56 protein-coding genes (1 of these 56 cut by a window edge) are annotated in these 55258 nt (G+C 67.8%); 25 read left to right on the top strand and 31 right to left on the bottom strand.

Annotated elements, in window-relative coordinates; all coding sequences use genetic code 11:
• The 3 genes in view from ABE473_RS09125 to ABE473_RS09115 are tightly spaced (each overlapping or abutting the next) and all read right to left on the bottom strand, a layout consistent with a single transcriptional unit that may run on beyond the window.
• Nucleotides 1–67, bottom strand: partial view of an HAD family phosphatase gene (locus ABE473_RS09125; RefSeq protein ID WP_346489243.1) — the start only. The gene continues 626 nt to the left of window position 1, outside the view; 67 of the gene's 693 nt are visible here — the first part of the coding sequence; its start codon is at nt 65–67; its stop codon lies beyond the left edge, outside the window.
• Nucleotides 64–768, bottom strand: a complete 705-nt coding sequence (locus tag ABE473_RS09120) for a pseudouridine synthase (RefSeq protein WP_176990645.1) — start codon at nt 766–768, stop codon at nt 64–66. Before ABE473_RS09120 ends, ABE473_RS09125 begins: the two co-directional genes overlap by 4 nt.
• Nucleotides 765–1886, bottom strand: a complete 1122-nt coding sequence (locus ABE473_RS09115; protein ID WP_176990644.1) for a class I SAM-dependent methyltransferase — start codon at nt 1884–1886, stop codon at nt 765–767. The genes ABE473_RS09120 and ABE473_RS09115 overlap by 4 nt, the downstream gene beginning before the upstream one ends.
• A 142-nt stretch (nt 1887–2028) precedes the next feature.
• Here ABE473_RS09115 and ABE473_RS09110 point away from each other — a divergent pair, with 142 nt between their 5' ends.
• A complete protein-coding gene (locus tag ABE473_RS09110) occupies nt 2029–2292 on the top strand; it encodes a hypothetical protein (RefSeq protein ID WP_123731285.1) in 264 nt (87 codons plus the stop codon).
• Nucleotides 2293–2325: 33 nt separating this feature from the next.
• On the opposite strand, the gene ABE473_RS09105 is transcribed toward ABE473_RS09110, so the two are convergent.
• On the bottom strand, nt 2326–2616 hold the full coding sequence (locus ABE473_RS09105; RefSeq protein ID WP_176990643.1) for a DUF3247 family protein: 291 nt from the start codon (nt 2614–2616) through the stop codon (nt 2326–2328).
• Nucleotides 2617–2683: 67 nt separating this feature from the next.
• The gene (locus tag ABE473_RS09100; protein WP_346489303.1) at nt 2684–4684 is read right to left on the bottom strand and encodes an ATP-binding protein; all 2001 of its coding nucleotides are present in this window, start codon (nt 4682–4684) and stop codon (nt 2684–2686) included.
• Between the two features lie 218 nt (nt 4685–4902).
• Between ABE473_RS09100 and ABE473_RS09095 the strand changes: the two genes are divergently transcribed.
• Entirely contained in the window at nt 4903–5469 is a 567-nt protein-coding gene (locus ABE473_RS09095; RefSeq protein WP_346489242.1) for a DUF3016 domain-containing protein, read from the top strand.
• Between the two features lie 8 nt (nt 5470–5477).
• Here ABE473_RS09095 and alr read toward each other — a convergent pair whose 3' ends face one another.
• Nucleotides 5478–6551 carry an alanine racemase gene (gene alr / locus ABE473_RS09090; protein ID WP_346489241.1) on the bottom strand — a complete coding sequence of 358 codons (1074 nt, stop codon included), beginning with the start codon at nt 6549–6551 and terminating at the stop codon, nt 5478–5480.
• Nucleotides 6530–7840, bottom strand: coding sequence for a D-amino acid dehydrogenase (locus ABE473_RS09085; protein WP_346489240.1), 1311 nt, complete (start codon nt 7838–7840; stop codon nt 6530–6532). The genes alr and ABE473_RS09085 overlap by 22 nt, the downstream gene beginning before the upstream one ends.
• A gap of 149 nt (nt 7841–7989) precedes the next feature.
• Between ABE473_RS09085 and ABE473_RS09080 the strand changes: the two genes are divergently transcribed.
• Entirely contained in the window at nt 7990–8469 is a 480-nt protein-coding gene (locus tag ABE473_RS09080) for an Lrp/AsnC ligand binding domain-containing protein (RefSeq protein WP_019185754.1), read from the top strand.
• Nucleotides 8470–8555: 86 nt separating this feature from the next.
• Here the strand turns inward: ABE473_RS09080 and ABE473_RS09075 are convergent, their stop codons facing one another.
• On the bottom strand, nt 8556–8726 hold the full coding sequence (locus tag ABE473_RS09075) for a lana protein (RefSeq protein WP_346489239.1): 171 nt from the start codon (nt 8724–8726) through the stop codon (nt 8556–8558).
• 174 nt (nt 8727–8900) lie between these two features.
• Complete coding sequence (locus ABE473_RS09070; RefSeq protein ID WP_346489238.1) at nt 8901–9323, bottom strand: classical arabinogalactan protein 4; 423 nt, start codon at nt 9321–9323, stop codon at nt 8901–8903.
• A 127-nt stretch (nt 9324–9450) separates the two neighbouring features.
• Here ABE473_RS09070 and msrB point away from each other — a divergent pair, with 127 nt between their 5' ends.
• The 5 genes from msrB (at nt 9451) to ABE473_RS09045 (ending at nt 12810) form a co-directional block, all read left to right on the top strand.
• Nucleotides 9451–9918, top strand: a complete 468-nt coding sequence (msrB, locus tag ABE473_RS09065; RefSeq protein ID WP_176990638.1) for a peptide-methionine (R)-S-oxide reductase MsrB — start codon at nt 9451–9453, stop codon at nt 9916–9918.
• Nucleotides 9919–10065: 147 nt separating this feature from the next.
• The gene (motA, locus tag ABE473_RS09060; RefSeq protein WP_176990637.1) at nt 10066–10920 is read left to right on the top strand and encodes a flagellar motor stator protein MotA; all 855 of its coding nucleotides are present in this window, start codon (nt 10066–10068) and stop codon (nt 10918–10920) included.
• Nucleotides 10921–10929: 9 nt separating this feature from the next.
• Nucleotides 10930–11874, top strand: a complete 945-nt coding sequence (motB, locus tag ABE473_RS09055) for a flagellar motor protein MotB (RefSeq protein ID WP_346489237.1) — start codon at nt 10930–10932, stop codon at nt 11872–11874.
• Between the two features lie 151 nt (nt 11875–12025).
• A complete protein-coding gene (locus ABE473_RS09050; protein WP_346489236.1) occupies nt 12026–12523 on the top strand; it encodes a hypothetical protein in 498 nt (165 codons plus the stop codon).
• Nucleotides 12524–12537: 14 nt separating this feature from the next.
• Nucleotides 12538–12810, top strand: a complete 273-nt coding sequence (locus ABE473_RS09045; protein ID WP_176990634.1) for a DUF4031 domain-containing protein — start codon at nt 12538–12540, stop codon at nt 12808–12810.
• 42 nt (nt 12811–12852) lie between these two features.
• On the opposite strand, the gene ABE473_RS09040 is transcribed toward ABE473_RS09045, so the two are convergent.
• On the bottom strand, nt 12853–13395 hold the full coding sequence (locus ABE473_RS09040; protein WP_179461101.1) for a hypothetical protein: 543 nt from the start codon (nt 13393–13395) through the stop codon (nt 12853–12855).
• A gap of 136 nt (nt 13396–13531) precedes the next feature.
• Here ABE473_RS09040 and ABE473_RS09035 point away from each other — a divergent pair, with 136 nt between their 5' ends.
• Nucleotides 13532–13783, top strand: a complete 252-nt coding sequence (locus ABE473_RS09035; RefSeq protein ID WP_259261709.1) for a DUF3297 family protein — start codon at nt 13532–13534, stop codon at nt 13781–13783.
• 145 nt (nt 13784–13928) lie between these two features.
• Here ABE473_RS09035 and ABE473_RS09030 read toward each other — a convergent pair whose 3' ends face one another.
• On the bottom strand, nt 13929–15572 hold the full coding sequence (locus ABE473_RS09030; protein WP_176990632.1) for a Na+/H+ antiporter: 1644 nt from the start codon (nt 15570–15572) through the stop codon (nt 13929–13931).
• Between the two features lie 108 nt (nt 15573–15680).
• Complete coding sequence (locus ABE473_RS09025) at nt 15681–16493, bottom strand: class III extradiol ring-cleavage dioxygenase (protein ID WP_346489235.1); 813 nt, start codon at nt 16491–16493, stop codon at nt 15681–15683.
• 115 nt (nt 16494–16608) lie between these two features.
• On the opposite strand from ABE473_RS09025, the gene ABE473_RS09020 reads away from it, so the two are divergent.
• Nucleotides 16609–17490 (top strand): LysR family transcriptional regulator, encoded by an 882-nt coding sequence (locus ABE473_RS09020; RefSeq protein ID WP_346489234.1) that lies wholly within the window; start codon nt 16609–16611, stop codon nt 17488–17490.
• Between the two features lie 33 nt (nt 17491–17523).
• Here ABE473_RS09020 and ABE473_RS09015 read toward each other — a convergent pair whose 3' ends face one another.
• Nucleotides 17524–20472 carry an EAL domain-containing protein gene (locus tag ABE473_RS09015; protein WP_346489233.1) on the bottom strand — a complete coding sequence of 983 codons (2949 nt, stop codon included), beginning with the start codon at nt 20470–20472 and terminating at the stop codon, nt 17524–17526.
• A 306-nt stretch (nt 20473–20778) separates the two neighbouring features.
• Here ABE473_RS09015 and ABE473_RS09010 point away from each other — a divergent pair, with 306 nt between their 5' ends.
• The gene (locus ABE473_RS09010) at nt 20779–22899 is read left to right on the top strand and encodes a M13 family metallopeptidase (RefSeq protein ID WP_346489232.1); all 2121 of its coding nucleotides are present in this window, start codon (nt 20779–20781) and stop codon (nt 22897–22899) included.
• Nucleotides 22900–23637: 738 nt separating this feature from the next.
• Here the strand turns inward: ABE473_RS09010 and ABE473_RS09005 are convergent.
• A complete protein-coding gene (locus ABE473_RS09005; RefSeq protein WP_346489231.1) occupies nt 23638–24555 on the bottom strand; it encodes an oxygenase MpaB family protein in 918 nt (305 codons plus the stop codon).
• Nucleotides 24556–24873: 318 nt separating this feature from the next.
• Here ABE473_RS09005 and ABE473_RS09000 point away from each other — a divergent pair, with 318 nt between their 5' ends.
• Nucleotides 24874–25488, top strand: coding sequence for a hypothetical protein (locus ABE473_RS09000; RefSeq protein ID WP_176990458.1), 615 nt, complete (start codon nt 24874–24876; stop codon nt 25486–25488).
• Between the two features lie 39 nt (nt 25489–25527).
• On the opposite strand, the gene ABE473_RS08995 is transcribed toward ABE473_RS09000, so the two are convergent.
• The 8 genes from ABE473_RS08995 to ABE473_RS08960 all read right to left on the bottom strand — a co-directional run bounded on the left by ABE473_RS08995 (nt 25528) and on the right by ABE473_RS08960 (nt 32498).
• A complete protein-coding gene (locus tag ABE473_RS08995) occupies nt 25528–25872 on the bottom strand; it encodes a hypothetical protein (protein WP_346489230.1) in 345 nt (114 codons plus the stop codon).
• A gap of 22 nt (nt 25873–25894) precedes the next feature.
• The gene (locus tag ABE473_RS08990; RefSeq protein WP_088432747.1) at nt 25895–26668 is read right to left on the bottom strand and encodes a LytTR family DNA-binding domain-containing protein; all 774 of its coding nucleotides are present in this window, start codon (nt 26666–26668) and stop codon (nt 25895–25897) included.
• Nucleotides 26658–27917 carry a histidine kinase gene (locus ABE473_RS08985; RefSeq protein ID WP_176990461.1) on the bottom strand — a complete coding sequence of 420 codons (1260 nt, stop codon included), beginning with the start codon at nt 27915–27917 and terminating at the stop codon, nt 26658–26660. The genes ABE473_RS08990 and ABE473_RS08985 overlap by 11 nt, the downstream gene beginning before the upstream one ends.
• 245 nt (nt 27918–28162) lie before the next feature.
• The gene (locus tag ABE473_RS08980) at nt 28163–29812 is read right to left on the bottom strand and encodes a M28 family metallopeptidase (protein ID WP_346489229.1); all 1650 of its coding nucleotides are present in this window, start codon (nt 29810–29812) and stop codon (nt 28163–28165) included.
• A gap of 69 nt (nt 29813–29881) precedes the next feature.
• Nucleotides 29882–31135 (bottom strand): sigma-70 family RNA polymerase sigma factor, encoded by a 1254-nt coding sequence (locus tag ABE473_RS08975; protein WP_346489228.1) that lies wholly within the window; start codon nt 31133–31135, stop codon nt 29882–29884.
• 55 nt (nt 31136–31190) lie between these two features.
• Entirely contained in the window at nt 31191–31601 is a 411-nt protein-coding gene (locus ABE473_RS08970; RefSeq protein WP_176990464.1) for a VOC family protein, read from the bottom strand.
• Between the two features lie 27 nt (nt 31602–31628).
• The gene (locus ABE473_RS08965) at nt 31629–32051 is read right to left on the bottom strand and encodes a VOC family protein (protein WP_346489227.1); all 423 of its coding nucleotides are present in this window, start codon (nt 32049–32051) and stop codon (nt 31629–31631) included.
• A 27-nt stretch (nt 32052–32078) separates the two neighbouring features.
• Nucleotides 32079–32498, bottom strand: coding sequence for a YciI family protein (locus ABE473_RS08960; RefSeq protein WP_346489226.1), 420 nt, complete (start codon nt 32496–32498; stop codon nt 32079–32081).
• A gap of 211 nt (nt 32499–32709) precedes the next feature.
• On the opposite strand from ABE473_RS08960, the gene ABE473_RS08955 reads away from it, so the two are divergent.
• Nucleotides 32710–33084 (top strand): YciI family protein, encoded by a 375-nt coding sequence (locus tag ABE473_RS08955; protein ID WP_346489225.1) that lies wholly within the window; start codon nt 32710–32712, stop codon nt 33082–33084.
• A gap of 6 nt (nt 33085–33090) precedes the next feature.
• Here ABE473_RS08955 and ABE473_RS08950 read toward each other — a convergent pair whose 3' ends face one another.
• Nucleotides 33091–35169 (bottom strand): gluconolaconase, encoded by a 2079-nt coding sequence (locus ABE473_RS08950; protein WP_346489224.1) that lies wholly within the window; start codon nt 35167–35169, stop codon nt 33091–33093.
• A gap of 133 nt (nt 35170–35302) precedes the next feature.
• Here ABE473_RS08950 and ABE473_RS08945 point away from each other — a divergent pair, with 133 nt between their 5' ends.
• Nucleotides 35303–36829, top strand: coding sequence for a hypothetical protein (locus ABE473_RS08945; protein ID WP_346489222.1), 1527 nt, complete (start codon nt 35303–35305; stop codon nt 36827–36829).
• A gap of 9 nt (nt 36830–36838) precedes the next feature.
• Here the strand turns inward: ABE473_RS08945 and ABE473_RS08940 are convergent, their stop codons facing one another.
• Nucleotides 36839–37612, bottom strand: a complete 774-nt coding sequence (locus tag ABE473_RS08940; RefSeq protein ID WP_346489221.1) for a lytic transglycosylase domain-containing protein — start codon at nt 37610–37612, stop codon at nt 36839–36841.
• Between the two features lie 273 nt (nt 37613–37885).
• Here ABE473_RS08940 and ABE473_RS08935 point away from each other — a divergent pair, with 273 nt between their 5' ends.
• The gene (locus ABE473_RS08935) at nt 37886–39490 is read left to right on the top strand and encodes an EAL domain-containing protein (RefSeq protein ID WP_346489220.1); all 1605 of its coding nucleotides are present in this window, start codon (nt 37886–37888) and stop codon (nt 39488–39490) included.
• Between the two features lie 9 nt (nt 39491–39499).
• Here ABE473_RS08935 and ABE473_RS08930 read toward each other — a convergent pair whose 3' ends face one another.
• Together ABE473_RS08930 and ABE473_RS08925 are read right to left on the bottom strand one after the other, a co-directional pair.
• Entirely contained in the window at nt 39500–40447 is a 948-nt protein-coding gene (locus ABE473_RS08930) for a polysaccharide deacetylase family protein (protein WP_346489219.1), read from the bottom strand.
• Between the two features lie 106 nt (nt 40448–40553).
• The gene (locus ABE473_RS08925) at nt 40554–41756 is read right to left on the bottom strand and encodes an MFS transporter (protein ID WP_346489218.1); all 1203 of its coding nucleotides are present in this window, start codon (nt 41754–41756) and stop codon (nt 40554–40556) included.
• Between the two features lie 309 nt (nt 41757–42065).
• Between ABE473_RS08925 and ABE473_RS08920 the strand changes: the two genes are divergently transcribed.
• From ABE473_RS08920 to ABE473_RS08905, 4 genes are all read left to right on the top strand, one after another.
• Nucleotides 42066–42968, top strand: coding sequence for a LysR family transcriptional regulator (locus tag ABE473_RS08920; protein ID WP_346489217.1), 903 nt, complete (start codon nt 42066–42068; stop codon nt 42966–42968).
• A 174-nt stretch (nt 42969–43142) separates the two neighbouring features.
• A complete protein-coding gene (locus ABE473_RS08915) occupies nt 43143–44765 on the top strand; it encodes an ATP-binding cassette domain-containing protein (RefSeq protein ID WP_346489216.1) in 1623 nt (540 codons plus the stop codon).
• Nucleotides 44766–44880: 115 nt separating this feature from the next.
• Nucleotides 44881–45150, top strand: a complete 270-nt coding sequence (locus ABE473_RS08910) for a transcriptional regulator (RefSeq protein ID WP_346489215.1) — start codon at nt 44881–44883, stop codon at nt 45148–45150.
• A complete protein-coding gene (locus tag ABE473_RS08905; protein WP_346489214.1) occupies nt 45147–46517 on the top strand; it encodes a HipA domain-containing protein in 1371 nt (456 codons plus the stop codon). Before ABE473_RS08910 ends, ABE473_RS08905 begins: the two co-directional genes overlap by 4 nt.
• 18 nt (nt 46518–46535) lie before the next feature.
• Here the strand turns inward: ABE473_RS08905 and ABE473_RS08900 are convergent, their stop codons facing one another.
• Nucleotides 46536–47867 carry a GTP-binding protein gene (locus ABE473_RS08900; protein WP_346489213.1) on the bottom strand — a complete coding sequence of 444 codons (1332 nt, stop codon included), beginning with the start codon at nt 47865–47867 and terminating at the stop codon, nt 46536–46538.
• Nucleotides 47868–47937: 70 nt separating this feature from the next.
• Here ABE473_RS08900 and ABE473_RS08895 point away from each other — a divergent pair, with 70 nt between their 5' ends.
• Nucleotides 47938–48309 (top strand): MerC domain-containing protein, encoded by a 372-nt coding sequence (locus ABE473_RS08895; protein WP_346479351.1) that lies wholly within the window; start codon nt 47938–47940, stop codon nt 48307–48309.
• A gap of 9 nt (nt 48310–48318) precedes the next feature.
• On the opposite strand, the gene ABE473_RS08890 is transcribed toward ABE473_RS08895, so the two are convergent.
• Nucleotides 48319–48618 (bottom strand): hypothetical protein, encoded by a 300-nt coding sequence (locus ABE473_RS08890; protein WP_176990477.1) that lies wholly within the window; start codon nt 48616–48618, stop codon nt 48319–48321.
• 273 nt (nt 48619–48891) lie between these two features.
• Here ABE473_RS08890 and ABE473_RS08885 point away from each other — a divergent pair, with 273 nt between their 5' ends.
• On the top strand, nt 48892–49329 hold the full coding sequence (locus ABE473_RS08885) for a hypothetical protein (RefSeq protein WP_346489211.1): 438 nt from the start codon (nt 48892–48894) through the stop codon (nt 49327–49329).
• Between the two features lie 120 nt (nt 49330–49449).
• Nucleotides 49450–49869, top strand: a complete 420-nt coding sequence (locus tag ABE473_RS08880) for a hypothetical protein (protein WP_176990479.1) — start codon at nt 49450–49452, stop codon at nt 49867–49869.
• A gap of 148 nt (nt 49870–50017) precedes the next feature.
• Here ABE473_RS08880 and ABE473_RS08875 read toward each other — a convergent pair whose 3' ends face one another.
• Nucleotides 50018–50503: a transposase gene (locus ABE473_RS08875; RefSeq protein ID WP_176990480.1), complete on the bottom strand. Its 486-nt coding sequence runs from the start codon at nt 50501–50503 to the stop codon at nt 50018–50020.
• Between the two features lie 190 nt (nt 50504–50693).
• Here ABE473_RS08875 and ABE473_RS08870 point away from each other — a divergent pair, with 190 nt between their 5' ends.
• Nucleotides 50694–51536, top strand: coding sequence for an MnmC family methyltransferase (locus ABE473_RS08870; protein WP_346489209.1), 843 nt, complete (start codon nt 50694–50696; stop codon nt 51534–51536).
• 12 nt (nt 51537–51548) lie between these two features.
• Here ABE473_RS08870 and ABE473_RS08865 read toward each other — a convergent pair whose 3' ends face one another.
• On the bottom strand, nt 51549–51725 hold the full coding sequence (locus ABE473_RS08865) for a hypothetical protein (RefSeq protein ID WP_346489208.1): 177 nt from the start codon (nt 51723–51725) through the stop codon (nt 51549–51551).
• Between the two features lie 111 nt (nt 51726–51836).
• A complete protein-coding gene (locus ABE473_RS08860) occupies nt 51837–52649 on the bottom strand; it encodes an alpha/beta hydrolase (RefSeq protein WP_346489207.1) in 813 nt (270 codons plus the stop codon).
• Between the two features lie 535 nt (nt 52650–53184).
• Here ABE473_RS08860 and ABE473_RS08855 point away from each other — a divergent pair.
• Nucleotides 53185–53580, top strand: a complete 396-nt coding sequence (locus ABE473_RS08855) for a BlaI/MecI/CopY family transcriptional regulator (RefSeq protein WP_346489206.1) — start codon at nt 53185–53187, stop codon at nt 53578–53580.
• A complete protein-coding gene (locus ABE473_RS08850; RefSeq protein WP_346489205.1) occupies nt 53577–55136 on the top strand; it encodes an ankyrin repeat domain-containing protein in 1560 nt (519 codons plus the stop codon). Before ABE473_RS08855 ends, ABE473_RS08850 begins: the two co-directional genes overlap by 4 nt.
• The last annotated feature ends 122 nt before the right edge of the window (nt 55137–55258 follow it).

Genomic DNA, 55258 nt, shown 5'->3' with positions numbered 1-55258 from the left:
TCATCAGGCCGTCCATGTCGAAGATGACGGCGTCGGGCAGGAACGGCAGCGCGGCAAAGGCGGTCATGGGACGTTGAACAGCGTCTCGAGATCGGCCGCATCCAGCATGCGCCACTCGCCTTCCGGCAGCCCGCCGAGCGACAGCCCGCCGATGCGGCTGCGATGCAGTGCCTCGACGTGGTTGCCGACCGCCGCGAACATGCGGCGGGCCTGGTGGTAGCGGCCTTCATGCAGCACCAGCTGCGCCTGGCGCGGCCCGTTGACGTGCAGCTCGGCCGGCAGCAGCGGCTTGTCATCCGATTCCAGCAGCAGCGTGCCGCTGGCGAAGCGCGCGGTTTCATCGCCGCGCAGGTCTTCAGCCAAGGTGACCTCGTAGGCCTTGTCCAGGCGCGACTTCGGCGACACGATCCGGTGCAGCAGCGCGCCGTCGTCGGTCATCAGCAGCATCCCGCTGGTATCGCGGTCAAGCCGCCCCACCGAGGACAGCACCGGCGCACGGTCGCGATAGCGCGGCGGCAGCAGGTCGTAGATCAGCCGGCCCTTGTCCTTGGTCGAGCAGGTATAGCCGCGCGGCTTGTGCAGCAGCAGGGTCAGGCCCTGCGGCGGGTCCAGCGGCTCGCCCTCGACCCGGATCGCCTCATGCGCCACCGCATCGTCGGCGTACAGCACCTCGCCCTCGGCATCGGTGATCAGGCCGGCGCGGAACATCCCCTGCACCTGCTTTCGGCTGCCATAGCCGAGGTTGGCCAACAGCTTGACCAGCTTCATGCGCGGCCTCCGCGGCCCCACTTCGGCTCGGTGCTGCGCGGCGTCCGGACCGGCGTGGCGTTCTTGCTGGCCTTGGTCGCTTCGATCAGCTTGAAGCCATCGCGCTCGGCGGCCACGCGGACCTGGCCGAAGCTCTCGTTGAGGATCTGCTCGTACGGCAGGTGGCGGTTGGCCACCAGCCACATCCGGCCGCCCGGGCGCAGCGCCTGCGCGGCCACGGCGATGAAGCGCTGGCCGATGTCGGGACGGTCGGCGCGGGACGGGGTGTGGAACGGCGGGTTGGTCACGATGAAGTCGTACTCGCCGTCGATCCCGGCGGTGACGTCCTGCCAGTGGTAGGCCAGCGCCGCCGGCTTGCCGAGCGCGCCGAGGTTCTCGCGGGCCAGCGCCAGCGCGCGGCCTTCGGCCTCGTACAGGTCCAGCGCAGTCACGTTCGGGCAGCGCGCCAGCACTTCGGCGGACAGATAGCCGAAGCCGGCGCCCAGGTCGGCGCCACGGCCGGCCAGATCGGCCGGCAGCTGCTCGACCAGCAGGGCCGAGGCCGGGTCGATGCGGTCCCAGGCGAAGATGCCCGGGCGGCTCTGGAAGCGGCCGCCCAGGATCGCGCGCGGCGCGTCCAGCGACGCCCAGCGCTGCGCCAGCGCGGCGTCGTGCTGGCCGTTGAGCGGGGCGGTCCAGTAGGCGCGGCAGTGGTTCTTGGTCAGCTTGCCGCCCAGGCCGGCCAGCTGCTGCAGGTCGCCTTCGCCGGAGCGGGCGCCTTCGTTGTTGTGCTGGCAGGCCACCACGATGCCGCCCGGGGCGGCCAGGGCCAGCGCGCGGGCGAACAGCGCCTTGGCTTCCTCACGCTGGCGCGGCGGCAGCACCAGCACCACCGCGTAGCGGGTGGCATCGGTGGCCAGCTGCTGTTCGTCGCGCACCGTCCAGCCACTGGCTTCCAGCGCATCGGCGAACGGGCGGAAGCTCTGCTCGCAGACCAGCTGGGCCGGCTGGGCATGCTCGCGCAGCGGGGCGCCATCGCGGGCGCGCAGGAACAGCACGGGGCCGGCGGGCCAGGACAGCACGCCACTGGCGAACGGCAGGAACAGGGTTTCCAGGGGAGCGTCGTGCTGGGCAGCCATGCGGGGGGCACATCTTGAAAGAGGCCGCCATTCTACCGGTTCGCTCCGCCCCACCCGGATTTGCGTTTATTCAACGTCCTGTTGATGCCCTGACAACATCCAAACCGGCAGGGTGGAGCCTCACTTCCCGTGGAGATGGCTCATGCGTGCATTGTTCGTCGGTGGCGTAGTCGACAACAGCGAGATGGACATGGAGGGCAGCCAACCACCGGTGCATTACCCCGAAGACACCGGCGGCGGCCATTCGCGCTACCGGCTCCACCAGGTCGGCAAAACGGCCGACGGCAGCGTGGCCTATGCGGTCTATGGCGCCCCGGACCTGGCCGATGAAGAAGTGGCCCGGATCGCCGATGAGCGGGCCTACGCGCGCCGTTTCGAGGCCGAACCCAGCGAATTCATTCACTGATCCCGTCTCTGGCGGCGCGCCTGCCCACCGCGATCACTCGCGGTAGGGCAGCTGCCGGATGGCCTTGATCTGGTCCAGCCACACCACGTGCTGCTGCACCGGGGTGTCCAGATCGTCCAGCCGCAGCTGGCCATTGCTGCCTTCGTTCTCCTCGGCGTCGCGGTACTGCTGCAGCGTCGGCTGCACGGCCACGGTACCGAGCAGGCGGCTGCCATCATCAAGCGTGAGTTCGACCTGGGTCTGGCCATGCAGCTGCGGCAGCAGCGCTTCCAGAGCCGCGATGGCGGCCGGATCGGTGTGGATGCGGGGGGCGTAACGGGACATGGCAACTCCTGTGGCGTACGCCTCAGTGTGCCCGTGGCGGCGTCAACACACCGCCAACGGCGGACGCTCAGCGCCCGCCAAGCACGCCGCGCACAGCGGCGACCAGCTGGGCCACCGAATACGGCTTGGCCACATGTTCCTGGAAGCCCGAGGCGAGCGCGCGCTTGCGATCGTCGGCACGCGCCAGCGCGGTCACCGCCACGGCCGGCAGCGCGTCGGGTTCCACCCCCATGTTGTCGCGAAGCGTGCGGACCAACCCGTAGCCATCCATGCCCGGCATGCCGATATCGGTCAGCAGCGCGTCGATGCCCTCATGCCCGTTCTCGTTGAGCAGGGCCAGCGCTTCCCCGGCCGAGGAGGCCGTGGTGACCGAGGCACCCTGTTCCTCCAGCAGCCGCCGCAGGTACTCCAGCACTTCGGGCTGGTCTTCCACGGCCAGCAGGTGCAGGCCCTTGAGCGGATACGGTTCGATGATCTGCTCGGTGATCGGGCCACTGAACACTTCGCGCAGCGGACGACCGTCAGCCTGTGGCTGATAGCGCGGCAGGCGCACGTTGAAGCTCGCCCCCTGCCCGTGGCCCTCGCTGCTGGCCGCGACCACGCCGCCATGCAGTTCGACCAGTTGCTGCACGATCGCCAGCCCAAGCCCCAGGCCGCCGTGGCGGCGCGTGGTAGTGCCGTCGGCTTGGCGGAAGCGGCTGAACAGATGGCGCAGGAATTCCGGTGCGATACCGTCGCCGGAATCGGTCACGGTGATCGACCACTGCCCGCCGTCGGCGGCCAGGGTCAGGATCACGCGCCCTTCCGCGGGGGTGAATTTGATCGCGTTGGAGAGCAGGTTCCACAGAACCTGCTGCAGGCGCGTGGCATCGCCGAGCACCAGGCAAGGCTCGTCGGGCATCACCAGTTCCATCGACAGCGCTTTGCCTTCGGCGACCAGCTCCTGCGCGCGCATCGCTTCTTCCAGCTGCCCACGCAGATCCAGCATCTCCACTTCCAGCTGGACCTTGCCCAGCAGCATGCTGCTCAGGTCCAGCATGTCCGAGATCAGGCGTTTCTGCGCCATCGCACTGTTGGCGATCACGCCCAGGCCCTTGTACATCGGGCTGGTGTTGTCGATGCGCTGCAGCAGCAGTTCGCTCCAGCCCAGGATGGTGGTCAGCGGCGTGCGCAGCTCGTGCGACAGCGTGGCCAGGAACTCATCCTTCAAGCGCGCCATGTTTTCGGCAGCGCTGCGTGCGGCACGCTCGGACTGCAGCAGTTCCTCGCGCGCCATTTCGATCTCGCGGCGCTCGGTCACGTCCGGACTGCTGCCGGCCAGGCCGATGAAACGGCCCATCCGCGAGAAGCGCGGACGCGCATTCATTTCCAGCCAGCGCCACTGGCCGTCGGCGCGGCGGCCGCGGACCAGCGCATGCATGGAGCGCTGCGACTTCAGCGCTTCCTGCAGTTCGTAATCGAACACCGACGCATCATCGGGATGCACCAGCCCACGCCAGACGTCATCCGGCACGCGCTGCTCATCGCCACCGAAGAACTCACTGAAGGCGCTGTTGACGAAGCGCGAATGGCCGCGCTCATCCAGCACCCAGACCGGCATCGGCAGGCCATCGGCCAGCGCACTGAAGCGCGCCTCGCTTTCGGCCAGCTCCACTTCGATGTGCTTGCGGTTAGTGATGTCGAAGAACACCACGGCCACCAGATGCTCGCCGGGCTCGCCCACGCTGACCGCCTCGACCGAGTACCACCGGTTCAAGGCGCGTGCTTCCATCTCGAACTGCCTGGCCTGGCCGCTCAGTGCCACCTCGCCATAGACACGGTACCAATCCTGCTCATGCCCGGGCTGCAGGCTGCTCATCCGCTGGCCACAGGCGTTGTCGAGCCCGGTGTTACGGGCAAACGCCTCGTTTACCTCGACGAACCGGTAGTCAACGCCGACACCCGCGTCATCGAAGATCACTTCGATGATGCAGAACCCCGCATTCAGGCGTTCAAGTACCGTGCGATACAGGGCCGGATCCGGCGATGAAGCCAGGAAAGAGGCGCGTTCCAACGTCGAAGTGGGCAGGCTGGGCAAGGGCTTCAATGAGGCAACTGGCGAAACAGAGGAGGACAGGATCGGCCAACGCGCGTATTCGCAGCGTCAAGCGCCGAGGGTCGGGGGCGGGCCTGGGTGAATTGGCGCCAACCGCAGAGGCGGAGCATACACGCCTGCATTGTGGGCCACCCGGATCGGGATCACACTGGGCACCTGATCCCACTTGTGATCGCGACCCAGGAGTTGTCATGAACCGCACATCCCTGATCGCCGGCGCGCTGGCTGGCCTGCTGCTCATCGGCAGTGCCTCCGCCGCCCCGCGCACCGTGACCGACCCGCAGGCCCCGCGCGCGCTCCAGGCCGATGGCCCGGTCCAGGTGACCTGGACCGACCCGGCGCAGTTCACCGAGATCCGCCAGAGCAACAACCGCTTCGAAGCCGAACGCGGCGACTGGGTGCAGCAGCTGGCCAAGTACGTCCAGACCACCGCCGGCAAGGAGCTGCAGCCTGGCCAGACGCTGGACGTGACGTTTACCGACATCAAACGCGCCGGTGATTACGAGCCGTGGCACGGCCCGCGCTCCAACGACATCCGGGTGATGCGCGACATCTATCCGCCGCGCGTGTCGCTGACCTACACCCTCAAGGATGCGCAGGGCCAGGTGATCGGCGAAGGCGAGCGCAAGCTGCAGGACACCGGCTACCTGCACAACATCGGCCGGCAGAGCGACACCGATCCGCTGCGCTACGAGAAGCGTCTGCTGGATGACTGGATCCGGCGCGAGCTGCGCAACCAGGCCACCGCCCGTTCCTGAGCCCTGCCTCAGCCGCCGACGTACTCGCGCACGACCCGCTTCACGCCGCACGGCAGCTGGTAGGCACTGACGCCGCACAGCGGTGCCAGCGACTCGATGCGCGGGGCATCGCCCCACAGCGTCACCGTGCTGCCGATACCCGCCTGCGGCAGGTGGGTGAGGTCGACGGTGAGCATGTCCATCGAGACCCGACCGATCACGATGCCGGGCTGGTCATCGATGCGCACGGGCGTGCCGTTCGGCGCGAACTGCGGGTAACCATCGGCATAGCCCAGGGCGACCACGCCGACCCGGGTCGGCCGCTGCGCGACGAACCGCGCGCCATAGCCGACCGGCTCGCCCACCGCGATATCGCGCACCGCGAAAATTTTCGAGCGCATCGTCATGGCCGGGCGCAGGCGCTGGGTCAGCGCGGTATGCGCGGGCATCGGGTTGATCCCGTACAACATCAGGCCCGGACGGACCCAGTCGCTGCGCACGTCCGGCCAGCCCAGCAGCGCCGGCGAGTTGCAGAGGCTGGTCTGCCCGGCCAGACCCTCGATGGCGGCCGCAAACACATCGGCCTGCTCGCGGGTGCGCGGGCTGTCCAGTTCGTCGGCGCGCGCCATGTGGGTCATCAGCACCATCGGTCCGACATGCGCCAGCGTGCTCAGCGTGGCATGCGCGGCGCGGAACTCGTCCGGCCACAGGCCCAGGCGGTGCATGCCGCTGTCCAGCTTCAACCACACGGTGAGCGTGGCGGTGGTCTGGAAGGCGACGACCGCTTCGACCTGCCACGGCGCGCCGACCGCGAACCACAGATCGTGTTCGACGATCAGCGGCAGCTCATCGGCGTCGAAGAAGCCTTCCAGCAGCAGGATCGGACCGGTGATGCCGGCGGCCCGCAATTCCAGCGCTTCCTCGATGCAGGCCACGCCGAACGCATCGGCCTCGGCCTGCAGCGCGCGGGCGCAGCGCACCGCACCGTGGCCGTAGGCATCGGCCTTCATCACCGCAACGGCCTTGCCGCCCCCCAGTTCGCGTGCCAGCCGGTAATTGCTGCGCAGCGCCTCCAGATCAATCAACGCACGGGCTGGGCGCATGAACTCGACTCACGGTGACGGACGGACGCGGCATGGTGGGTGTAACGGAAAATATCCAGGCCTTCGGTGCTGATCTGCGGCTGGCGGGCATCCATCAGGTCGGCCAGGTAGCGGCCGGAGCCGCACGCCATGGTCCAGCCCAGAGTGCCGTGGCCGGTATTGAGGAACAGGTTGCGGTACGGCGTGGCGCCGACCACGGGCGTGCCATCCGGCGTGGCCGGGCGCAGGCCGGTCCAGAACTCGGCGCGCGACAGATCGCCGCCGTGCGGGTACAGATCGCGCACGACCTTCTCGAGCGTGGCGCGGCGGCGAGGCGAGAGCGACAGGTCGAACCCGCCCACTTCGGCCATGCCACCCACGCGGATGCGGTCGTCGAAGCGGGTCACGGCCACCTTGTAGCTTTCGTCCAGGATGGTTGAGGTCGGGGCCATCGCCGGGTCGGTGATCGGCAGCGTCAGCGAGTAACCCTTGAGCGGGTACACCGGCAGCTGCATGCCCAGCGGCGCGACCAGCGACGGCGAATAGCTGCCGAGCGCGACCACGTAACGATCGGCGGTTTCCAGCTTGCCGTCGATGCGCACACCGGTGATGCGGTCGCCGTCGCTCTGCAGGCCGGCGATGTCCTGGTCGAAGCGGAATTCGACCCCGGCATCGACACACATCTGCGCCAGGCGGCGGGTGAACAGCTGGCAGTCGCCGGTCTGGTCGCGCGGCAGGCGCAGCGCGCCGACCAGCGTGTCGGCCACGCCGGCCAAGGCCGGTTCGTGGGCGATGATGCCATCGCGGTCGAGCACCTGATAGGGCACGCCGTACTGCGCCAGCACCTCGATGTCCTGCGCGGAGGCATCCAGCTGCTGCTGGGTACGGAACAGCTGGGTGGTGCCCAGGTCGCGGCCCTCGAACTCAATGCCGGTCTCGCGGCGCAGTTCGTTGAGGCAGTCGCGGCTGTACTCGGACATGCGCACCATGCGCGCCTTGTTGATCGCGTAACGCTCGTGCGTGCAGTTGCGCAGCATCTGCGCCAGCCAGCGGTACTGGTGCCAGTCCAGACCCGGACGGATTGCCAGCGGTGCATGTTCGGAGAACAGCCACTTGACCGCCTTGAGCGGCACGCCCGGGGCGGCCCACGGCGAGGTATAGCCGAACGACAGCTGGCCCGCGTTGGCGAAACTGGTTTCCAGCGCCGGACCGGGCTGGCGGTCGACGACCGTGACTTCAAAGCCGGCCTGCCGCAGGTACCAGGCACTGGTCGTGCCGATCACACCGCTGCCAAGGACTAGAACGCGCATGACACCTCTCCAACCCGATCATTCCCTGCGCAGGAGCACGCCGGGACCATAATTGAGGAAGTATAGTCAGCCACAACCAAGCAATTCGCCTGTTTTTAGAGCCGCAGGCAGGGTATTGTCCTGCCAACACCCTTGAGAGGCTGACGCCGATGGCCGCGCGTGCCCGCGAACTGGACAAGATCGACCGCAAGATCCTGCGCATCCTGCAGGACGAGGGCCGGATTTCCTTCACCGAGCTGGGCGAGCGCGTCGGCCTGTCGACCACGCCCTGCACCGAGCGCGTCCGCCGGCTCGAGCGCGACGGCGCCATCACCGGCTACTACGCGAAGCTCGATCCGCATTATCTCAAGGCCAGCCTGCTGGTGTTCGTGGAGATCAGCCTGGCCTACAAGTCCGGTGACATCTTCGAAGAGTTCCGGCGTGCGGCGTTGAAGCTGCCCAACGTGCTGGAATGCCATCTGGTTTCGGGCGATTTCGATTACCTGCTCAAGGCGCGCATCAGCGAGATGGCCTCGTACCGCAAGCTGCTCGGCAGCACGCTGCTGACCCTGCCGCACGTGCGTGAATCCAAGAGCTATATCGTCATGGAAGAGGTGAAGGAAACGCTGACCCTGCCGATCCCGGATTGATCCGATCGCGTACCTGAGTTGCGTGGTTCAAACGCAAAAAGGCGGCGCGCATGGGCGCACCGCCTTCGTTCATTGCGTCAAGCGCATCAGCGCTGCTGCTTCTGGTCCTGATGCTTCTGGTCCTGCTGCTTGCCGCCCTTCTGATTCTGCTGGTCCCACTGCTGCTGGTCCTGCTGGCCGGGCTTCTGGTTCTGCTGCTGACTGCCCTGCTGCTCCTGCGGCATCTTGCCGGGACTGCGGTTCTGCTGGTTAGTCATGATTGCACTCTTCTCGAAAAACCTCGGGGATGCGCTGTGTTTGCGGCGCGGGGACAGGGTCTCGCCGATCCGGTTAATCACAGGCGAAAAATCAGTGAGGCCGCCCGTTGACGCCGATGACTGCGGGCAAGGCGATGTAAACCATTCATCTTGTCCGCCGGCCACGCCCGTCGTTTACGGCTTGATCTGCTGGCCGTCGCCGCTGGGGATGGAATCGTAGTAACGGCCGGTGCGGGTATCGAGCACACGGTTGGGGCTCACCTGGCGGGCCCCGGGAATGATCCGGCCGTGACGGTCGTAGACCTTGCCCTGTACCGCGGGCCCCTGCATCGGCGCGGGCTGCGAAGGGCCTTTGCTCTGGATCGGATGCGTGCGCAGCTGCTGCTGGGTCTGCGCGGACGACTTCACCGGCGCCATCTGCCCGGACAGGCTGTCGACCGGTGCCGGCTGGACGGGGGTGGGCAGCGGCGTGGGCGTCGGCTGCGGCGCGACCACCGGGCGCGTGGCGGTGGGCCTGGGCGGCGGGCCGATCTGCGCGGCCGCGGTCAACGGCAGCAGCACCAGCAGGGCAGCGGCGAGGCGGCGTGGGCGGTACATGGCGGTCTCCCGGCGGCGGTTCAGGTCTTCACCATGCACCCGTGCGGGTATCAGCGCCATGAACAACGGCGGCTTGGAACTCCCGGGCGGCGGCCCAATGTAGGGTGCATCGCCACGAGGACTGCCCATGACCGCTTTCGACCTTTCCCCGCCCACCGACGCCCAGCGCCAGGCCCTGGTGGCCGGGCTCAGCGCCGATGAGCAGCGCGTGCTGCTGCACCATGGCACCGAGGCGCCGTTCTGCGGGGTGTTCCTGGACAACAAGCAGGACGGGGTCTACGGCTGCCGTTTGTGCGGCCTGCCGCTGTTCCGCTCCAGCACCAAGTTCGACTCCGGCACTGGCTGGCCGAGCTTCTTCGCGCCCTTCGACCCGGCCCATGTCCGTGAGATCCGCGACGCCAGCCATGGCATGGTCCGCACCGAAATCGTCTGCGCGCGGTGTGACAGCCATCTCGGCCATGTGTTCCCCGATGGCCCGCCGCCGACCCACGAGCGCCACTGTCTGAATTCGGTCTCGCTGTCGTTCACGCCCAACGGGCAGGCCTATCCGGATCCCCTGCAGCGCGGTGGTGCCGAAGCCGGCGCGGCGGCCTAGGCACGACCGGTCGGCCCGCACGCCTGAGGCCTGCCTGTGGCTTGGCCCGCACGCGCCAGCTCAAAAGTGTGACATTGGTCGAACGCCCCCCTTCAGAAATGGTGTGAAGGGGCCGACATGGAGGTATCCCCTTCCCGCGTCGGCCCCATGCTCATCATCGTTGGACTTCTCGTCGTCATCCTCAGCGTGCTCGGCGGTTATGTGGGCGCGCACGGCAAACTCGGCGCGCTGTGGCAGCCCTATGAACTGGTGATCATCGGCGGCGCCGCGCTGGGCGCGTTCCTGGTCGGCACCCCGGTCAAAACCGTGAAGCAGACCCTGCAGGCCACCGTCGGCGTGTTCAAGGGCCCGCGCTACAAGCAGCAGGACTACATCGACGTCCTCAGCCTGCTCTACGAACTGCTCAACAAGGCCCGTCGCGAAGGCTTCATGGCGCTGGAAGACCACGTCGAGCGCCCGGCCGAGAGCAGCATCTTCGCCAACTACCCCAAGGTGCAGGCCGACCACCACCTGGTCGACTTCATCACCGACTGCCTGCGCCTGATGATCGGCAGCAACATCGAGCCGCATGAGCTGGAGCCGCTGCTGGAGATGGAGCTGGAGAAGCATCACGGCGAGGCGATGCAGCCGGCGGCGGTGCTCAACAAGGTCGCCGACGGCCTGCCGGGCTTCGGCATCGTCGCTGCGGTGCTCGGCATCGTGATCACCATGGGCTCGATCGGCGGCGAGATCACCGAAGTCGGCGCGCACGTCGCCGGCGCACTGGTCGGCACCTTCCTGGGCATCCTGCTGGCCTACGGCTTCGTCGGCCCGCTGGCCTCGGCCGTGGAAGCCCGCGCCGAACAGGACGCGCGCATCTACGAATCGGTGAAGACCGCCCTGCTGGCCTGCCTGCGCGGCTACAACCCGAAGATCGCCCTCGAATTCGCCCGCAAGACCCTGCCGTCCAACGTGCGCCCGGGCTTCAGCGCGTTCGAACAGCACCTCAAGACGGTCAAGTAAGGCAGCGCCATGGCCGAGAACAAACCCACCGTCATCGTCCGCCGGGTCAAGAAGGCCGGCCACGCCGCGCACCATGGCGGTGCCTGGAAGGTGGCCTATGCCGACTTCGTGACCGCGATGATGGCCTTCTTCCTGGTGCTGTGGCTGATGGCCGCCACCACCAAGCCCGAGCGCGCGGCGATCTCCGAATACTTCCGCAACCCCAGCCCGCTGGCCGGCAGCAGTTCCACTCCGGCCCCCGGCATGGCCGGTCCGGGCGGCGCCAGCACCTCGATGATCAAACTGGGTGGCGCCACCGACATCTCGCGCGGCAACAGCAACGATCCCTTCCAGAGCCAGCAGGCCACCAAGCCGGTGCCGCAGACCGATCGCGAGCGGGAGAAGCAGCAGCTCGAAGCGCTCAAGCAGGAGCTGGAAGAAGCGATCAGCAAGAGCCAGGCGCTGGAGCCGTTCAAGGACCAGCTGCTGCTCGACCTCACCCCGGAAGGCCTGCGCATCCAGATCGTGGACAAGCAGAACCGCCCGATGTTCGACATGGGCAGCGCCACGCTCAAGCCTTACACGCGCGAGATCCTGCGGGAGCTGTCGCAGTTCATCAACCACGTGCCGAACCGGATCAGCATCACCGGGCATACCGACACCACCGCGTACAACGCCGTGCATGGCTACAGCAACTGGGAGCTCAGCGCCGACCGCGCCAACGCCGCCCGGCGTGCGCTGCTTGATGGCGGGATGACCGAAGACAAGGTGACCCGTGTGGTCGGCCTGTCCTCCTCGGTGCTGTTCGACCGGACCCAGCCGGACAACCCGATCAACCGCCGGATCAGCATCGTGGTGATGACCAAGGCCGCCGAGGCCGCCGCTCTGGCCGGTGCCGGCCAGGAAGTGGCGCTGTCGCCCACGGCGGCCGACGCGGATATCCAGGCCGCGCTGGCGCCGGCTGTCGCGCCGTAAGGGGCGCGGCGGCGGGAGCTGCAGGGGGGGAATTCAGGGAATCCGTGGAGCCGGCCAGCGGCCGGAGCTGCTGGATGCTTCAAGGAATCCGTGGAGCCGGCCAGCGGCCGGCACTACAATGGGTCTTTCCTTTTGTAGATAGACCGTTCTCATGTCCAAGCAGTCCAAGGCCAAGCGCGACAAGCGCAAGAAGCAGCAGCCCAAGCGTCCGATCAACCGCCTCAACGCCCAGCAGCCGGTGCAGAACCATGCCGTGCTGACCAACGAAGAAGGCCAGGTCGTCGCCGCGATCGGCCTGCAGGGCACCGAGTGGCTGCTGGCCATCGGCGGCCAGACCATGGGCAACGCCGACAACCCGGTGCCGATGCTGGCCATGCTCAAGCACCTGTCCAACGTCCAGGAAAAGGAAGGCCGCAAGGTCAACCTGGAGTACTCGACCCAGCTGCAGCAGCTGATCGACGACCTGGCCGCCGACGAAGGCAAGACCGCCGACGAGTACCTGTCGCAGCTGGTTTCCGAGTTCGAAGGCGTGGAAGGTGACGACGAAGCCGACGCCGAAGAGGCCGCGATCGTGGCCGACGACGCCGCCGCTGCCCCGGCCGATGCCGAGCCGGCCCCGGCCGCCAGCGACGACAAGCCGCAGGCCTGAGCCACGGCGATCCGGTGACGGTCTATATCGACGATGCGGTACACCCCTGGCGCGGCGAGCGCTGGGCGCATCTGATGGCCGACACCCTGCCCGAGCTGCACGCCATGGCGGCGCAGCTCGGGATTCCGCTGCGGGCGTTCCAGAACCGCCGCAGCGGCGCGCACTACGACGTGCCCGCCCCGCTGCGCCTGCAGGCGATCGCCCTGGGCGCACAGGCCATCTCACGGCATACGGACCGCGCGCTGGTCAAAGCGGTCATCGCCAATGCGAGAAGCCAATACCGGTAGGTGCCGACCGTTGGTCGGCACACGCAGACCGCAGTCACGCCGTCAGAACGGATCGCTGCCCGGCCGCACTTCCACGCCCAGCAGCGAGCACAGCGCCAGCATCGCGTCGTCATCGCGGTTGAGCGCCATCCAGCCGGCCAGGGTGTCATTGCCGGTATCCACGCTCCACAGCGCGTAGTTGTGCTCGCGCAGGCGGTCGTGGGCGGTGGCCATCAGCATCGGCGCATCCACCCCGGCGGCGAAATCCTCATCGTCCAGGTCGCCACCCCAGTCGATCTGCAGATTCCAGCGCGCGGACAGCTCGTTGACGGCCGACATCAGCGCATCGGCATCGCTGCGCTCGACCTCGAAGCCGGACTGCCAGGCGATCGCGGCCATCATCGGCGGCAGCCAGTCGGCGTCTTCATCGATGCCTTCACCGCTTTCCAGCAGCGCCTCGCGCCAGCGGTTGAACTGCTGCAGGGCCAGTTCTTCATCGCCCGGGTTGATCAGCACGAACAGGTTCCAGATCCGCGCCTCGAAATCGTCCTCGTCGAAATCGCGTTCCTCTTCTTCGAAGTCGAAATAATCGCTGTTGTCGGGCATGACCGGTATTCCTGGAGACAGGGGCGCATTCTGCCGTGCAAGGGCGTTGGCAGGAAGCGAAATTCGGCGCGGGGCCCGCTGCGGTTTATCCTGTACGCCAGAAGACGGCCTTGGTGGTCGTCAGCATCCTGTGACCATGAGCGATACCCCTCCCGATCACCTGGCGATCAACCCGACCAGCCCCTTCCACGATGCCGCTGCGCTGGAGCGCGGCGTGGGCATCCGCTTCAACGATGTCGAGCGCGACAACGTCGAGGAGTATTCGGTCAGCGAAGGCTGGATCCGCGTGCAGGCCGGCAAGGCCCGTGACCGCCGCGGCAACCCGATGACGATCAAGATCAAGGGCACCGTGGTGGCCTACTTCCTGGATCAGAAGCCGGACGCCTGATCCCACGTCTGCCGGAGACGCTTGATCCCACGTGTGCCGGGGTAGAGCCACCCCATGGGTGGCTGCCCTTCATCCCGGGCGCGGGAATCCCGCCGGGTCCGCGCAGCCACCCATGGGGTGGCTCTACCCTTGGCACGGTGCGGCCTCAATCGCGTTGCCGCGTTTCCAGCAGGTCCAGGTTGCGGATCAGCCGGCGCGAGATCTCATCGGAGATCTTCCCGCGCCGGGTCAGCCGGAACAGCTCTTCGCGCTCGGCGGTGAGCCCGGCGGTGCGCAGCTGGCGATAGCCCTGCTCCATCCGCTTCACCTTTTCCGGATCGGCATCCGGCCCCGCGTCCTTCTCCAGATTGCGCTGGTACAGCAGGCTCACCCGTGAGGCGGCGTCGTTGTAGAGCTGCACGTTCTCGGTGGTCTGGTTCTGCACCAGCTGCTGGCGCGTACGCTCCACCCCGGCCAGCGCGGCCTTGGCGGCGAGCTTGCGGGCCAGGTCTTCTTCCTTGCGCTCGCCCGAATCGGCCGGCAGTTCCAGCCCCTTGAGCAGGCGCGGCAGCGCGATGCTGGCCCCGACCAGCGAGATCAGAATCACCGCCGCGGCCAGGAAGATCACCAGATCGCGCGCCGGGAACGCACTGCCATCGGGCAGGAACAGCGGCAGGGTCAGCACGCCGGCCAGGGTGATCGCACCGCGCACGCCGGCCAGCGAGGTCGCCACCACGATCCGCCACGACGTGCCCGGGCGTGCTTCACCCCGGTGCCGCGCGCGCAGCAGGCTCCAGCGCAGCGACAGCCACACCCAGGCCAGGCGCAGCAGCACCAGCGCCAGGTTGATCACCACCACGTAGACCAGCAGCCACCACGCACTGTGGTGCCCGCTCTCGCTGACCGTCTTGATCGCGCGCTCGACGATGCCGGGCAGCTGCTCGCCAAGCAGCACGAACATGATGCCGTTGAAGCTAAACTGCAGCATGTTCCACACGGCCGTGCGCTGCACGCGCATGCTGCCCGAGACACGGCCGCTCAGTTCCACGTAGCTCATCGTGATGCCCGCGGCGACCGCGGAGAGGATGCCCGAGGCGTTGAACTCTTCGGCCAGCAGGTAGGCGGCGAACGGGATCAGCAGATTCACCAGCAGCGCCGCACCGGGCTCCTCGCCGAAGCGCCGCCACAGCCAGCGCTGGAAGGTCGACACGCCCAGCGTCACCGCCACGCCGATCGCCAACCCGGCCACCGCCACCCACAGGAAGGTCAGCGAGGCCGTCGCCAGCGAGAAGGTGCCGGTCATCACCGCCGCCACCGCGAAGCGGAAGCAGACCAGCCCGGAGGCATCGTTGAGCAGCGACTCGCCTTCCAGGATGTGCATCAGCCGCTTGGGGATCGGCGCGCGCGAGGCGATCGAACTGACCGCCACCGGATCGGTCGGCGAGATGATCGCCGCCAGCGCGAAGGCCACGGCCAGCGGCATCACCGGGATCATCCAGTGGATCAGGAAGCCGGCCCCGATCACGGTGAACACCACCAGCCCGAACGCCAGCTCCAGGATCACGCCTTTATCGCGGAACAGGCCCTGCTTGGGGATGCGCCAGCCATCCAGGAACAGCAGCGGCGGCAGGAACAGCAGGAAGAACATCTCCGGCTCCAGCGCGTGGCCGCGGTTGAACACCCCGGCAATGACCGCGCCCAGCCCGATCTGCACCAGCGGCAGTGGCAGGGACAACGGCAGGACGCGGACCAGGTAGCCGCTGGCGACCACCGCCACCAGCATCGCCAGGACGACTTCAATGGTATGCATGCATTTTCCAGTAAGCAGCGCGGGGGAGGCTGCGGGCAGCCGGCGCCGGAAACAGGAAAAAACGTACCACACGTGCGCCGCCACGCGAATGCGCGGGGCGCACCAGGCTCAGTCGGCGGACAGCAGCTGCGCGTCGGCGCCGTCGAAGCGATAGATGTCCATCGCCAGGAACCCCGCATCGATGCCGGCATCGATACGCTGCGCGCCGAGCGCATCGCCACCGGCCGCACCCATCGCGAAGTGCAGCGGCTGCAGGTGCTCGTCGCTCGGGTGCGCCTGCGCCGCGTGCGGGGCCTGACGGCGGTAGTCCAGGAGTGCGGCGCTGTCATCGGCCTGCAGGCGCTGCTCCACCCACTCGATGAAGGGCCGCACATAGGGCGCCTCCTTGCCGTCCTGATAGCTGCGCCAATCGTGCAGGTTGTGGGTGATGCTGCCCGAGCCGATCAACAGCACGCCCTGCTCGCGCAGCGGTGCCAGCGCGCGCCCCAGCGCGAACTGATGGGCCGGCCCAAGCAGTGGCTGGATCGCCAGCGGCACGACCGGGATCTCCGCCTGCGGGTATAGGAAGCGCAGCGGCACCCAGGCACCGTGGTCGAGGCCGCGCTGCGGATCGATCGCCGTCGGCAGGCCGGCCGCGGTCAGCCGCTGCGCGATCTCCAGGGCCAGTGCGGGGTCGCCCGGCGCCGGGTACTGCAGATCGAACAGCGCCTGTGGAAAACCGCCGAAATCGTGGATCGTGGGCGGCTGGGCATGCCCACCTACCACCGGCTGGTGGGTCAGCCAGTGCGCCGAGGCCATCACGATCGCGCGCGGCCGCGGCAGGCGCGCCGCCAGCGCGGCCAGGCGCTCGCCGACCAGGCCGGGATTCAGCGCGGTCATCGGCGAGCCGTGCGAGATGTAGAGGGAAGGCAAGCGGGACATTACGGACTCCAATAGCGGCACGCCCACCGGGGCGGTTGCTGGATCTCAGACTATTGCGTACGGATCGGCCAATAAATACGATGCATCGACGCTGTTTATTCCGGAAAAAGAAACAATGGACACTCTGGACGCCATGCGTGTGTTTGTCGCCGTGGTCGAGCGCAACGGCTTCAGTGCCGCCGCGCAGGCCCTGGACCTGTCCACGGCGGGGGTCACCCGGCAGATCGCCGCGCTGGAAAAGCGCCTGTCGACCCGCCTGCTCAACCGTACGACCCGCCGCGTGAGCCCCACCAGCACGGGCGCGGCCTATTACGCCGAGTGCGTGCGTCTGCTGGCCGAGTTCGATGCGCTGGAGGCCGGCATCAGCGCGCAGGCGCTGGAGCCCTCCGGACGGCTGCGGATCAACGCGCCGGTCAGCTATGGCATCGCGCGGCTCGGTCCGCTGCTGGCCGGCTATCGCGCGCGCTACCCGCAGGTGGAACTGGACCTGTCGTTGTCCGACCGCCTGGTGGACATGGTCGAAGAAGGCTACGACGTGGCGATCCGCATCACCCGCCAGCCCAGCCCGACCCTGATCGCGCGCAAGCTCGCCGACGTGCAGATCAGCCTGTGCGCGGCGCCGTCGTATCTGGATGCGCATGGCCGCCCGCAGCAGCCTGAAGATCTGTCGGCACACGAGTGCCTGAGTTACAGCTACTGGGCCGGTGGCGATGCCTGGCAGCTGCACGGCCCGCGCGGCGAGGTCTCCGTGCCGGTGCACGGCAGCGTCCGCGCCAACAATGGCGATGTGCTGCGGGAGGCCGCGATCGCCGGCATGGGCATCATCGTGCAGCCGGACTTCCTGGTCGCCGAGGCGATCGCCGATGGCCGATTGGAACGCGTGCTGCCCACGTGGGCGGTGCCCGGCATCGGCATCCATGCGGTGTACACCAGCCGCAGCCATCTGGCGCCCAAGGTCCGCAGCTTCATCGATTACCTGGTCGAAGCACTGGGCTGACCACGCGTGGCGGCGGCCGGGCAGCCCCCGGCGTTACGCCTCCACCGCGTCCAGCTGCGCGATCACCTTGGCCAGCGGCATCGGCCGGCCGAGCAGATAGCCCTGCACCTGGTCGCAGCCGTGCGCGGCCAACCATTGATGCTGGCCCGGGGTCTCCACGCCTTCGGCGATGATGGTCAGGCCCATGCTGTGGCCCAGCGACAGCAGCGCGCGGCAGATCGAGGCATTGCGCGGATTGGTTTCCACGTCCGCCACGAAGCTGCGGTCGATCTTCAGGATGTCCAGCGGCAGATGCTGCAGATAGGACATGTTCGAGTAACCGGTGCCGAAATCATCCAGCGAAATGATGATGCCCTGTTCGTGCAGGCGCTGCATGGTCTGCTTGGCCTGGCCCGGCTTGCGCATCAGGCTGCTCTCGGTCAGCTCGACCTGCAGCGCACCGCGGGCCAGCCCGAACTCCTGGCTGGCGCGGGTGAACTCGGCGACCAGGTCACTGTTGAAGAACTGCACCGCCGAGACGTTCACCGCGATCGGCAGGTCCCAGCCGGCATCGACCAGCTGCCGCTGTGCCTGTGCCGCAGCGCGGATCACCCAGCGGCCAAGCGCGAGGATCAGCCCGGTGTCTTCGCACAGCTGGATGAACTCGCCCGGCGGAATGAAGCTGCCATCCGCCTGCGGCCAGCGCAGCAGGGCTTCCAGCGCGGCCGGGCTGCTGTCGCCGGCGTGGCAGATCGGCTGGTAGTACAGCTCGAACTCGGTATCGATCGCACTGTGGATGCGCCCGGCCAGGCGCAGCCGCTCGGCAAAACGGGAACTCACGGTGGTGTCGTACCACGCGATGACATTGCCTTCGTCGCGCGCCGCATGCGCGGCCTGCGCGGCCATGCCGATGACCTGCTCGGCCGTGCTTGCATCGCCGTCGAACTTCACGGCGACGCCGATGCGCGGCTCGAACTGGTGCAGCCAATCCTGCCCGCGCACCGGTTCGGACACCGTCTGCACCAGCGTATCCAGCGCGGTCTGGCGCTGATGGTCGTCGCGGATGGCGAAGATGAAATCCTCGGCAGGCTGGAAGGCCAGCAGGCCGTAGCGCACGCCGAGCCCGCCCAGGCGCTTGGCCATCGCCTGCAGCACCACGTCGCCGACTTCGCGGCCCAGCGTGTCCGACACCAGCTGCAGGCCGCGGAACTGCACGTACGCGATCGTGTACGCCCCGCCCTCCTCGTCCAGCTGCGCGGCCAGTGCGCGCGTGTTGAGCAGGCCGGTCGCCGGGTTGTGGGTGGCGTGGTAGGCCAGGTCGCGCTCATAGGCCAGCCGCTCGCTGACGTCCTCGGCCAGCACCAGGCAGGCCTGGCGGCCATCGAAATCCAGCCGCGCCAGATGCGCACGCACCTCGAAGACGCTGCCGTCCTTGCGCTGGTGCAGGCGCACCTGCGCGTCCTGCACATCGCCGATGCGGGCCTGCGCGATCGCCCCGCGGATTTCCTCCCAGCCCTCACGCGGGCGGATGTCGAGGATGCTCATCGACAGGAATTCATCGCGGCTGTAGCCGTACTGGCGCACCGCCGCTTCGTTGACCTCGAGGAAGCGCAGCGTGTCCGGATCGAACACCCAGAACGGCGCCGGATTGCGATCGAACAACAGGCGGAACTGGCGCTCGGCCTGCTGCACGCGGGCCAGCGCGTCGACCCGCTCGCTGACATCGGTCAGCGCGCCGATCATGCGCCGCTCGCGGTCCACCACCGCCACCCGCTGGCCGCGCGCGGAGACCCAGCGGATCGCCCCGCCCGGCAACACCAGGCGGAACATTTCATCGAGCACGCCGCTGCCGGCGAACGCGGCGTCGAAGGCCTGCTGCATGCGCGCCGTGTCATCGTGGTGCACCCGCGCGAAGAAATCGGCGAGCGGCAGGCTCTCGATATCGATGCCGAAGATCTCGCGGGCCAGCGGTGACCAGCGCAGCAGGCAGGCATCCTCGTCCACGTACCAGGTGCAGACCTTGCCGACCTGATGGGCCATATGCAGTTCCGCATGGCCGGTACGCAGCTCCTCGCTCAGGCTGTCCTGGTCGCGCGTGGCGCGGCGCAGGCTGACATAGACCGCGCCAAACAGCGCCCAGTACAGCAGGTAGACCGCGACCGAGGCCTGCACATACGGCCACCAGGCCGCCAGCACGTCGCGCCGGCCCAACCCGGCGTACACCGCCAGCGGGTACTGGGCCAGCGTGCTGAGGCTGGAGATGCGTTCGATGCCATCGACTGCGCTGGTCTCGGTCCCCAATGGGGTCAGGGCGTCGCGACGCAGCAGCTCGCGTTTGCCCAGGCCGAAGCGGCGCCCCACCACGCCCACCGGATCGGGGCTGCGCGCCAGCACATAGCCCTGCGGGTCGGTGATCGAAATCACCCCGGCCCCGCCGGTATCCATGCCGCCGATGACCGACTGCAGCTCCGACGTGCGCAGCCGTGCGAGCAGCCAGCGGTCTCCGCCCATGGGCAACGCCAGCGGCAGGATCCAGTGCGCGCTGTCCAGCGCCTGCGGCGGACCGAGGAACAGCTGGCTGCCCCGGCCGCGGTTGTCATCCACTGCCCAGAGCGGCAACTGCAGGTCGCCGCTGCCGCTGGTCAGGGCGCGCCCGTACTGATCGACCACGACGATGCTGTGCAGCTCGGCATGCCGCTGCAGGGTGCCTGCGATGCCCGCATCGAGCAGGTCCGGGGCCTGCGCGGGCACGCGCTGGAACAGCAGCGCGCCGTCCCGGGAAATGCCCTGCATGGCCCGCTCCAGATTGCGCAGCTCCAGCCGCAGCAGGCGCTGGGCACCGGTCGCCAGCGCCGAGCTCTGGCGCTGCGCGGCCTCCTGCCTGCGTTGGCCATCATTGACCAGCATCGCCACCAGCCCGGCGGCCAGCAGCACGCCCAGGCAGACCCCGAGCCACACGAAGGTCCGCAGCGGCCGCGCCAGGGCACGGTTCAACGCGGGCATCGCAACCCTTTTTCCGCACGACAGGCTGACTTCATCTGTAAACGCTTCCTGGTTTCCCCAAACCTGAGCGGCCGCTGCCCGGGATTCTTGACGCCTTGATCGCCACGCGGGCGCCCAGCAGGCGCGCGCGGAATCCGTGCCGCTCCAGCATGCACCAGCGCGCGCGGCACGGGAAGCACCCCGGCGGCGGTTCACCTCGGTGAACCCGGGGGACGGGCACATCCGGTACCCGATGCCGCCGCAGCCGGCATAACCGGGCGCCGGGGACAGGATTAGACTTGGACGTTTCCGTTGCCGAGAAGCTCAATGTCCAAGCTGCGCCGCCCCACCCTGATGCTCGCCATTGCCGCCAGCCTGTCGCTGAGCCTGGCCGCCTGCGACCGCGAGGCCACTGCACCGGCCACTGCCGCGCCTGAGTCCGCTCCGGCGCAACCGGCCGCGCCCACGCCGCAGCTGGGCAGCTTCGGCTTCGATGCCGCCGGCATGGACCGCAGCGTCGCCGCCGGTGATGACTTCTTCGGCTTCGCCAACGGCACCTGGGTCAAGAACACCGAGATTCCGGCCGACCGCTCCAGCTACGGCAGCTTCAACGTCATTTCCGAAAAGACCCTGGCCGACACCCGCGCGATCCTCGAGGGCGCCGCGGCCGATACCAAGGCCGAGGGCGAGACCAAGCTGATCGGCGATTACTACGCCGCCTTCATGGACGAGACCGGCATCGAGTCGCGCGGCACCGCCCCGGTCAAGCCCGAGCTGGACGCCATCGCCGGGATCGGCGACAAGGCCGCGCTCGCCACCGCCCTGGGCGGCACCCTGCGCGCCGACGTCGACCTGCTCAACGCCACCAACTTCTACACCGACCGCCTGTTCGGCGTGTGGGTGTCGGTGGATCTGCTGCAGCCCGACCGCACCGCGCCGTACCTGGTGCAGGGTGGCCTGGGCCTGCCGGACCGCGACTTCTACCTGCAGGGCGGCCGCATGGCCGAGATCCGCAAGCAGTACCAGGCCTACATCGCGCAGGTGCTGCAGCTGGCCGGCGTCGCCGATCCGGCGGGCAAGGCGCAGCGCATCGTCGCGCTGGAGACCAAGATCGCCCAGGCGCATGCCACGCAGGAAGCCACCAACGACGTCGCCAAGGGCGCCAACGCCTGGAAGCAGGCCGACCTGAGCGCGAAGGCGCCGGGCATGGACTGGAGCGCCTTCCTGGCCTCGGCCGGCCTGGACGCCCAGCAGGACTTCATCGTGTGGCAGCCCAAGGCCGTGGCCGGCATTTCGCGCCTGGTCGCCACCGAGCCGCTGGAGGTCTGGAAGGACTACCTGGCCTTCCACGCGCTGGACCGCGCCGCACCGTACCTGCCCAAGTCGTTCGCGGATGCGCGCTTCGCCTTCCACGGCACCACGCTCAACGGGACGCCGCAGCAGAGCGAGCGCTGGAAGCGTGCCGTCGATGACAGCAACCATGCGGTCGGCGAAGCGATCGGCAAGCTGTACGTCGAGCGTCATTTCGACCCGGCCACCAAGGCCCGTGCCGATGAGATGGCCAAGAACATCATCGCCGCGTTCGCCAAGCGCATCGATGCACTGGAGTGGATGTCGCCGCAGACCAAGGCGCGTGCCAAGGCCAAGGTCGAGGGCCTGACCGTCGGTATGGGCTACCCGGACAAGTGGCGCGACTACACCGGCCTGGAGATCAAGCGCGATGACGCGCTGGGCAACGCCGAGCGGGCGGAGCTGTTCGAGTACCGCCGCAACATCGCCAAGCTGGGCAAGCCGGTCGACCACAGCGAGTGGGCGATGCTGCCGCAGACCATCAATGCGATGAACGTGCCGCTGGAGAACCGCCTGGTGTTCCCGGCCGCGATCCTGCAGCCGCCGTTCTTCGATGGTGCGGCCGATGATGCGGTGAACTACGGTGCGATCGGCGCGGTGATCGGCCATGAGATCAGCCATGGGTTCGACAATGCCGGTGCGCTGTTCGATGAGACGGGCAAGCTGCAGAACTGGTGGACGGCGGAGGACCTGAAGCAGTTCAACGCGGCAGGCGACGCGCTGGCGGCGCAGTTCAGCAGCTACAGTCCGTTCCCGGGGGTCTCGGTGAATGGTCGTCTGACGCTGGGCGAGAACATCGCCGATGTGGCGGGTCTGTCGACGGCCTACGATGCGTATCAGTTGTCGCTGCAGGGCAAGCCGGGGCAGACGCTGGAGGGCTTCACGCCGGATCAGCGGTTCTTCCTGGGCTTCGCGCAGGCGTGGCGCAGCAAGGCGCGTGAGCAGGCGTTGCGCAATTCGCTGTTGACCAATGTGCATGCACCGGGCCAGTTCCGTGCGTTGACGGTGCGGAATCTGGATGCGTGGTATCCGGCCTTCGAGGTGAAGGAAGGCCAGAAGCTGTATCTGGCGCCGGAGAAGCGGGTCAAGGTGTGGTGAGGTGGTTCATCGCACTTTGTTGAGATGAAAGAACGGGCGCTTCGGCGCCCGTTTTTCTTTTTTGCCCTGCAAAGCTGCAGAGCTGGAAAGCTGGAAAGCTGGAAAGCTGGAAAGCTACAAAGCTACAAAGCTGGAGCGGAGCAACGGCTGGGGTTTGCGTTTGCGCTGGTTTGGGCAGGCATGGGTGGGGTGTCGGGACCCGCTGCAAGTACGTCCATGTAAGCTCGTATGCCGCCATCCATGGCGGCATACGGTCCCGCCACCCCACCCATGCCCACCCTTTGACAGTGGGCTGGTGCGCAAGGGGAAGAGCAGGCGCGGGCTCTGCGGCTCCGACAGTGATGGTGGGGGCTTTGCTCTGTGGCTTTGCTCTGTGGCTTTGCTCTGTGGCTTTGCTCTGTGGCTTTGCTACTCGGCTGCACGGCATCGCCTTGCTGCTCTGAACTTCCGCTCTGAACAGCTGCGTACTTCGCTGCTCAGCATCCGCACAGCGGACTGGCACTTGGACGTGCACCCTGGCGCTACCACTCAGCCTTGCCGCTCAGCGCCGCTCGCTGGCTTTTGACCTCAGCATGGCCACCGGCCAATTGTCAGGGGGCGGGCACGTGCAGGCTGGAGGGACCGTATGCCGCCATGGATGGCGGCATACGAGCTTACATGGACGTACTTGCAGCGGGTCCCGGAAGCCTGCACGTGTCCGACCCAACCATCAGACACAGGCACTCGCGATTCACCGCTTTAAACCCACTCTGCCAGCACGCTGGCAGGAAGACCCATCCGCGTGCATGCCCGCGTCGCCAGGCCATCCTGCAGTGCACGCCGGAACAGTGGCGCCATGCCCTTCAGCATCGCCGCAGACGCGCGCGACTGGGCACGCTGCATCGGTGTTCGCACCAGCATCGACGTTGCCCAGTCCGGCAACAGCGCCGCGCCGGCGCCGAGGAACACCTCGCGTGACAGCCCGGCCATCGGCACCGGCAGGCGGATGTCCGACAGCACCGCCAACACTTCGCGCGAACGCGCGTCGAACACCAACGCCGATTGCTGCTGCGCGAAGTACGCGTCCACCTCCGCTTCCGAAGCGGGCACATCGGCAGCCCCGAGCGCTTCGGCCACGCGCTTGTACTCACGGTAATACTGATCGGCGATGTCGCCTGGGACGTCGCGGCAATAGCGCCGGCAGCCCTGCAGGAAACCGTAGGCCTCGGTCACATGTACCCAGGTCAGCAAGGCGGGATCGTCGGCGGAATACGCGCGCCCGTCGGCGGTCTGCCCGCGCACCTGCGCGTGGATGCGCGCCACTTTGCTGATCAGCGCCTCGACTTCCGCGGTCGGTGCGTAGGTGGTGCCGGCGACGAACGCGGTGGTGCGGCGCAGGCGGCCAACGAGGTCAGCGCGGAAGTTCGAATGGTCGTAGACGCCGGCCAGGGCGAGCGGATGCAGGGTCTGCAGCATCAGCGCGCACAGGCCGCCGGCGAGCATGCCGGGAAACTCCGAATGCACGCGCCAGGTGATGCTGTCCGGGCCGAACCAGCCGGGGTCGCCCAGCGGCTGGTCGTAATCGATCCCGCTCTGGCCGCGGGGAAAAGCACCCAATACCCAGCGGCGGATCGGGGCGGTGGCGGGGCGGGCAAGCGAACGCAGCAGGGAGGACATCAACAGTACCGAGGGCGGAGCGGACCGGCGTTTTGCGCGGATGCGTCAATTCTGCGTGATACCGGCGGGGCTGGCGAGGACGCTACCGCCAGCGGGCTCTACATTGTGCACGTGCAGCATGAACACCCCCACGTAACGCCTGTTTACCCGGTGATTTACGTGCCGCAATGCGCAAATCCGCTGCGGGTTTCCCCATTCATGCAGGATTGACGCCGGATCTTTGCGCTTTGCCCATTGCCAAGCGCCGTGAAAGTGCTAGAACTGGACCTGCCACAACGTCGTCCAATGCGCTGCCGCACGTTCCAGAAGGAGCTCGTCATGATCGCTTTGTTCAAAGGTTTGGGTTTGCTGTTGCAGGACAACGAGCTGTACAACAGCCCGTTCGAAAAACAGGTCGCGCATTGGCGTAACAAGAGTGAACAGCAGATCCGCGAGGAAGTCGCGGTGCTCGCCAAGGCCAAGGGCCAATGGCTGATGGCCTCGATCGTAGGCTGGCAGGCGTCCTCGCTGCTCATCCTCGGCCTGATCAGCAACTACCTGTGGAAGGATGACTTCCATATCACCTTCACCCGCGTGGTGATCGTGTTCGGTTCGTGGGTCTCGATCCTGTTCGTGATCTGGTTCATGGCCAACATGTTCGATCACACCGCCGGCTTTGAGCGTTGGATGAAGGCCTTCAACAGCCGCGCCCGGATCACCTCCGATGCCGATACGGTGGAGTGCGTGGCCGAAGCACTGGACATGGCCCAGCACTACCCGGAAGTCCTGGATTACAAGCAGGCGGTGAGCGCGAAGCGCGAGCTGCGCCACGAGGACATCCGCATCATGCGCGAGATCGGCCGGATGAAGCAGCACACCGAACTGGTCGGCCAGCTCAACCACGTCGGCGAGCAGCCCAACGGCACCAATCTGCATCTGCAGCCCGCGTTCTGACCCTACTGCAAAGCGGGGGGAGCCACGATGCCACCGTGATCACTCACGGTGGCATCGTTCTTTCTGGACCGCGCTGACGCAGTGCTGGAAGCCGGCCGGCAAGCCCGCCATCTGCTCCGTCTTGCCGACCGCCACGGCCAGCCGGTGCAGCGGCGGGTAAGCACAGTCCTTGTCCTTGGCGCAGCGCGCATCCAGCACCAGGTAATGGCATTGGCCGCTGCTGCTGGCGATGCAGGCGAAGCTGGCCACGCCGTTGTCCACGGTGGTCCTGCTGTGCAGCGTATCCACGCCATTGGCGCGGATGCGGGTGACGGAGGTGTTGCTCGATTGCTGGCAGGCGGCCAGCATCACGACGCAGAGACTGGCGACAACGGCGATACGCATGGGAGGCTCCAGAAGAAGGCGGTTACATCCCGCGGAACAGACTCATGAAGGGCTGGCTGACGTTGAGCACTTCGGTCCGGTGCTTCAAGCGCAGCTGGCCGCGGCCGGTGTCATCGCGGGTGACCGCGGCGACCGCTTTCATGTTCACGATGGTGGAGCGGTGGATCTGGCGGAAACGCTGCGGATCGAGCGCGTCGAGCAGTTCGCGCAACGAGGTGCGCAGCAGGCTTTCACCCTGTTCGGTGACCACGGTGGTGTATTTGCTGTCGGCCCGGAAGTAGATCACGTCTTCGAGCATGATCAGCTGCGTGTCGCGCCCGTTGCTGGCGGTGATCCAGGCCAACGGTGGCGTGCTTGATGCGGCGGCGGGCTGCTGGCCGAGACGCTGCAGCAGCTGCTCGAGCATGCCACTGTCCGGGCGGCCGAGCTGCATGCGCGCCAGGATGCGCTCGCGCGTGGCCAGCAGGCGCTCATCGCTGACCGGCTTGAGCAGGTAGTCGATCGCGCCCTGTTCGAACGCATCAATGGCGTACTGGTCGTAGGCGGTGACGAACACCACCTGGGTGCGCGGGCTGATCTCCGGCAGCGCGCGGGCCACTTCGATGCCGGTGATGCCGGGCATGCGGATGTCGAGCAGGGCCAGATCCGGCTTCAGCTCGGCCAGGCGCTCCAGCGCGCTGGCACCGTCCTCGCATTCGGCCACCAGCCGCAGTTCCGGCCACAACCGCTGCAGCTGGGCGACCAGCGACTGCCGCAGCAGGTCTTCGTCTTCGGCAATGAGCGCATCAAGCTGCATGGATCGCCTCACGGGCATCGCGCGGCAGGGTGATCGTCGCCGCCACACCGCTGGGGAAATTGGACACGATCGCCACGCCGGCGCGTTCGCCACAGGTCAGGCGCAGGCGTTCGCGCAGGTTCTTCAGGCCGATGCCGGAACCGCTGGTGCCCTGGCCGAAGCCGAGGCCATCGTCGGCCACGGTGAGGGTGACATGGTCCTCGAAGGCGCGCGCGATGATCCACACCGTGCCGCCGCCGGGCTTGGGCTCCAGGCCGTGCTTGATCGCGTTCTCGACCAGGGTCTGCAGCGCCATCGAGGGCAGTGCCAGCCCGAGCAGCGCCGGCGGTACGTCCACCTGCAGGGCCAGGCGCGCCCCCATGCGGATCTTGAGAATCTCCAGGTAGGCCTGGGTGCGCTCCAGCTCCACGCCCAGGGTCGACATCGATTCCTCCACGCTGGGCAGCGAGCTGCGCAGGTACTGGATCAGGTGCCCGAGCATCTGGTCGGCGCGGGGCGGATCGGTGCGGGTCAGCACCTGCGCGTTGGCCAGCGTGTTGTAGAGGAAGTGCGGCTCGACCTGGGCATGCAGCAGGTTGAGCTTGGCGACGGACAGCTCCTTCTCGGTGGCGGTCTGCTCGGCAGCGGCCTGCTCGTCGCGGCGCTGTTCGGCGACGCGACGGGTGATCGCGCGGCTGACGGCCTCGGCATTTTCATGATTGCTGCCTTCGTCGACCGCGAGCAGGTCCGCCCAGACCCCGGCATCGGGTTCGAACAGCAGGGTGACGCTGCTGGTGCCCTGCCCCGGGGTGACCGTGGCGAGCACGCTGTTGCGCCGGATCGCCACCCGCGCGGGCAGATTCCAGCGCGACGGCGGGCGGCCGTTGTAGGCGTCCACGCGGCGCACGTACGCCCGCACCTGCAGGCTGCCGGGCGCGCTTTCGATGTCCTCTACGCGGGGCAGCTCTGCAATGGCGGCTTCGAGCAGGGCGAACGCCGGGCCGGCATCCATCGGCAGCTCGATCTGGCGGCGCTGGCGGCTGGACAGCGTGGTGGCATCCAGCCGCCCGGCGACCAGCCAGACCCGGCGGATATGGGTAATGCAGCTGCCCACCGCCGTCACCATCACGAACAGGGCCAGCAGGCCGAAGACCCAGCCGGGACCATCGTTCATGCCGCTGAAGATGCCACTCCAGACGAATCCCGCCACCACGATGGCGGCGGCCCAGGCCAACAGGATGCGGAGGATCAGAGCGAGGCTGGCGAACACGGCGGCGTCATCACATAGGGAGTGAGGCGAGCATAGCCCTGCCGGCAGCGGGAACAAGCGGCATGCGACGAAGGCGGGGAATGGTGGGACGAAGCGGTGTAGAGCCACCCCATGGGTGGCTGGTTTTGGTTCCGGGACCGCGAAGCCACGCATGGCGTGGCTCTACGTCGGGGTTCGGGACCGCGAAGCCACGCATGGCGTGGCTCTACAGCGGGGTCCGGCCGGCGTGCCGGCCGGACGCGGTCTTATTTCCGCTCGGCGGCGCTGGCATCGCGCGGGGCGCGGAACTGGGAGTCGTCGCTCCAGTTCGGCCAGGCACGCGAGTTGGCCAGCTGGTTGCCCAGCGTGTACAGCACTTCCAGATCGCGCGAGGCACCGGCGAAGGTCCAGTCCGGCTGCCACTCGTCGCCCTGCTGGTGGTAGCGCTTGGCGGTGTAGTCATCAGAGGCCGCCTTGCCGGCCGCGACGCCACCCTCCACCCAGTCCTGGCCCGCCGAGTACGACACCGCCGGCACGCCGCGCTTGGCGAACGGGAAGTGATCGGAGCGGAAGAACAGGCCGGCTTCCGGCTTGGGATCCGGGGTGTAGCGGATGTCCCAGCCCTTGGCGACGTCCTTGAGCTGGTCCAGCAGTTCCAGCTTGGCCGAGCCGTAGATGCCGAAGTCACGCGACGGGCTGAAGGGCGCCATGCCGTCCATGTTGATCAGCGCCACGGTCTTGCCGAGCGGGTACAGCGGGTGGCTGGCGTAGTACTCCGAGCCCAGCAGCCCCTTTTCCTCGGCGGTGACGGCCAGGAACAGCACCGAACGTTCCGGACGCTTGGCCTTGGCGAAGCCGCGGGCCAGCTCGACCAGCGAGGCGGTGCCACTGGCGTTGTCCAGCGCGCCGTTGAAGATGGTGTCACCGTTCGCGTCCGGCTTGCCGACGCCGATGTGATCCCAGTGCGCGCTGTAGATCACGGTCTCGTCCGGATGCTTGCTGCCTTCCAGGCGCGCGGCCACGTTGTGCGAGGTGATCACCTCGGTCTTGACCGCGTACTTGGCCGAGAAGGTCTCGCCCTTCAGCTCGACCGGCTTGAAGTCACGGGTCTGCGCCTGCTTCTTGAGCGCCTCGAAATCCAGGCCCGAGCGCTTGAACAGTTCCACCGCCAGATCGCGCTGGATCCAGCCTTCCAGCAGCGGATGCGCTTCGGCCGGATTGTCGCGGACCACGTCGAACATGGTGTTGGTATTGGAACCGGCCACGGTGGCCCAGCCGTACGAGGCCGGTGCGGTTTCGTGCACGATCAGCACGCCGAGGGCACCCTGGCGTGCGCCTTCTTCGTACTTGTAGGTCCAGCGACCGTAGTAGGTCATGCCCTTGCCGTCGAAGTCGCCCTGGCCGGTCTCGAAGTCCGGGTCGTTGATCAGCACGACGGCGATCTTGCCCTTCAGGTCGACGCCCTTGAAGTCGTCCCAGTTGCGCTCACCGGCCTTGACGCCGTAGCCGAGGAAGACCAGCGGGGCGTTCTTGATGTCGACTTCGCTGGCACCGTTCATCGCGGCGCGCACGGCGATTTCCTTGCCCTGGCTCAGCGTCTGCGGCTTGCCCTTGCTGCTCAGCGACAGGCTCGGGGTGCCGACGACATCGCCCTTGAGCAGCGGCACGGCCTGGGTCCACAGGCGCTTGCCGTCCTTGAGGTCGCCGCCCGGCTGCAGGCCGGCCGCCGCGAACTGCCTGCTCAGGAAGGCGATGGTCTTTTCTTCACCGGCCGTGGCCGGCGAGCGGCCCTCGTAGGCATCCGAGGCCAGTTCCTTGACGTCGGCGGAGATCCGCGCGCCATCGAATTTGGGGGTGGCGGCCATCAAGGCCGACGACACCGACAACGCCAACAGGCTGATTACCACACGCTTCACGCTGCACCTCATGACTGACCGACAATCGCCCGAGTGTAGGCCAGAGCCGCCGCCCGGTGCAGTGCCGGTCTACACAGCCGCCGCGCGTGCCAACAGCAGCGCCTTCTCGCGCGCGTTGGCGGTCAGCGTGGCCGCGCGCTCGAACGCCGCCCGCGCGTCCTCGCTGCGACCCAGCCGGGCAAGGAGGTCGCCCTGGACCGCGGCCAGCGGCGCGTAGTCGCGCAGCCGTGCGTCGCCAGCGAGCGCATCGACCAGGGGCCAAGCCGCGGCCGCCCCCTCCGCGCGCGACAGGGCGACCGCATGGTTCAAGGCGATCACCGGCGACGGCTGGCGCTGGGCCAGGCGTGCATAGAGCGCCGTCATTCGCGCCCAATCGGTGTCTTCGGCACGGCGCGCGCGCGCATGGCACTCGGCGATGGCCGCCTGCAGGACGTACGGATCCTCGCTGCCCCCCAGTGCCACCGCCTGCTGCAGCGCCGCCTGTCCACGGCCGATCTGCAGCCAGTCCCAGCGCGCGCGGTCCTGCTCGGGCAGCAGGATCGGCGTGCCGGTGGCATCCGTGCGCGCGGCGGTGCGCGAGGCCTGCAGTTCCATCAGGGCGAGCAGCCCCTGCACCTGCGGCCAGGTCGGCAACCGACTGGCCAGCACGCGGCCCAGCCGCAGCGCTTCATCGCACAGCGCCGGACGCATCCAGTCATCGCCGGCACTCGCGGCGTAGCCTTCGTTGAAGATGAGATAGACCACCTCCAGCACCGACGCCAACCGCTCCGGCAACGCCGCCTGGCGCGGTACTTCGAACGGCACCTGCTTCTGCGCCAGCGTGCGTTTGGCGCGCACGATGCGCTGGGCGATGGTCGGCTCGGGTGCGAGGAAGGCCCGTGCGATCTCGTCGGTGGTCAGCCCGCCCAGCAGGCGCAGGGTGAGTGCCACCCGCGCGTCGGCCGCCAGTACCGGATGACAGGCCACGAACATCAGCCGCAGCAGGTCATCGCCGATGTCGTCTTCCAGCGCGTCGCTGTCATCCGGCGCAGGCAACGCCAGCGGCTCCAGTTCACTGCCGTACTGCGCGTGCTGCCCGGCGACGCGCTGGTGCTGGCGCAGCACATCGATGGCGCGGTTGCGCGCGGTGGTCATCAGCCACGCTCCGGGATTGTCCGGTACGCCCTGGCTGGGCCAGCGCTCCAGCGCGGCCAGCCAGGTGTCCTGGACCAGCTCTTCGGCACGGCCGACATCGCCGCCAAGCAGGCGGGTCAGGCGGGCGGTCAGCACTGGCGCCTCCATGCGCCAGATCGTGTCCAGTCGTTGCGTCAGTGCCGTGTCCATGCGGCCGATCAAAGCACCGGTGCGGCCGGGGCACAAGCCGCACCGCGCCGTGCCATCACCCCGGTTCGCCGTCCATGTGTGCGATTTCCCACAGATGGCCGTCCAGGTCCTGGAAGCCGCGCTGGTACATGAAGCCGTAATCGCGCGCCGGCTGCGGTTCGCGGGCACCCGCCTTCAGCGCCGTGTCCACCAGCGCATCGACTGCCTTGCGGCTCTCGGCCGACAGGCAGGTGATCACCTCGGTCTGCCGCCGCGCATCGCTGATCGGCTGGGTCGTGAACTGGGCGAAGAAGGACTCCACCAGCAGCATCACGAAGATACTGTCGCTGATGATCATGCAGGCCGCGTTCTCATCGGTGAAGGTCGGGTTGAAGCTGTAGCCGAGCGCGGCGAAGAACGCCTTGGAGGCCTCCAGGTCGCGCACCGGGAGATTGACGAAGATCATCTGTTGCGTCGCGTTGGACATGCGTGCGTTTCCTGTTGGACGTGGGAATCAGGGCTGCTTCATGCAATTGACCATCCACGGCTTGCCGTAGCGGTCGATCAGAAAGCCCCAACGATGGGCCCAGAACGTTTCGGTGATCGGCATCTTGATCTCGCCGCCGTCGGCCAGGGCCTTGAACACGCGCTCGGCCTCCTCGATCGAGTCGACATCGATGTTGATCGTGGTGCCGCCCTGCCCTTCCGGGGACGGACCGTCGGCGGCCATCAGGATCGCCGGACCGACCTCCAGCTGGCTGTGAGCGACATGGTCCAGTGTCTCCGGCGGCATCTCGCCACAGCCTTCCTGGCTTTCCATCGGTGGCATGTCGCGGTACTTCATTTCCGAGGTGACCTCGCCGCCGAGTACCTGCGCGTAGAAGGCCATGGCTTCATGGGTCTTGCCGTTGAAGCCGAGGAACGGAATCAGTTTCATGGGAATGCTCCAGGGGTGAGGGGTGGGTCAATCGGCCGCGCCGATCTGGTCGCGCAGACGCTGTTCCTGCGCCTGTAATTCGGGGGTGAAGGCCGCGCCGAAATCCTCGGCGCTGAGAATCGGGCGGAGCTCGACCACGTCACCCGGCGCGAACGGCGCACGCTTCAGCCATTCGGTGGCTTCGTCCAGCGAACGGACCTGCCAGAGCCAGAAGCCGCAGACCAGCTCGCGGGTTTCCGCGAACGGGCCATCGATCACGCACGGCGGTTCGCTGCCGAACGCCACCCGGCGCGCACGCGAGGTCGGGTGCAGGCCCTCGCCGGCCAGCATGATCCCGGCCTGGACCAGTTGCTCGTTGTAGGCGCCCATGGCGCGGATCTCCTGCTCGGTCGGCAGCTGTCCGGCCTCGGTGGCCGCGGTGGCCTTGACCAGTACCATGACTTTCATCGGTGTCTCCTTCGGGGCCGGCCCGTATCCGGGCCGTTCAAGGGATACAACGTTGCAGTGAGCCGGAAATCGACACGCCCGCCAAAAAAAATGTCGATGCCGTCGGCCAGCCGTCGCAGACAGCCTGAACAGGCGCGTCCTGTCGCGCTGCAACACGGCTGCCGCGTGGCCTGGGGCATGATGATGGCCCTGCCCATTCCCTGGCCTGGCCATGCAATTCCTGCTGCTGATCTACATCGACGAGGGCCTGTTGCAGGCCCTGCCAGGCGAGGAGTACGACCGCCTGATGCACGACTGCCTGCGCCACGCTGATGCGTTGCAGGCCGAGGGCACGCTGGTGCTCGCGCAGAAACTGGAGCCGGTGGACAGCGCGCGCACGGTGCGCGTGCGCCAGGGCCAGGCCCGCATCACCGATGGCCCGTTCGCCGAGACCCATGAACTGCTGGCCGGCTTCAACCTGATCAACGCCCCCGACCCCGCCGAGGCGATGCGCATCGCCCAGCAGTTTCCGTGGTCGCGCTTCGGCAGCATCGAGGTACGGCCGCTGGCCGACATGGACGCCGAGCGCGTGCGCGTCGGCGCCTGATACCGCTCAGGGCAGCAGCGTGATCTTCAGATCGCGCGGACCGATCGCTTCATTGCCGCTGTAGTCGCGTGCACTGCCACGCAGGATGTAGTCACCGGCCGGCAACGCATCGGGCTGCCAGCGTGCGGTCTCGACCAGGCCATCGCGCACGGTGTTGGTGACCAGATAGCGGAACCGCGTGATCGCGCTGCCATGCACGGTGATGCCACTGTCCGGTGCATAGGCCACGCGGGTGGCGCTGTCTTCGCGCGGCATCCGGTTGAACACGATGTTGAAGCGCGGCTGCTCGTAGCCCGCCAGCGGCCGGCCCTGTGCATCCAGCACCTGGTAGCCGACCTGATACAGGCCCAGCCGACGCCGCGGCAGGTTGCGGTCGACCTGGTCCCAGGCCTCCACCACGATCTGCACTCCCGGGCCTTGGCGCGGTATCGCAACGCGGCCGTCGGCACCGGCCGTGATCGGCTGGTCGAGATCGTCCAGTACGGCCACGTCGGTGATGCGCGGCGCGAAGGCATCGGCGTAACCGGTAAAGCCCAGCGCCACCGCATTGCGTTCGAAGCCGCTGGCACCCACGCTCAGGTGCACGTGCGCCATGCGGTTGATGGTGCCGAGCGCTTCACCTGCGGCGAAGCGGGTGCCGCGGCGCACGCGGATGCGCTGCAACCTGCCGTCCTCACCGGACAGCTGCTGCCAGCGCGCATCGAACTGGCGGTCGCGCGGATCGCGGCCGACCTTCATGTGAATGTACCTGAGCGACCCCAGCGACAGGCCCTCGGCCTGCCCGCCCACCGACCACGCCGCGAACGGGGTGTCGACCTTGCCATCGGCGATCGCCAGCACCGGCTGGCCGACATCGCCGCGGATATCAAAGCCGCCGTGCAGGTGATGGCGGCTCTCCCCCTTGAAGTCGCCGCGCACTTCACCCAGCGTGCCGGCCACTTCATGCCACCCCTCCTGCGGGGCCAGCGGCCAACGGCCGGCGGTGGCGGGCAGCGGGGCGTCCGGCGCCGGGCCGATCAGGGCCGGCGGTGCGGTCTGGCCTGCGGCCAACGGACTCAGGCGATGCACACGGTAGGACGCGGCATCGGCCAGATACAGCCCACCGCCCGCATCCAGCGCGAGCGCGGTGGGGCGGGCGAAACGTGGTTGCGGCGGCACCCCGGCCAGCGCGAGCTGGTGGCCCTGCGCCGAAATCTGCACCACCTTGCCATTGATGTCGCTGGCATAGATCACCCCGTCGTGGGTCACCGCCAGGGACAGCGGACCGCTGAGCAGCCCTCCATCGGCAACGCGGGTACTGAGCGTGCCATCCGGGGCGAGCTGGCGGATCGCGTTGTTGAACAGGTCGGCGATCAGCAGGTTGCCGTGCGCATCCAGCGCCAGCGCCACCGGTGTATCCAGCCGCGTGAGCGCACCGCTCCCATCGGCGTTGCCCGGGCGTTCGCCGCCGGCCACGGTATGCACCCGCCCATCGGGCTCGATCACGCGGATGCGATCGTTGTAGCTATCGGCCACGTAGACACGGCCCCCCGCGTCCACCGCCACGCCCATCGGCCCATCGAAACGCGCCTGCGCGGCCGGCCCATCGACGAACCCCCGCTGGCCATCGCCGGCGAGCGTGCTCACCGTGCCATCCACCGCGATGCGCCGGATGACATGGTTGCCGGTGTCGGCGACGAAGACAGTGCCGGCGGCATCCACTGCGATACCGGACGGCGTGTTGAACTGCGCCTGCATCGCAGCGCCGTCGCGCCAGCCTTCGCCCTGCCCGGCCAGGGTGTCCACGCGACCGTCGGGATGTACGCGACGGATGCGGTTGTTGTCGCCGGCATCGGCGATGTAGACCACGCGGTGGGCGTCGACGGCCAGCCCATACGGATCGGCGAAGCGTGCCTGGGTGGCGGGGCCGTCTGCAGCGCCGCCGACGCCGTCGCCGGCCAGCACGCGGATCTCCGGCGTCCACCCCAGCACGGTCGCCACCGGGCCTGGCGGCGGCGATGGCGGCGATGGCTCACGCAGGAAGGTCCATGCGAGCACCGCAGCGGTAGCCGCCGCGATCATTCCTGCCCATGCGTTGCGTCCCATTGCGATCCCTGCATTCCAAAGGGCACTGACGATACGGCCTGCGCGCGGATCTGCAAACCCTGACACAGGTCGCTTGTGCCGCCACGGCCCGCCGGGTTCCAATCAGGATTCACGCCATGGAAGGAAGCGCCGCATGCCGCATCTGCGACCACACCGCATCGCCCTGTTGATCGCCCTGGTCCAAGCCATTGCCGTACCGGTGCAGGCATCGGTCGATACCCGCGCGCCAGCCGACAGCGCTCACGTACAAGCACTGCAGGACGCGCTGGGCGACGCCGCGCAGCAAGGCGAGCAGGGGGACACGCTGGGCGCATTGATCACGTTCGAGCGGCTGCTGGCGGATCCCGGCCTGGCGGACATTCCCGATGCTGATCGGGTCAACGCCTACGTCGTGGCCGGCTGGGTGGCATTGCAGGCTCGCCAGCATGCTCCAGCGCGCAGCTATCTTGAGCTCGCCCGACACGCGACACCCGATGAACCGCGCGCGCTCTATCTGTTGGGCGTGCTGGATGCGGAGGATGGCCGTCACCTCGAGGGCACGCGCCTGATCACCCGCTCGCTGCAGCTGTCCGATCAGTTCCTGCCCGACATCAGCATGTCCATGGCCGGATCGCTGGGCCAGCAGCTGCAGGGCCACGAGAGCGACTACCGGGACTTCCTGCAGGCGCTGTTCGACCGGGGCTGGAAACCCGAGGCTATCGAGCCGACCGATTTCTGGAAGCGGCTGGCGGTGTTGCAGGTCGACAGCGGCCAGGACGACCGGGTCGCAGCGACACTGGAACGGATCGACAGCCCGATGGCCATCCTCGCCCTGCGGGCGGACAAGCGGTTCGACCGCTTCATTGATCGCGACAGTCCGCGCTTCGACCCGCTGCAGTCCGCACAGCGCGAGCTCGATGCATTGCGCGTGGGTAACCTGCTGGCACCCGAGGAAATCCGCAATCTCGTGGAGATGAGCTATGCGCTGCTGGCACTCGGGCGCCATGACGAGGTGGTCGCCATGACCGGGAACGTCGCTGGAGCGGCGGCCGATCCCAGCCTGCCGCGCAGCTTCGAGCACTCCGGGGATATTGCGTGGCTGCTCAACAACCGCGCCATCGCACAGCGCCGCCTGGGCGATGCGCAGGCCGGGCTGGCGACCCTGGAAACCGCCGCCGCGTTCCACGAGGAAGGCGCGGCCAACGTCAGCCAGCAGTTGAACCTGGCGACGTGGCAGGCGTCGCTGCTACGGCCGCGCGAGGCGCTGGAGACGCTCGACAAAACCGGCAGCAACCTGAGCCCGTACGGTGAGGCCGTGCAACAGTGGGTGCGCTTCTACGCCTACCGCCAGCTGGGCGATACGGCGCAGGCCGCCACCGCCCAGCGCTGGCTGGCGGATCACAAGGACATCGCCGAAGACTACGTGGTGGAAGCCCTGCTGGAAGACAATGCGCTGGACCAGGCCGCCGCACAACTGATCGCACGGCTGCGCTCGACCGAGCACCGCAGCGAAGCACTGATGTCCATGCAGCAGCTGCTGACCGTACCCTCGCTGCCCGGTGACGCCGAGCGCGATCGCCGATGGCGGCAGGTCGTCGCGCGCGCCGACGTGCAGGCGGCATTGGACGCCGTCGGACGCAGCGAGCACCATCCGTTGTTCAATACAGGTTCCTCGCGCTGAGGCACCGGCCTACTTCGCCGGCGTCTCCACCTTGAAGCCCATCGCCTCGCGATACCGCACATACAGCGCGCTGACCTTCTCCACGTAGGCCAGCGTCTCGGCATACGGGGGCACGCCCTTGTACCGCGTCACCGCCCCGATCCCCGCGTTGTAGGCGGCGGCGGCCAGCACGCGGTCGCCTTTGTAACGGCGCAGCAGCGCCTTCATGTAACGCGCACCGCCACCGATGGACTGCTCGGCCGAGAGCGGATCGGCCACGCCGTATTCGGTGGCGGTATCGGGCATCAGCTGCATCACGCCCTGCGCGCCCTTGGGCGAGATCGCGCCGGCGTCGAAGCCACTCTCGGCATGGGCGATCGCCCGCAGCCAGGCATCGTCCACCCCGGTGGCTTTCGCCGCCGCCTTGAACTGCTTGGCATGCCGGTTCAACTGTGGCGTACCGACCTTGCCCAGGCCTTCATGCGCCGGTTCGCCCGGCGGCGTGGCGACAGTGAACTTCAGGAACACGCGCGAGCCCGGCAGGTTGCGGGTCGAGTAGACCAGCGCACCGTCCTGCTCGCGTTCGTACAGGGTGCCGCTGAAGACGCCCATGTTGCCCCACAGGTTGGGCGTCTGCACGGCGGTGTCGTCGATCTGCTGCGGGGTGCAGCGGGACCCCGGCTCGGGCGCGGTGGCCAGGCTGACCGTGTTGCTCTGCACGCAGCGATAGACCGTGCGCGCCGATGCCAGGCCAGGCAGCAGCAACGACAACAGGGCCAACGCAGCGGGCAGGGTCGGGTTCATCGGCTCGGATCGGGGGCACGGAAGGGTGCGGCGCGATCATCCGGCCGACGGCGCGAACCGAAGGTGAATACCGAGCCGGTCCCGGCGGGCTCATGACGGGATCAGCCCGTTCGGTCCGTGATCATCCCCCTGCCCGCGCCGGCTCGGCGGGCGACCCTGGACGCGCTGGTTTCAAATCGACCGCACTGATGGTCATATAGCGACTGGGGCCGCGACCGCCCTGGCCCGCCGGGCTGCCATGAAACCCCCTTTCGACGAGGCATCGAGATTCGCTTGAACCGCGCCAGGATCATCGCCGTCACCGTCCTGCTGGCCCTGCTCGGCGCCCTGGTGCCGATTGCTACCGTGTTCTATTTCACCTGGAGCCGCGCCAGCGAGTCCGAGCAGGTACGCCTGCAGACCACCGCGGAGCGTACCCTGCAGCGCGCGCACCGCGCTTACGAGGGTGCGTTGAACGCCCTGCGCCAACTCGACCAAAGCACATTGGCGCCCTGCTCTCCCGAGCATCTCCACTTGATGCGCAGCCTGGTGATGAGCACCCATTCGGCCGAGCAGATCGGCTACTTCGAGAACGGTCGGCTGGCCTGCACCTCGTGGGGGCCGATGGACGCCGAGGTCGCGCAGCCGACACCCGCCTACGTCACCGCGGAAGGCGCAGGGATCACGCTGGGCGTGCACGCACTGGCCGGCAGTGGCCGGCAATCTCTGCTGGCCTTGGGCTACGGCCGTTACGACATCCTGATGGACCCGGCACGGCTGATCGACGTGATCGTCGATCCCAACGTGCGGCTGGCCGTGGCCAGCCCTGATGGACGGCTGATCGCCCAGCAGGACATCCAGGACCAGGCATTGCTGCAGCGGCTGCTGCGCGAGCCGGCCACCGGCATGGAAGGCCAGACCCTGTATGCCACTGCGCAGGACCAGGAATGGCTGGCGATCGCCACGGCGCCGCGCACCGATCTGGTCGCCGCATTCCGCCACCAGATCGGCCAGTTCATTCCGCTGGGCGTGCTCGGCGCGATGGCGGTGATCGGCGGCGTGGTCTGGCTGTCGCGGCGGCGGCTGTCGCTGCGCGGCGAACTGGCCACCGCGGTGCGCAAGCGTGAGTTCTTCATGCACTACCAGCCGATCATCGAGCTGGCGACCGGCATCTGCGTGGGCGCCGAATCGCTGGTGCGCTGGCGCCGTCCCGATGGCAGCCTGGTGCGCCCGGACCTGTTCATTCCGCTGGCCGAGGAGGCCGGGCTGATCGATGCGCTGACCGACCAGGTCATCGACCACGTGATCGCCGACATGCGCGCCCTGCTGGTGCAGGATCGCAGCGCGCACATCGCGATCAACCTGGCCGCCGAAGACGTCAGCAGTGGGCGGGCGCTGAAGGTACTGGCGGCCAAGCTGCACGGCACCGGCATCCACCCCCAGCAGATCTGGCTGGAAGCCACCGAGCGCGGCTTCATCGATGTCCGCCGCGCGCGCACCAACCTGGCCAATGCACGGCGCATGGGCCACAGCGTGGCGATCGACGACTTCGGTGTCGGCTATTCCAGCCTGCAGTACCTGCAGCAGCTCCCGCTGGATGCGTTGAAGATCGACAAGTCGTTCATCGATGCGATCGGCACCGACAGCGCGACCAGCCCGGTCACCTCGCACATCATCGAGATGGCCAAGACGCTGGGGCTGTTCACCGTCGCCGAGGGCGTTGAAACCCCTGCGCAGCTGGCCTATCTGCAGGCACGCCAGGTGGAGTTCGGCCAGGGCTGGCTGTTCTCCAAGGCGCTGCCGCCGGCCGAGTTCGTCGCGTTCCACGAACACCGCAAGCAGCAGTACGGGCAGGCCCCCGAAGATATGCAGAACCCCAACGGCGACACATCCGACTGAGCGGCCTGCCTACTCCGCATCGAGCCCGGCCAGCGTCATCACCCACGCCGGCACCTGGGGTTCGCCCGCGTAGAAGGCCTTGGGCCTGTTCTCGGCCATGGCCCAGCGCTGGATCCAGCTGATGCCGCCCGCACCGTTGTAGCCATCGGCATGCTGGTAGGCCGGATCCTGCAGGGCGGCCTCCAGCGAAACGAAGCGATAGCCGCGCCGACGGGTGGCCGCGACCAATTCCTCTACGCAATCGGCGCTGAGCGCATTGGCGTGGATCAACCACACCTGCGCCGGGAGCCGGCCCAGCAGCTGCTGGCCCTGCTGTTCGTAATAGTCCAGCTTGTTGAGCATGTACGGCACATAGCCGCGGCGCAGCTGGCGCAGGCGGGCCTCGCGCGCGATGGGATCGGTCTCGGTATCGCGCACGTGGTCGTAGGCGAACGCCCAGATCCACTCGCTGTTGTCGACCGTGACCGGCGCCACCCGATACCCGTGCTGCTGCAGGAACACACCGAGCGCGGCACGTTCCTGCGGCGACTGCCCGGCCCGCAGATACGGATGCCGGAACCAGCGCGGCGCCTGCCCGGTCTCGGCCAGCAGCGGGCGCAACGTCGCCTCACCGCGCAGGATGTCCTGCTCATACGCGGCCAGCCCGATCGCATGCAGATCGACATGGCCGAAGGTGTGGTTGCCGAGCTCGAACCCGGCATCGCGCCAGTCGCGCAGCATCTGCACGCGCGCCGGCTGTATCCGGCCATCCACCTCGAGCTTGACCTCGTTGACGAAGCCCACCACCGGCACGTCCGCGTGCTTCAGGGCCGCGATCAGCTGCGCATGGCGGGCAGCAAGCTCGGGCTCGGCGCGTTCGTCCAGACGCTGCCAGGGCAGATCGTCGATGGTCAGCGCGATGCGCCGATCCGGCGCCGCCGCGTGGGCGATGCCGGCCAGGCACAGCAGTGCCAGCACAGCACTTCGAAGAACTCCCTTGCGCACCCGCTGCTCCCATCGCGATACCCGGCTCCAGCATAGCGCCGGGTATCGCAGCCCACCTTGCCGTGTGCGGCGGCTGGGCTCAGTGCGCGATCGGTTCCCATGCCCGCGGCTGGCGCAGCACCACGACCAGCGTGGCCAGCAGCAGCACCAGCAGGATCGCCGGCAGCCAGCGTTCGCCGACGGTTTCCAGCATCACGCCGCCGAGGATGCCGGCCAGCGCGATCGCCAGGTTCCAACCGGTCACCACGAACGACTGCGCGATGTCACCGGCCTCGTCGGCGCGGCGCGCCACGGCGGTCTGGAACTGGGTGGCGACGCCACCGAAGGACACGCCCCACACCACGGTGCCAGCCACCAGCACCCACGTCGAGCCCGGCCACAGGCCGAACGCCACCGCCGAGAGCGCAAAGGCCACCGTGCTGGCGATCACCAGTTCGCGCAGCCAGCGGTCCACCAGCAGGCCGGTGATCCAGATGCCGACCAGGGCGGCCACGCCGAACACCAGCAGCAGGCGATCCAGCCATGCGGCCGCGCCGGACAACGCCGCGAACGGTTCGATGTAGGTGTAGAGCACGTTATGCGCCAGCACGTACAGGAACATCGTCAGCAACGCGGTGCGCATGCCACGCAGGCGCAGCACGCTGCCCAGTGGCTGCTGCGCCGCCGCGCCCGGGGCCGGCAGCGGCGGCAAGGCCAGCCGCGCCCACACCAGCAGGCCCACGCTGAGGATCGACATCAGCGCGAACGCCCAGCGCCAGCCGATGGTCTGGCCCAGCAGGGTGCCGGCCGGAATGCCCAGCGACAGTGCCAGCGGCGTACCCACCATCGCCACTGCGATCGCCCGGCCCTGCAGTTGCGGCACCACCATGCGGCTGGCATAGCCGGCCACCAGCGACCACAGCAGGCCGGCGCTGATCCCGGCGCAGAAACGCGCGACCAGCATCACCCCGTAGTGGTGGCTCATCGCGGTGATCGTGTTGACCACCACGAAGCCGGCGATGGCGGTGAGCAGCAGCGGACGCCGCGGCCAGCGCCGGGTCAGCGCGGTCATCGGCAGTGCCGCGACCAGCGAGCCCAGCGCGTAGATCGTGACCAGCTGTCCCACCAGCGCGCGGCTGACGCCGAGATCGGCGCTCATCGGCGACAGTAGCCCGGCCGGCAGTGCCTCGGTGAGGATGGTGATGAAGCCCGCGCAGGCCAGCGCCAGCAGGCCGCCGAGCGGCAACCGGGTGGCGGCGTCGGCCACGGGGACGGCGGTGGGATCGAGCACGTGCCCGCTCATGGGGAGGCCACCGTGCACGCAGTGGTACGGGGGGCGGAGAGCGAGGCAGGGGCGTGGCGAGCAGACATGGGCAGCGGCCGGAAAGAGGGGAGCGCCACCGTAGGCGCTGCGCGGCCGGCGAAACAGCGGGGCGGCGCTCCGCACATTCCGGACTGCGGTGGCGGCAATCGGCAAGGTGCCCGCCCTGCAAGGTCCTGCGCCCGAACCCACCGATGGCGCACCGCAGTGTTGCGGGCCGATGCGTGCGCCCGTGCTCCTGCGCACCCCGATGGCCGCTAGAGTGGCCGCTTTCCTCCTCTGTGGCCGCCCATGTCAGCCCTGGACAACCTCGGCAATCTGCAGACCTTCGTGCAGGTGGCCGATACCCGCAGCTTCGTCGAGACCGGCCGCGTGCTCGGCATCTCCGCCTCGGCCGCCGGCAAGACCGTATCGCGGCTGGAGCAGGCGCTGGGCGTGCGGCTGTTCCATCGCAGCACCCGCAGCGTCACCCTCACCGCCGAGGGCGAGCGCTTCCTGGTGCGCTGCCGGCGCATCCTTGACGAGCGCGATGCCGCCCGCGACGAGCTGGTCCAGCAGACCGAGGCGCCGACCGGCGTGCTGCGGGTCAGCCTGCCGCTGGTCGGCGACATCTCGCTGCCGCTGCTGACCGAATTCATGGCCGCTTACCCGGGCATCCGGCTGGAACTGGATTTCGACGACCGCCTGGTCGATGTGATCGAGGAAGGCTTCGACGCCGTGCTGCGGGTCAGCGAACCGGCCGACTCGCGCCTGAGCGCGCGGCAGCTGGGCGAATTCCCACGCTATCTGGTGGCCTCGCCGGACTACCTGGCCCGCCGCGGCACCCCGCTTGTTCCGGAGGACCTGCTGCAGCACGACTGCCTGCACTACCGCTTCCCCAGCAGCGGCAAGCTGGAGTGTTGGCCGCTACCGCAGACCCCGGGCGCCGCGCCGCTGGTCCTGCCGATCTCAATGGTCAGCAATACGATCGAGGCGCGGCTTGCCTTCGCCCTGGCCGGACGCGGCATTGCTTACCTTCCCGAGCACTCGGTGCGCGACGCGCTGGCCGATGGCCGCCTGCAGCGGGTGCTGGCCAACCGCATCCACGCCTGCGGCAGCTTCTACCTGCTGTGGCCCTCGGGCCGCCATGTGCTGCCCAAGCTGCGCGTTTTCATCGATTTCATCAGCGCGCGGCTGACCGGGGTGAGCTGCTGAGCAGGCCGCGTTCATCGCCCGGCCGCCGGGCGGTTTTATACTGGTCACGCGACAGCCAGTCGCCTTTGTTGCCGAGGTAGGCCTACATGCGCCATTGATGCCGCCGTCGTCTGACGGCCTGTCTCCACCCGCCTGTCCTGCAGGAGGGGAGTCCTTGGCATCCATGGAGGTCGCATGACCGCATTCGCTCTCACGCTCGATCGCGTGACGCATACCCTGCCCGACGGCCGGGTCCTGTTTTCCGAACTGTCCGCCGCGTTCGACGGCACCCCGACCGGCCTGGTCGGGCGCAACGGCGTGGGCAAAAGCGTGCTCGCCCGCCTGCTCAGCGGGGATCTCACACCCACGTCCGGCCGCATCCAGCGCAGTGGCCCCGTGCACCTTCTCGCGCAGCACAGCGGCGTGCCCGCAGGTCGCATTGCCGATCTGGCCGGTGTCGGCCCGGTGCTCGATGCACTGCACCGCATCGAGGCCGGCAGCGTCGACCCGGACGACTTCACCTGCGTCGGGGAGCGCTGGGACCTGCGCGAACAACTGCAGGCGCAGTGGCACCTGCTGGGCCTGCCAGCGCTGGATCCCCTGCTGCCGGCCGCCACGCTCAGCGGTGGCCAGGCGGTGCAGGTGGCGCTGGCCGGCGCGTTCCTCTCCGGTGCCGAGGGTCTGATCCTGGATGAGCCCAGCAACCATCTCGACGCCGCGCATCGCGAGCGCCTGATCGCGGCGCTGCAGCGCTGGCACGGCGGCCTGATCGTGATCAGCCATGACCGTGCCTTGTTGAACAGCATGGCGCGCATCGTGGAGCTGTCACCGGCCGGACTCCGTCACTACGGCGGCAACTACGCGCTCTATGCCGCGCAGAAACAGGACGAACGTCGCAGTGCGGACGCGCAGCTTGCCCTGCGTAAACGCGAGCGCCGCCAGCAGCAGACCGAGCTGCGCTACCAGCGCGAACGGATGGAGCACCGCCAGGCGCGGGCGACGCGCGATGCACGCACCGCCAACCAGGCGCCGATCCTGCTCGGTGGCATGAAGAACCGCAGCGAGCACAGCGCGGGCCGCTGGCAGGCGCAGCATAGCGAGCGCCGTACCGAACTGGACGCGCGCGTGCGCGAGGCCGCCAGCGAGGTGGAGCAGGACATCGAGATCGCCCTGCTTGCCCCGGTGATCAGCCAGCCGGGCCCCCAGCGCGTGGCCGAGCTCGTCGCTGCCGGGCTGCCGTGGGTGCAGGCGCCGTGGAAGACCCTCGATCTCACCCTGCAGCGTGGGCAGCGGATCGGCGTGCAGGGCCGCAATGGCAGCGGCAAATCGACGCTGCTGCGATTGTTGGCCGGCACGCTGGCGCCGGTGTCGGGGCAGGTGGAGGTGGCGGCCAGCGTCGCCCTGCTCGACCAGTCGCTGACGATGCTGCCGGGCGATGCCTCGGCGCTGTCACTGCTGCAGCACGCGCATCCGATTGCCAGCGAAGGCACGTTGCGCACGCAGTTGGCGCTGCTCGGGCTCGATGCCGAGCGCAGCCTGCGGCCGTTGGCCACGCTCAGCGGTGGTGAACGGCTGAAGGCCGCACTGGCCTCGGTGCTGTACGCGCAGACGCCACCGCAGCTGCTGTTGCTGGACGAGCCGGGCAATCACCTCGACCTGCCCTCGCTGACCGCACTCGAGCAGATGCTCAGCCAGTACACCGGCACGCTGATGATCGTCTCGCACGATAGCGCGCTGCTGGAGGCGGTCGGCTTAAATGACGTTCTCAACGCGACGAGTGGCGGGTGGCAACTGACGGGCTGGCTTAAATCCTCATGATCGAGAGGATTACTCCTGCGTCGACACGCGTTTAATAGAAATCCTCACGCCAAAGAGGATTTAGGCGTATCCTCGCAGTACTACCGCAAAATCCACACGATCGTAAGGATAATGCATGAAAGTCACGCTCAAGCACCATGAAGAACTCGGTCCCTTGGTCCGGGCCACACGCAAGTGCCAGGGAATGCGTCAGGACGACACCGCCGAAGGCATCGGGGTCAGCGAGAACTTCCTTGCGAAGGTCGAGCGAGGCGGCGGCACTGTGCAATGGCAGAAGCTGTTCCAGGTTCTAACGGAACTGGGCCTGCGCGTGGAGATCGATGTGCCCGACGCGGCCGTAGCACTGCTGCAGGAGCAGGACAGAACGCGCGGAGCGAAACGATGAATCCGTCATCCATCAACGCTGCCCAACCTGCGTTGGGCGACGTGTTCCTGGAAGGGCTGCACTATCCAGAGCGCTCGTTGCTGGCCACCCTGGATAGCCAGCCCGTTGGCACCTTGCACGAGCATCGAAACCTATGGCGGTTCGAGTACGCGCCCACCTGGCGTGATCATCCAGAAAGCTTCGACCTCTCGCCTTGGCTGCCGCGCAGCCAAAGCACCCTTCTGGACGGCAGTACTTCGCGCCCCGTGCAATGGTACTTCGACAATCTGCTCCCAGAAGATCAGCAGCGCACACGCATGGCGCAGGACGCTGGACTCCGCGGCAGCGATGACTTCGCCCTGCTGACCTACTACGGTGCAGAATCCGCGGGTGCGCTGACCCTGCTGCCCCCGCATGTAGCACTGGCGCGGGGGAGCCGGGTGCCGTTGCCGGATGCCCAACTCTCCCGGCGCATCCGGAACCTGCCGCGCCACTCACTGGCCGGCGCCGCGGAAAAGCGAATGTCGCTGGCCGGCGCACAACACAAATTGGCCGTCATCGAAGACCATGACCTGCTGTACCAGCCCGTCGGTACTGAAACGTCCACCCATGTTCTGAAGCCGGACAGCACAGACCCTGATTATCCGCACACGGTCATCAACGAGTACTTTGTCATGCGGCTGGCCCGCGCAATGGGACTGATGGTGCCCGAGGTGCAACGACGCTATGTGCCTGAGCCGGTCTTTCTGATCGAACGGTTTGATCGTGTAACGTACGACGGCAGGACACGCCGCGTCCATGCCATCGACGCCTGCCAACTGTTGAATCTCCAGCGCGGCGACAAATACAGTGCGGGAAGCCTTCGGACGTTGGGTGCGGCAATCCACTACTGCCGCGAGAGACTGAACACGCGCAGGCGACTTTTCGACTGGTTGGTGTTCAATGTGCTGACTGGCAACGACGATGCCCATCTGAAGAACCTGAGCTTTCTCGTCGGCACAGGTGGCACCGACCTGGCCCCACACTACGATCTGCTCAGCACCGTCGCGGGCCGCAGCCGCGCCTATAAAGAGGACAGTCCGAGCTGGCCGCAAGCTTCTACGCTTGCCTGGGATCTGTTGGGCGTGCAGCGTTTCGCCGACATCACGCCAGCCTTGCTGGTCGATGCCGGAAGACAGCTGGGCTTACCGCCTCGCTTGGCGCAGCGGCGCCTTGCCGAGATGATATCCAGTGTCGTTCCGTTGGCTGAGTCGGTGAAGGCGGAGATCGAGACGGAGAATTCATACTGGGCCGATGTCGCCGGAGTGACGCTGTACGGCGAGATGCGCATGGTACGAACGATCATCGAAGTGGTCATCAAGGAGATGGCAAGGCAACTGGCCACCTGAACCCCGGCATCCGTTTGCTCAGGCCCGCGCCCACGCCGGAAACGCATCCGGCAACAGCTGCCACAGCAGCGGCCCGGCACGCAGTTCCTCATCGTTGAGCAGGCAGGCATCCAGCTCGGCGCGGACCGCGTGCTCGTCCATCGCCACCCCGATCACCGCCAGCTCCTGGCGGCGGTCGCCCCACCAGGGATGCCACAGCCTGCGCATGGCCTGGTACTCACCGGCATCGCCGACCTGCTCGACGCTGGGCATCGGCGCGGTCCAGCAACCTGCCTGCTGGCGGGCCCAGCCCATATCGGTATACGGCACGCGCGTGGGCGGCAGCGTCGGCGCGGTGTTGTCCAGCCCGGCCTCCATGCGCTCGCGCGAGGCGTACCAGAACCCAGCCACCGATGTCTGCGTCGCCGCACCGACGCTGGAAAGCTCCCCGACCGAGTCCATGCGGTTGGCCAGCCAGAAAAAGCCCTTGCTGCGGATCACGCTGCCCAGCCCGGTGTCGAGCAGCTGTGCGAAACGCTGCGGATGGAACGGCCGGCGCGAGCGGTAGACGAAACTGGTGATGCCGTATTCCTCGGTCTCCGGCGTGTGCTGGCCGCGCAGCGCCTGCATCCAGCCCGGCGCCAGCTGCGCTTTGACGAAGTCGTAGCGGCCGGTATCGAGCACCTCGTGCAGCGGCACGTTGCCGTGTTCGGCCAGGACCAGCCGCGCATCGCGGTTCATGGCGCGCAGCACGGCCAGCGTCGACTGCAGGGTGTCGTCGTCGATCAGATCGCACTTGCTCACCACGATCACGTTGGCGAACTCGATCTGCTCGGCAAGCAGGGTGACCACACCGCGGTCGTCGTCTTCACCAGCCTGCTGGCCGCGGTCGATCAGCCGATCGCTGGAGCCGAAATCGTGCAGGAAACGCACGCCATCGACCACCGTCACAAGCGTATCCAGCCGCGCGATGTCGCTGAGGCTGAAGCCGTCTTCATCGCGCACCGAGAAGGTCGCCGCGACCGGCATCGGTTCGGCGATCCCGGTCGACTCGATCAACAGGTAGTCGTAGCGTCCCTCGGCCGCGAGCCGGCGCACCTCCTGCAGCAGGTCATCGCGCAGCGTGCAGCAGATGCAGCCGTTGCTGAACTCCACCAGCGTCTCCTCGGTGCGGCTCAGCGCAGCGCCGCCGTCGCGGACCAGCTGCGCGTCGACATTGATCTCGCTCATGTCGTTGACGATCACCGCCACCCGGCGGCCCTCGCGGTTGCGCAGCAGCTGATTGAGCAGGGTGGTCTTGCCGGCGCCGAGGAAGCCGGACAGCACCGTCACCGGCAGGCGGGAATCACGAAGGGCAGGAGAGGCAGTCATGGCGGAGCAGGTCAGGACGGGGAATGAAATGTTACTATATAACATTCACGGACCAAGACCCCTACGCCCCATGAAGCGATCCTCTGCCCTGTTGGATGCCGGCGCCATCGCGCTGTCCGGCCTGTGCCTGCTGCACTGCCTGGCCCTGCCGCTTCTCGCGGCGATGCTCCCGCTGATGGGCGTGTGGGCCGAAGCCGAGTGGGTGCATGCCTTGTTCGTGGCGATCGCCGCGCCCCTGACCGGCTTCGCGCTGTGGCGCGCGCACCGCCAGCACCCGCTGCCCGCGTGGGCGATGGCCGGCGCTGCGGCCGGGCTGTTGTTGCTGTTGGTCGGCGCACTGGGCTGGCCGAGCCACGAGGCCGAGACCCCGATGACCGTGGTCGGCAGCCTGCTGCTGGCCAGCACGCATGTGTGGAATGCGTGGCGGCGGCACCGCCACTGAGCGCACGGCTCAGTGCTTGAACATCATCCCGACCAGGAACAGCACCAGCGGTGCTGCACTGAGCACCGCGCCGATGATGCCCAGCCACGGCCAGCGTTCCTGGCGCACGCGCGAGCCGACGGTGGCGATCAGACCCACCGCAGCCGAGGCGAGCACGCCGATGGACACGCCGGTGGTGCTGGCGCCCGCGGTGACACCGTGATTGGCGGCGGTGGCGATGTGTGCGGCGAAGGCCCCGATGGGGAGGCCGAGGAAACTGACGAGGCCGAGCAGCGGGAGTCGCTGGCTACGCGATTCAATCCGTGCCATGGAGCGAGCAGGGTTGGTTTTTTCTTCTTGCACGCGCATGTCTCGTGGAGTTCACCAACAACGTACACCTTTCGGTGCGCCATGCCGAGCACCGGCCACGCCTTGGTCAGCACGACATCCCGCTGCCATGGTCATTGACCAAGCTGAGTGGACGAACGGATTCGATGAGCAATGCCAACAGGTGGGAGCGCGGAAGCCAGAGGTAGCGCACAGCCGGAAAATACCGGAGCGTGGAAGCTGGGCGCTTCTGCCGGCCCCCACATCGAGTTCGTCATGCGCCCCCCCTTCGTGCTTTTCCTGACCACGTTGCCATTCTCGTCAGCGCTTCATGCCCAGGAGCCTCATGACAGCATCGAGTTCACCGCCGACGGCCACCGCATCGTCATACGCACGAGCTGCTGGCCGGATCAGAATGGCGGCACGGTGCCGGTCCAGCAGCGTTTGCAAGTCACTGCCGACGGATATCTGCGGTATGACTTCCACGACCAGCGCGCAGAAACCCGGGCCTACCATGAGGCGCTCTGCGCAACATCAGGCATGGAGCCCATGAGAGACGGAGAAGCTCTCATGGTCGGCAACAGCTCAGGCTGGGGCTGCCACCGCAGTCACGAGTACACGCCGGATGCACCTCTTCCTGAGCTCGATGTAAGCGCGGGCGTGGTCCCGCTGGCAGACTGCTTCATCAGAGATGCGCCGGGCAGGACGAAGTAGGCGCTGACGGAGGTTGCCATCTGAGGGGCAGCTTTCGGATCGACAGACCGGGCCGGCTTTACACGGGCTTGCGCCGCGCGGTGCCTACAATGCCCTCACCACCCGCCGTCAGGATCCGCCATGCGCTTGTTGCCCAGCCTGCTCCTCCTGGCCCCGCTCCTGCTGACCGGCTGCGGCAGCGACAACAGCGCCGGCGTGTTCTCCTCCGATCCGATGCTGGGCTGCTATGCCACCCACGCACGCAAGCCGGCCGAGTTCCGCATCGAGCAGCAGAGCGGCCAGTACTACGTGTCCTTCAACCGCGATGAGCAATGGCAGCGCGACGCCACGCCGCTGCAGGAATCCAGCCGCGCCGAGATCGCACAGTTCTTCCGCGACGATGCGGATCAGATCGACAAAGCGCTGGTCCGCCCCGGTGGCGGCTTCGGCATCTTCAAGTTCAATCCGGGTGCCACGCTCAAGGGCAAGGCCAAGGACAGCGACTACATGGCCCTGGTCCTGATCGGCGCCGGCCCGGTGTTCCCGGTGAAATGCCCCTGACCCTCCGCGTTGGATACCCCCACCCGCCGGACCACCGGCGGCAGGCAGCGATCACCGCCCGCCCGCACCGGTAGCCCGGCCCGCAACACCCATCCCCGACACCGCCCCACCCGCAGGCCTACACAGGCGGGCATCCCCTCCCCGTACTTCAACATGGCGTCTCCGGATCACGGCGACCGCGATGGATCGAGCTGTACGGCCACTGCGTCGCATCGCGCACATGCCCGTGCTTGACCGGGTTGTGGTGGACATAGGCCACATGCCGCTGCAGGTCGTCGGCGTCCACGATCCGATGCTCGCGGAAACCGTTGTGCCACAGCGGCCGCAGACTGCGATCCCGGCGCAGCTGCAGGCGCGGCTCGGCCACCGGCAGCTGGCGGTCGAAGATCGCCTGGATCTGCGACCAGCGACGATGGCCCTCCTCATCGCCCTCCGGCAGCGTCCACACCCCATGCAGGTGGTCCGGCAGCACCACGATTGCGTTGATCCGGAACGGCCGCGCCTGCTGCGCCACCCGGAACGCCAGCCGCAGCACCTGTGCCTGCTCCACCAGCAGGCTGCTGCTGCGATCGCGGAGGTGGGCGCTGAAGAAATACGCCGTACCGGTCGGCCAGAGGAGGTGGTCGTAGGACATGACCCAAGTATCCAAAGTCTCCGGCCCGCTACGATCAGCGCACTCCCTGCCAGCGCCTCGGACACCCGCGCACGCAAGCGTCGGATTCCCGCCCTGGGGGAGTGCACCAGGGCCCGCGACGGCCTTCTCAGGTACGATGCCCACCCCTGACTGACAGACCGCCTGGCGCCCGCGCCGCGGCCCCGATCCCGTGCCCCATTACACCGGCCCCCTGCTGACCCGCCCGCTCGCCGAGACCCTGACCCGCGCCCGCGATGCCGGCGCCGGGGAATGGACGGGCTCGCTCGACCTCGGTCGCTCCACCGGTACCGCCACGCTGGCGGCCGAGCACTGGCAATGGAAGGGCGAGACCTATGCCTATCCCGGCAAGACCAAGGACCGCACCCTGTACTACTGGGACGGCGAGGAGTTCCTGGCGATCTCGCGCTTCGGTTCGGCGCTGATCAAGCTGGTGCCGACCGACTGGGACGCGCCGACCTTCGAGATCGACGGCATCAAGATGCTGCCCAGCGCGCAGGTGTCTCCGTTCGAGGATGCCCGCCGCAAGGTCGCGCTGATCGCCCCGGCCGGCAAGACCGTGCTCGATACCTGCGGCGGCCTGGGCTATTTCGCCGCGTGCTGCCTGGAAGGCGGCGTCACCCGCGTCCGCTCGTTCGAGAAGAATCCGGACGTGCTGTGGCTGCGCACGCTCAACCCGTGGTCGCCGGACCCGGAGGCGGAGAGCAGCGGCGGCCGGCTGTCACTGAGCCAGGGCGATGTGTCGCAGGAGATCGAAGGGCTGGAGAGCGCGTCGGTCGACGCGATCCTGCACGACCCGCCGCGCTTCGGCATCGCCGGCGAGCTGTATTCACAGGTGTTCTATGACCAGCTCGCACGCGTCATCCGCAAGGGCGGCCGGATGTTCCATTACACCGGTGCGCCGAACAAACTGACCAGCGGCCGCGATGTGCCGCGCGAGGTCGCCAAGCGGCTGGAGAAGGCGGGGTTCAAGGCCGAGCTGGCGATGGATGGGGTGCTCGCGGTCAAGCGCTGAGCCGGGGTCCGATCAACTGCCGCGTGGCAGTTTGGTCGCCCACATGTTGTCGACCAGATTGGGATAGCGTCGCCCGTTTTCCTCGGCGCGCTGACGGGCCGCATCCTTCTGTGCCTGGGAGAGCGGCTGCGACTTTTTCTTCCCATTGGGACTGGGCTTCTTCCAGGGCGGTGTCTGGGACTGGGCCATGTGCGGTCTCGACTGGATTAACGCTGCATTTCCGCTCAGCGAGTGCAGCTTACAAGAACGCCCGACACGTGATCGCAACGTGCCGGGCGCTATCTGCGGATGTCCTGCGACTTACTTCTTCAGGAAGTCCAGCAGCGCCCTGTTGAACGCCTCGGCATGGCTGGCATTGCACCCGTGCGGCGCATCCTTCAGCACCACCACCTCACTGCCCGCGATGGCCTCATGCGTGCGCTTGCCCGAGCCTTCGAACGGCACCGTGCCGTCGCTGTCGCCGTGCAGGACGAGGGTCGGCACCGTGACTTTCTTCAGGTCGCCACGGAAGTCGGTCGTGCCGAACGCCTTCATGCATCCCAGCGCCGCGGTCTGGTCGGACTGCCTGCAGAGCGTGATCGCGGCCTGGCGCTCTTCCTCGCTCACCTTCAGCTCGCCGTTGGCGCTGAAGAAATCCTTGGTGAAGCCGTCGAAGAACGTATCGCGATCCTTCTCCAGGCCCGCGCGCATTTCATCGGCTTTTTCCTTCGTCAGCGGGCCCTCGGGGTTGTCGCTGGTCTTGAGCATGTACGGCGGCACCGCCGAGGCGAACACCACGCTATGCAGGCGCGATTCGCCATGTCTGGCGACATAGCGCGCCACTTCACCACCGCCCATCGAGAAGCCGACCAGAGTGGCATCCTTCAGGTCCAGATCCTCGATCACACCGGCCAGATCATCAGCGAGCGTGTCGTACTCGTAGCCATCGGCCGGCTTGTCCGAGCGCCCGAAGCCCCGGCGGTCATAGGCCACCACGCGGTAGCCCGCATCGCGCAGCGCGGGAACCTGCGCCTTCCACGATTCGGCCGAGAGCGGCCAGCCGTGGATCAGCACCACCGGGCGGCCGGTGCCACCGGAATCTTCAACGTGCAGGCGAACGCGGGAAGCAGCCATGGGAACTCCTTGGAGCGATGGGGAAGGAAGAATCGATCCTAGGCAGCGGAGGTTGCGCGGGCCGTGAACGATTCCGCGGCATCACTGACGTGACGTGCACAGGCCTGACTGACATCCGCCGATGGGTTCAGCGAAACGACGACGGGATGACGCGGCGCGATCTCAGCTTCTGAGACGGCGCCCGACCATAGTCGCGGTGGGGCATCGTCGACGCTGGGAACCGGTACATGGACTGTCATGAGATCACGCCGGACGTTGCCACCCGCGCGGCGCCCATGCCGCCCGACGCAGCCTGTTGCGGGCTCGCCATTACGTTGCTGCTGCATGGGCTCGGTGCACACCCCGCGTCCCGCGCAGCGTTGAGCGCCGCACTACGGCAGATCCCGTTGACCGAACGGTGTGCCAGCTGTGCGCTGCTGCGTCGCCACGCAGACCCGTAGAGGGCTGCCAGCGACCCATTACTAATTACATAGTTGACACCGCCGATCCGGCGGGCGCACGATGCGGCCATCAACTAACGAACCAGTAGACAGCCATGGCCCGCCCCGTCTCGCCCGCCCTGACCGACGCCGAACGCCGCATTCTGGAGGTGCTCTGGAAGAAGAAGGAGGCGTCCGTGCGTGAGGTCACCGATGAGCTGTCCAGGAAGAAGCCGGTCGCGTATACGACCGTGCTGACCATGTTCAAGGTGCTGGACAAGAAGGGACTGGTCCACCATCGCAGCGAGGGGCGCGCCTTCATCTACAGCGCCGCCATCACCCGCAGCGAAGCGCGCAGGCAGGCGCTGGAGAATCTGCTCAAATCCTTCTTCAACGATTCGCCCAGTGTGCTGGCCCAGCACCTGATCGATGAGCACGACATGGACGCTGACGAGCTCAAGGCCCTGCAGCAGCGCGTGGATGACGCATCTCCCTGGAGGACGCCCAAATGACCGTGCATTGGACCCAGGCCCTGGCGACGATGGCCGTGCAACACCTCTGGCACAGCGCCCTGCTGTTCGCCCTGGCCGCACTCGTGCTGGGGCGAAGCCGGCTCAGTGCGGAAGCGCGCTCCTGGGCGTTGTGCGCGGCCTTCGTGCTGGCGGCGGCGTCACCGCTGCTGGTCCTGCTGCCGCGCAGTGCGCCGACGCCGATTTCCGTCGCGCAGCAGACCGTGTCGCCGCCCGCCGCGAACAGCGCGGTGCAGGTTATCGCGCCAAAGCCGGCCGACGTTGCCCACGCGATGACTACCTCCTCCACCACACCGACCCTGCTGCACGGCGTCGTCGTTATCTGGCTGCTCGGCACGCTGTGGGGGCTGGGCCGACTGGGCCAAGGCGCCTGGCAGGCGCGTCGCCTGCATCGCAGCGCGCGGCCTGCGCCCGCGTTGGAGTCACTGCTGCGCTGGGAGCTGCCGTCCGGTGCCCGCATCGCGCTGTCCGACAGTGTCCCCGGCCCGATGGTGGTCGGCCTGTGGTCGCCGCGCATTCTGGTGCCGACCACAATGTCATCGACCCTGCCCCCGGCCGCGCTGCGCGATCTGCTGCTGCATGAAGCCGCGCATATCCGTCGGCACGATCTGTGGATCTGCGCCGCACAGCGCGCACTGCTCGCCGTCTACTGGTGGAGCCCGTTCCTGCGCCTGCTGTGCCGCCGCCTGGATCTCGCCCGCGAGATGGCGTGCGACGAGCGTGCCGCACTGCGCAGCGGCAGTGGCCGTGGCTATGCCGACTCCCTGCTGACCGGCATCGCCGGACTGATCCAGCAGCGCGATAGCAGCAGGCCCCTGGCCGTGACCATGTCCGCGACCCGCAACGGGCTGCGCCAGCGCATCGATGGGCTGCTCACCCTGGATACACGCCCTGCCCGCTGGACGACGCGCCTCGGCTGGGGCGCCTTGTGTGCACTTGCATTGGTCGCGCACGTTGGCGTCACTGTTGCGGCCACGCCGCGGTTGGGCAAGGCCGTCATCCTTGTCGAGGACACGCCCGCCGCCGCGCCGCGTACCGCCTCGCCGCAGGCCGAGCAGCTGCTCCGCGCTGCCGGCACGGGCGACATCTCCCGCGTGCAGCAGCTGGTCAAGACGGGTATCGCCGTGGATACGCAGGTCAGTGGCGACGGCACCGCGCTGATCATCGCCGCCAAGCAAGGCGAACTCGCGATGGTCGACGCCCTGCTCGTCCTCGGCGCGCAGCCCGACCTGGCCTCGCGCGGCGATGGCAATCCGCTCATCGCTGCGGCACGTCGCGGTCATCTGCCGGTGGTCGAGCGTCTCGTCGGCGCCGGGGCCGACGTCAACCGCATCGTCGCGTACGACGAAACCCCGCTGATCAACGCGGCTCGCTCCGGCGACGTCGACACCGTCGCTTATCTGGTCGAGCACGGCGCCGACGTCAACCTGGGCGTAGTCGCCGATCAGGGACAGTGGCGCTCGCCGCTGAACCAGGCGCGCAACGATCGCGTCCGCGACTACCTCACCCAGCGTGGTGCGGTCGCCGGCAGACGCTGACCGGCCGCGACACCCTCGGGGGACGCTGATCCGTGGGCTGGCCCCCGCCGCCCACGCACGCCGCGGACGGGCGGCCGTCGCGGCCCCCGATCGCCCCGCCCTGCGGCGGGCCCCCGCCCGCC

The organism is Stenotrophomonas sp. TWI700 (assembly GCF_039673645.1).
GTDB classification, from domain to species: domain Bacteria; phylum Pseudomonadota; class Gammaproteobacteria; order Xanthomonadales; family Xanthomonadaceae; genus Stenotrophomonas; species Stenotrophomonas maltophilia_AA.
This window is presented reverse-complemented; position numbering and strand designations above follow the sequence as displayed.

Bases quoted from the DNA above. Each gene is read 5' to 3' on its own strand.
- ABE473_RS09120 (WP_176990645.1), bottom strand. From the start codon at position 768: ATGAAGCTGGTCAAGCTGTTGGCCAACCTCGGCTATGGCAGCCGAAAG.
- ABE473_RS09115 (WP_176990644.1), bottom strand. From the start codon at position 1,886: ATGGCTGCCCAGCACGACGCTCCCCTGGAAACCCTGTTCCTGCCGTTC.
- ABE473_RS09110 (WP_123731285.1), top strand. From the start codon at position 2,029: ATGCGTGCATTGTTCGTCGGTGGCGTAGTCGACAACAGCGAGATGGAC.
- ABE473_RS09105 (WP_176990643.1), bottom strand. From the start codon at position 2,616: ATGTCCCGTTACGCCCCCCGCATCCACACCGATCCGGCCGCCATCGCG.
- ABE473_RS09095 (WP_346489242.1), top strand. From the start codon at position 4,903: ATGAACCGCACATCCCTGATCGCCGGCGCGCTGGCTGGCCTGCTGCTC.
- alr (WP_346489241.1), bottom strand. From the start codon at position 6,551: ATGCGCCCAGCCCGTGCGTTGATTGATCTGGAGGCGCTGCGCAGCAAT.
- ABE473_RS09085 (WP_346489240.1), bottom strand. From the start codon at position 7,840: ATGCGCGTTCTAGTCCTTGGCAGCGGTGTGATCGGCACGACCAGTGCC.
- ABE473_RS09080 (WP_019185754.1), top strand. From the start codon at position 7,990: ATGGCCGCGCGTGCCCGCGAACTGGACAAGATCGACCGCAAGATCCTG.
- ABE473_RS09075 (WP_346489239.1), bottom strand. From the start codon at position 8,726: ATGACTAACCAGCAGAACCGCAGTCCCGGCAAGATGCCGCAGGAGCAG.
- ABE473_RS09070 (WP_346489238.1), bottom strand. From the start codon at position 9,323: ATGTACCGCCCACGCCGCCTCGCCGCTGCCCTGCTGGTGCTGCTGCCG.
- msrB (WP_176990638.1), top strand. From the start codon at position 9,451: ATGACCGCTTTCGACCTTTCCCCGCCCACCGACGCCCAGCGCCAGGCC.
- motA (WP_176990637.1), top strand. From the start codon at position 10,066: ATGCTCATCATCGTTGGACTTCTCGTCGTCATCCTCAGCGTGCTCGGC.
- motB (WP_346489237.1), top strand. From the start codon at position 10,930: ATGGCCGAGAACAAACCCACCGTCATCGTCCGCCGGGTCAAGAAGGCC.
- ABE473_RS09050 (WP_346489236.1), top strand. From the start codon at position 12,026: ATGTCCAAGCAGTCCAAGGCCAAGCGCGACAAGCGCAAGAAGCAGCAG.
- ABE473_RS09040 (WP_179461101.1), bottom strand. From the start codon at position 13,395: ATGCCCGACAACAGCGATTATTTCGACTTCGAAGAAGAGGAACGCGAT.
- ABE473_RS09035 (WP_259261709.1), top strand. From the start codon at position 13,532: ATGAGCGATACCCCTCCCGATCACCTGGCGATCAACCCGACCAGCCCC.
- ABE473_RS09030 (WP_176990632.1), bottom strand. From the start codon at position 15,572: ATGCATACCATTGAAGTCGTCCTGGCGATGCTGGTGGCGGTGGTCGCC.
- ABE473_RS09025 (WP_346489235.1), bottom strand. From the start codon at position 16,493: ATGTCCCGCTTGCCTTCCCTCTACATCTCGCACGGCTCGCCGATGACC.
- ABE473_RS09020 (WP_346489234.1), top strand. From the start codon at position 16,609: ATGGACACTCTGGACGCCATGCGTGTGTTTGTCGCCGTGGTCGAGCGC.
- ABE473_RS09015 (WP_346489233.1), bottom strand. From the start codon at position 20,472: ATGCCCGCGTTGAACCGTGCCCTGGCGCGGCCGCTGCGGACCTTCGTG.
- ABE473_RS09010 (WP_346489232.1), top strand. From the start codon at position 20,779: ATGTCCAAGCTGCGCCGCCCCACCCTGATGCTCGCCATTGCCGCCAGC.
- ABE473_RS09005 (WP_346489231.1), bottom strand. From the start codon at position 24,555: ATGTCCTCCCTGCTGCGTTCGCTTGCCCGCCCCGCCACCGCCCCGATC.
- ABE473_RS09000 (WP_176990458.1), top strand. From the start codon at position 24,874: ATGATCGCTTTGTTCAAAGGTTTGGGTTTGCTGTTGCAGGACAACGAG.
- ABE473_RS08995 (WP_346489230.1), bottom strand. From the start codon at position 25,872: ATGCGTATCGCCGTTGTCGCCAGTCTCTGCGTCGTGATGCTGGCCGCC.
- ABE473_RS08990 (WP_088432747.1), bottom strand. From the start codon at position 26,668: ATGCAGCTTGATGCGCTCATTGCCGAAGACGAAGACCTGCTGCGGCAG.
- ABE473_RS08975 (WP_346489228.1), bottom strand. From the start codon at position 31,135: ATGGACACGGCACTGACGCAACGACTGGACACGATCTGGCGCATGGAG.
- ABE473_RS08970 (WP_176990464.1), bottom strand. From the start codon at position 31,601: ATGTCCAACGCGACGCAACAGATGATCTTCGTCAATCTCCCGGTGCGC.
- ABE473_RS08965 (WP_346489227.1), bottom strand. From the start codon at position 32,051: ATGAAACTGATTCCGTTCCTCGGCTTCAACGGCAAGACCCATGAAGCC.
- ABE473_RS08960 (WP_346489226.1), bottom strand. From the start codon at position 32,498: ATGAAAGTCATGGTACTGGTCAAGGCCACCGCGGCCACCGAGGCCGGA.
- ABE473_RS08955 (WP_346489225.1), top strand. From the start codon at position 32,710: ATGCAATTCCTGCTGCTGATCTACATCGACGAGGGCCTGTTGCAGGCC.
- ABE473_RS08950 (WP_346489224.1), bottom strand. From the start codon at position 35,169: ATGGGACGCAACGCATGGGCAGGAATGATCGCGGCGGCTACCGCTGCG.
- ABE473_RS08945 (WP_346489222.1), top strand. From the start codon at position 35,303: ATGCCGCATCTGCGACCACACCGCATCGCCCTGTTGATCGCCCTGGTC.
- ABE473_RS08940 (WP_346489221.1), bottom strand. From the start codon at position 37,612: ATGAACCCGACCCTGCCCGCTGCGTTGGCCCTGTTGTCGTTGCTGCTG.
- ABE473_RS08925 (WP_346489218.1), bottom strand. From the start codon at position 41,756: ATGAGCGGGCACGTGCTCGATCCCACCGCCGTCCCCGTGGCCGACGCC.
- ABE473_RS08920 (WP_346489217.1), top strand. From the start codon at position 42,066: ATGTCAGCCCTGGACAACCTCGGCAATCTGCAGACCTTCGTGCAGGTG.
- ABE473_RS08915 (WP_346489216.1), top strand. From the start codon at position 43,143: ATGACCGCATTCGCTCTCACGCTCGATCGCGTGACGCATACCCTGCCC.
- ABE473_RS08910 (WP_346489215.1), top strand. From the start codon at position 44,881: ATGAAAGTCACGCTCAAGCACCATGAAGAACTCGGTCCCTTGGTCCGG.
- ABE473_RS08905 (WP_346489214.1), top strand. From the start codon at position 45,147: ATGAATCCGTCATCCATCAACGCTGCCCAACCTGCGTTGGGCGACGTG.
- ABE473_RS08900 (WP_346489213.1), bottom strand. From the start codon at position 47,867: ATGACTGCCTCTCCTGCCCTTCGTGATTCCCGCCTGCCGGTGACGGTG.
- ABE473_RS08895 (WP_346479351.1), top strand. From the start codon at position 47,938: ATGAAGCGATCCTCTGCCCTGTTGGATGCCGGCGCCATCGCGCTGTCC.
- ABE473_RS08890 (WP_176990477.1), bottom strand. From the start codon at position 48,618: ATGGCACGGATTGAATCGCGTAGCCAGCGACTCCCGCTGCTCGGCCTC.
- ABE473_RS08885 (WP_346489211.1), top strand. From the start codon at position 48,892: ATGCGCCCCCCCTTCGTGCTTTTCCTGACCACGTTGCCATTCTCGTCA.
- ABE473_RS08880 (WP_176990479.1), top strand. From the start codon at position 49,450: ATGCGCTTGTTGCCCAGCCTGCTCCTCCTGGCCCCGCTCCTGCTGACC.
- ABE473_RS08875 (WP_176990480.1), bottom strand. From the start codon at position 50,503: ATGTCCTACGACCACCTCCTCTGGCCGACCGGTACGGCGTATTTCTTC.
- ABE473_RS08865 (WP_346489208.1), bottom strand. From the start codon at position 51,725: ATGGCCCAGTCCCAGACACCGCCCTGGAAGAAGCCCAGTCCCAATGGG.
- ABE473_RS08860 (WP_346489207.1), bottom strand. From the start codon at position 52,649: ATGGCTGCTTCCCGCGTTCGCCTGCACGTTGAAGATTCCGGTGGCACC.
- ABE473_RS08855 (WP_346489206.1), top strand. From the start codon at position 53,185: ATGGCCCGCCCCGTCTCGCCCGCCCTGACCGACGCCGAACGCCGCATT.
- ABE473_RS08850 (WP_346489205.1), top strand. From the start codon at position 53,577: ATGACCGTGCATTGGACCCAGGCCCTGGCGACGATGGCCGTGCAACAC.